Raw genomic sequence first — 57508 nt, 5'->3', positions numbered from 1 at the left:
CTGGTCGCCGCCGGCGGCCCTGGAGAAACGCCATGACCACGGGCCTGGTCTACCTTATCGGCGCCGGCCCCGGCGATCCGGGCCTGATCACGGTGCGCGGCCGCGACTGCCTGCGCCGGTCCGAGGTGGTGGTCTACGATTACCTGGCCAATCCGCGCCTGCTGGACGAAGTGCCCGTCGATGCCCGACGCATCTATGTCGGCAAGACCAGCGGCCGGCACCACCTGCCCCAGGAACAGATCAACGCCCTGCTGGTGGAACTTGCCCGCCAAGGCCGAATAGTGGCGCGTCTCAAGGGGGGCGATCCCTGTGTTTTCGGCCGCGGCGGCGAAGAAGCCTGCCAACTGGCCGCCGCCGGCATCCCCTTCGAGATCGTGCCCGGCGTGACGGCGGCTTTCGGCGCCGCCCTGTATGCCGGCATTCCCCTCACCCATCGGGATTTCACCACCAGTCTGGGCCTGTTCACCGGCCATGAGCATCCGGCCCGACAGATCTCCAGCCTCGATTGGGCCAAGCTGGCGACGGGGGTCGGCACCCTGGTCTTCTACATGGGCATGGCCAACCTGGAACAGATCGCCGCACTGCTCATGGCACACGGGCGTCATCCCGACACCCCCGCCGCCGTCATCCGTTGGGGCACCCTGCCCGAACAACAGACCCTGGTCGCCCCCTTGCGGGAAATTGCCGCCCAGGTTCGACGCAGCGGCCTGCGGCCGCCGGCCATCATCATCGTCGGCGAAGTCGTCGCCCTGCGCGATCAGTTGCGCTGGTTCGACCGGCGCCCCCTGTTCGGGCGTCGCATCCTGGTGACGCGCAGCCAAGAGCAGGCCGGCGCTCTGAGCGCGGCGCTGGAAGCAGCCGGCGCCCGGGTGCTGGCCGTGCCGACCCTGGAAATCGTGCCGCCCCCCGACTGGACGGACCTGGACGGGGCCTTGGATCGCCTCGCCGGTACCGACTTTCTGGTTCTGACCTCGACCAATGCCGTGGAGTCCTTGTTGGCCCGATTGGCCGCGCGCAATCTGGATTCCCGGGCCTTGGCCGGCATCGTTGTTGCCGCCATCGGCAGCAAAACGGCCGCGGCCCTGGCCGGGCACGGCATCCTCGCCGACTTGCAGCCCGCCCGGCAAGATGCCGAAGGCATGCTCGAAATGCTCCTCGAGCAGGGTGTGGCCGGAGGTCGCATCCTGTATCCCCGCAGTCAGCTGGCGCGTCCCCTGCTGGTCCGCGAACTGATCGCCGCCGGAGCCGAAGTCACGGCGCCCGTGGCCTACCACTGCCGCTGTCCGGCGGCGGCCGCCGAACCCTTGCGGCAGGCCCTGGACGACGGTGTCGACGCCGTCGCCTTCGCGTCTTCGTCGGCCCTGCGCCATGCCTGGGAACTGCTCGATGCCGGCCGTCGAAAACTGTTGCAGGGCGCCGTGCTGGCCTCCTTGGGCCCGCAGACCAGCGCCACCGCCAGGGAGCTGGGCCTAGCCGTCAGCGTCGAGGCCGACGAGCCGACCGCAGAGGCCCTGGTGGCGGCTCTCGGCGCCCATTTTTCCGCCCTTTCCTCTGCAGCAAGGAGTTGACATGCATTTTCCTGCCACCCGCCTGCGGCGCCTGCGGCGCTCACCGACCCTGCGCGGCATGGTCCGCGAAACCCGTTTGGCCGTCGAGGATCTCATCTACCCCCTGTTCTGCATTGCAGGCCGGAACCAGCGGCGTCCCATCGCCTCCATGCCCGGCATCTGCCAACTGTCCGTCGACCAGGCGGTGCTGGAAGCCGGCAGCGCCTGGCAACTGGGCATTCCGGCGGTGCTGCTGTTCGGCATTCCGGCCGACAAGGATGCCGTGGGCAGCTCCGGTGCCCGCCCCGATGGCGTGGTGCAGCGGGCCGTGGCGGCCATCAAGGAAGCCTGGCCGGATCTGCTGGTGATCACCGATGTCTGCCTGTGCGAATACACCGACCACGGTCACTGCGGGGTCATCCGTGGCGGCGAGGTGGACAATGACGCGACCCTGGAACTGCTCGCCGCCCAGGCCGTCAGCCATGCCCGGGCCGGCGCCGACATGGTGGCTCCCAGCGACATGATGGACGGCCGGGTGGCGGCCCTGCGCGCCGCCCTCGACGCCGCCGGCTATGCGCAGCTCCCCATCATGAGCTACGCCGTCAAATACGCCAGCGCCTTCTACGGTCCGTTCCGGGAAGCGGCCGAATCGGCACCCCGGTTCGGCGACCGGCGCAGCTACCAGATGGATCCGGCCAACCGTCGGGAAGCCCACCGGGAAGCGGAACTGGATGTGGCGGAGGGGGCCGATTGCCTGATCGTCAAGCCGGCCCTGGCCTACCTGGACATATTGCGGGACCTGCGCCGGCGCCTGGACCTGCCCCTGGTGGCCTACAACGTGTCGGGCGAATTCGCCATGCTCAAGGCTGCCGCCGAACGGGGTTGGCTGGACCATGACCAGGTCATGTTGGAATCCCTGACCGGCATGAAGCGGGCCGGCGCCGATCTCATCATCACCTATCACGCGCCGGAAGCAGCACGTCTGCTGCGCACCCGCTGAAGCAAAGGGATACCGCCATGGCCGACAGTGCTTCGGAAAGCCGCCAACTGAGCCGCAGTGAAGCCATCACCACCCTGATCCATTACTACCGGGCCGAATCGGCTCGCGCCCTGGCCTGGCGCGAGCGCCTGGATCGCACCACCAACTGGGCGGTGGGTACCGCTGCGGCATTTCTCGGTTTTTCCTTCAGCCATCCGGAATTGCCCCATGCCATCTTCCTCTTCGCCTTGGCCATGGTCTATATCCTGCTGGTGGTCGAAGGACGACGGTTCCGGTTTTACGATGCCTACGAATTCCGGGTGCGGCTGCTGCATCAGCACTTCGTCGCCGAGATCCTGCAGGGTCGCCTGGAACACGGTCCGGATGCGCCCTGGCGCCAGGCCCTGGCGGAGGATCTGCTGCATCCGCGTTACAAGATGACCCGTCTGGAAGCCATCGGGCAACGCATCCATTCCAATTACATCTTCCTGTTCGGAGTCCTGCTGGCGGCCTGGATGCTGAAAATCCAGCTCCATCCGGCGCCGGTAGGCACCTTCCGGGAGTTTTTGACCCAGGCCGGCATGGGACGCATTCCGGGTTGGCTGACCCTGACTCTGGCGATGCTGTTTGCCGGCCATCTGGTTGTGCTGCAGCAGCTCGGCAGCCGGGCCCGCGGCGGCCGCGATCTGATTTTCCCCGGACGCGTCGACTGACGCCACACCCCTTTACCCTCTGGAAGAATCCTGCGACATGCGTGAATACCATCTGGACACCCTCGACAACGGTTTGCGCCTGCTCACCGTCGAAATGCCCCACCTGCACAGCATCGAAATGGTCTGCTACGTCGGCATCGGCAGCCGTTATGAAACACCGGAAACGGCCGGCATTTCCCATTTTCTGGAACACATGCTGTTTCGCGGCAGCCGCGACTACCCCACCAGCCAGATCCTGGAAGCGGCCTTCGAAGCCATCGGCGGCATGGCCAACGCCGCCACGGACAGTGAGTCGACCTGTTTTCATTCCCGCATCCATCCGGCGCACCTTCAGGAAGGAGCCGCCCTGTTTGCCTCCCTGCTGCAACAGCCCTTGTTGAACGGTCTGGAGATCGAGCGACGCATCATCCTGGAAGAGGCCCTGGAGGATCTCAACCAGGCCGGGCGACTCATCAATCCCGACAGTCTCACCGCCCGCCTGCTGTGGCCGGAGCACCCTCTGAGCCTGCCCACCGTCGGCAGCCAGGCGTCCATCAGCGGCCTGACCCTGGCCGACCTGCAGCAGCATCACCATCTATACTACGGCCCCTCCAACACGGTCATCGCCCTGGCCGGGCGGGTCACCCGGTCGCAGGCTCTGGGCACCCTCGGCGAGTCCTTCGCCGCCTGGCAGGGTCAGCCGGCGCCACCACCGTGTCCGGCCCCCGACACCGTCGCTGCCGGTCCGACCACCTCCTGGGTCAAGGATTCCAATTCCCAGGTCAATCTGCAACTCAGCTTTCGTCTGCCGGGCTGGCGCGATTCGCGCAACTGCGCCCTGCGGTTGCTGCGCCGCCTGCTGTCCGGCGGCGGCACGGCACGCCTCATGCGCCGCCTGCGGGACGAACTGGGCCTGACCTACCATGTCGAAGCCAATCTCGGCCTGCATCACGATTGCGGGGTACTGAGCGTCGACTTGGCGGTGGTGCCGGAGAGCCTGCCGCAAGCCCTGGCGGAGGTGCTGGATATTTTCAGCGATCTCTGTGCCCGTGCGCCGGCGGAGGAGGAACTGCAACGGACCGTGCGAAGCTTTCTCTACGACCTGGAATTCAGCCAGGATCAGCCCGACGGCCGCGCCGCCCGCTTCGCCTGGGGCGAACTGGTCGGCTATCCCCTGACCCTGGAGGGGGAACGGCAGGCCATCCTGGCCCTGAAGGGGGAGGATTTGCAAACAGTCGCGGTGGAACTGCTGCGGCCCGAGGCCCTGCACCTGGTGGTGGTCGGCCCCTTCCGGGCCCGCGATCGCAAAACCTGTGAGCAACTGTTGGCCGCCTACCGTCAGGCCTGATTGCCACAAAAAACGGCAGGCTGCCTGAAATCTGTCTGGCGGGTTGTTCCTTTTCCCTCCGCAACCCGCCAAACAGGCCTGTTTGCCGTTGGCAGGACTCTTGCTGGTAAGAAGGCAGGAGCTGCCGTTCCGGGCTCCTTCGCACCCCTCCCAAAGGAGTCCCGGCCGTGGCCCAAAAACCGAAGATCCGTGAACTGCTCGACGAAACGGCCTGCGCCCACAGCCAGACCCGAAAAGCCGCCTGCAACGCCCCCGTCCCCGGCGCCACCACCGGCGGGTGCGCCTTCGAGGGCGCCCAGATCTCCCTGTTTCCCTACGCCGACGCCGCCCACCTGGTCCACGGCCCCGCTACCTGCCTGGGCGCCTCCTGGGAAACGCGCCTGACGCGCACCAGCTGGCCGGGGCGCGACCTGACCCAGATGGGTTTCACCACCGCCATCGGCACCAACGACGTGGTGTTCGGCGGCGAAACGAAGTTGCGTCAGGCCATCGACTACCTGGTAAAGCACTACGCCCCCCAGGCGGTGTTTGTCTACAGCACCTGCGTCACCGCCATGATCGGGGACGATCTCGACCTGATCTGCCGGCAGGCCGAAGCCGCCCACGGCCTGCCGGTGGTACCGGTGCATGCACCCGGTTTCGTCGGCAGCAAGAACCTCGGCAGCCGGCTGGCCGGAGAGGCGGTGCTGATGCACCTCATCGGCACCCTGGAGCCGGAAAACACCACCCCCTTCGACATCAACCTCATCGGCGAATACAATGTCACCGGCGACATGTGGCAGTACAGCCCGCTGCTCGAAGAGCTGGGCATCCGCATTCTCTCCACCCTCAGCGGCGACGGCCGGGTGGCCCGCATCCGCACCGCCCATCGCGCCCGCCTCAACGTGTTGGTCTGCGCCAAGTCACTGGTGTCCCTGACCCGCAAACTGGAGGAACGCTACGGCACCCCGTCCATTTCCGTGTCCTTCTATGGCCGGCGGGACACCAGCGCCGGACTGTTGGCCATCGCCGAAGCCCTCGGCGACGCCGGCCTGGTTGACCGCACCCGACAGCTCATCGGCCGCGAGGAGGCCCGACTGGAACAGCGACTGGCGCCCTATCGGCAGTTCTTCCGCGGCCGCAAGGCGGTGCTCAACACCGGTGGCAACAAATCCTGGTCCATCGCTTCGGCCCTGCAGGATCTGGGCATCGAGGTGGTGGCGACCTCGGTGCGCAAGGCCACCGAGGCGGATCGGGAAAAAGCCCGGCAATATTTGGGGGAGAAGGGGGTTCTGATGACCAACCCCGGTCAGGAGCAGGCCCGCATCATCGATGAGACCGGCGCCGATCTGCTGCTGGCAGGCGGCCGCAGCCTGTACACCGCCATCAAGAAACGCATTGCCTTTGCCGATGTCAATCAGGAAAAGAAGCAAAGCTACGGCGGCTACGCAGGATTGTTGAACCTGGCCGAGGATCTGAAGAACGCGCTGGAGAACCCGGTATTCGAAAACGTCGCCAGGAGGGCGCCATGGGAGAAGTGATACGCAAAACCGGCAAGCCGCTGCAGGTCAATCCCATCCGCCTGTCCCAGCCCATGGGGGCGACCCTGGCGTTTCTCGGCGTCCATGGCTGCATGCCGCTGATGCACGGCGGCATGGGCTGCACCTCCTTCACCAAGGTGTTTCTGACCCGCCATTTCAGCGAGCCCATCGCCATCCAGACCACCGCCGTGACGGACGTCAGCGCGGTGCTCGACGGCGGCGATACGAGCATTCCCGAAGCGGTACGCAACATCACCGCCAAGGTCACGCCGAGCCTCATCGGCCTGTGCAGCACCGGTCTGACGGAAACCAAGGGCGACGACCTCGGCGGCATCGCCGGGCAGGTCGATTTTCCCCTGGTGTATGTACATACCACCGATTACGAGGGCGGGCTGGAAAGCGGCTGGGGCAAGGCGGTCCGGGCCATGATCGATCAATTGACCAAACCCTGCGATGCGGTTCAAAAGGGCAAGGCGATACTGCTGCCCCATGTCGGCCTGCAGCCCATCGAGGTGGAACGCATCAAGGAGTTCATCGCCCGGTTCGGCTATCAAGTTCACGCCCTGCCCGATCTGTCCACCGCCCTGGACGGCCACTTGGGCGAAAAGCAGAGCGCCCTGAGCAGCGGCGGCATCGAGGTGGAGCAAATCCGTAGTCTGGCCGAGGCGGCCCTGGTGATCTCCGTCGGTGCTTCCATGCTGCCGAGCGCGGCGGCCCTGCTGAACAAAAACCCGGCCCTGTGCCACCGGCACTTCCCACACCTGCAGGGCCTGGCGGCGACGGATGCATTGGCCGCCGCCCTGCTGGCGGAAAGCGGACGGGAATTACCCCACCCGGCCATCGTCCGCTGGCGCCGGCGCCTGCAGGATGCCATGCTCGATACCCACTTCGCCCTTGGCCAGACCCGCTTCCTGGTGGCCGGGGAACCTGATTTTCTGGCCGGCGCCTGCCAGGCCCTGGCCGAGGCCGGCGGCCGGGTTACCCTCGCTCTGGCCACCGTCGATGCGCCCGGGTTGGATGAGGTCCCAGCCGACCGGGTACTGGTGGGCGATCTGGAGGATGCGGAGGTTCGGCAGGAGGATTACGACCTGGTGATCGGCAATTTCCATTGCGAGGCCCTCGCCCATCGACATGGCAAGGGCCTGGTATTGCGGGGATTTCCCAATTGGGAAGAGGTCGGCAACCAGCTCAAAAACGATCAACTGTACGAGGGCGGCGCCTACTTCCTGTGCGAAACGGCCAATGCCGCCGAACACCACCGTCGCGCGACGACACACGCTTGAGACGCAATCTCTGCCTCAACCGGCGGCCCCCTCCCCCTGAGGCAGGACCACCGTCAGGTTGCGGCCGGCGCTTTTGGCCAGGTAGAGGGCCCGATCGGCCCGCGTCATGAGTTGATCCAGGGTTTCCCCGGCGACCCATTCCGCCACTCCGCAGCTGATGCTCACCAGGTTGGCCGCTTCCGGAGCAGCATGGCCGTCCAGGTCCGGGCGCAGATCCCGCACCCGGCTACGGATGCGCTCGGCCATGCTCTGCGCCTGGTGCAAATCGCCGTAGGTCAGCAGGACGAACTCGTCCCCACCCCAACGCACCAGCAGATCGTTCTTCCGGAAACAATCCCGGGCGATGACCGCCACTTCTTTGAGAATCCGATCACCGGCCAGGTGACCGCGTTGATCGTTGATGCCCTTGAAATTATCGATGTCGAACAGGATGACGGAAAATGCTTCCTGCTTGCGTCGGCTCTGATAGACGGCCAACTCGAAACAACGCTCGAATTCCCGGCGATTGAAGGCCTGAGTCAGCTCATCGGTGGTCGCCAATTGTTCGAGTCGGCTCTGGTATTTGTTGATCGTCCAAATGGTGATGACGAGAACCAGGACGATGATGGCCAAATCGAAAACCAGGTTACCAAGAAAACTGTTGCGGATGCCTGCCAAAGCCCGGCTCTCATCCTGTTCGACCAGGAGAAACCATTTAAATTCCGGGATATACCGGGAGGTCAGCAGCATGGTCCGACCGTCCTTACGGTATTCGAAAAATCGAGGTTCATCCCCTACGGTCAACACCTGTTCGGCTATTTCATTCAATCCTTCCCGCTGCAAAATATTCACCCGGTCAACCCAATCCTGATCCTTGTGAACTTTCACCAAACCGTCCCGGTCAACCAGATAAACATTGCGGTCATAGCGGCGCTGATAGTCCAGCAGCAATTCGCCCACCATCTGCATGTTAAGTCCGACGCCCGTCACCCCCAGCAGATTGCCTTGGTGATCTTCCAATCGGTGATTGATGAAGATGGTCAGGTGGTTGTCGGCGGCTTGGTTGTTGTCCACCGAAAGATCGTAAGGTTGATTGAGTTTTTTGAAATCATAAAACCAGACGTCATGCGCGTCCCTTGGACTGATGCGTTTCAGAATGCCGTTGAAATGGTAATAGTTTCCGGTTTGATCTGAGACGAAGAAGGTCGAGAAAAAACCGTATTTCTGACTGATTTCGTACAGGTATTTGGTAATCTGGGATACATTCTTTTCGCCCTCAATCGCCCAGTCCTTCAGGAATGTATCGTTGGCCATCAACGACGAAACATAGATGGGACGCAGCAGATCGGTCTGGATTTCGGAATAGATGTTGTCGCGGGTGAGCGGCAGGGAGTGTTCGATGATATTGCTGCGCACCGAATGTCTCGATGCCCGATAATTCAGGTAATTGGTCAGGAAAAAGCCGGTGACCAGGAGAAAACTCAGAGAGAGAATCAGCTTGGTTTTGATGGTCAGGTCTGCCAGGTTCCTTAACATCCCTTGTCTCCCTCGGCCCTGTTCACGCATGTGAAAAAGGGTGATTTTCAGAAAAACCGTCTCTAAAGGTAACCGAATTCATGGCACCCCTGCAAGGCCAAACAGGGATGTCCATGCTGCCGCGGAGCAGGGCGCAAAGACCCCGCCGGCCCTTGAGACTTGCCCTTAATTTGCTAAGATAAAACGTAACGTGTAGAATAAAACCGGTTGCCATCCATCGTGGACCGGACCGGTTTCACCAGGTACTTGATAATTTGCCCATGGAAAGGGAGGACCCCCATGACAGAGAGCACCATGCAACAGGAATTGGAAGCCATCCGCAACGATCTCAAACAGTTGCAGGCCGATACCGCCCGTTTGAAGGATGCCGGTCTCGACCTGACTCGTGACATGGTCAGCAATGCCCGCCAGAAACTGGAAACGGAAACCCAGCGCCTGCTCAAGCGCCTGCAGGAAGGTGCCGAAAACATGAAACACCATGGGCAGGAAGCCATTCAAAAAATCGAGAAGCAGGTCGACGAGCATCCCCTCACGGCACTGCTGACCGCCGCAGGAGTCGGCTTTGTGCTCGGCTGGCTCGTCAGCCGGAAATAGACTCATGCTGAAGACGTTAACCGATTTTTCCATTGCCCTGCTGGATCTGCTCGAAGCGGAAGCAAAAACGTTCCAGCGAGGGATCATCCGCGTCGGTGCGGCCTTTGTCATCGGCATTTCCGCCAGCGTCGTCATCATTGGCGCCGTGGGGTTGCTGATGCGGGCCTTTTATCTGGTTCTGGCAGGCCTCCTGGGTCCACCGGGAGCCCTGTTCAGCTGCGCCGTCATCATGCTGATCATCGCCGGAGGGGCCCTATGCTATGCACGCCGCATGCTCCGCTGAGCGTCGCCGATGCCAAGGCGCGGTTGCGGCAGGTGGCAGCCCGGGAGCCGTCGCTGCTGCTGTCCGTGCTGACCACCAGCCGCCTGCATCCCAAGGGCGGTCTGCTGGTGGCCTTTGCCGGCGGCTTGCTGCTCGGGGCCTCACCCCGCCTGCGGCGCACGTTGAAGCAATTGGCGCCGCTGCTGCTGGATCAATGCTTACCGAAAGGGTCGTCCCAGGAACCGCCGCCCTGCCCCTGACATTCTTTCCAAGGAGAAGGAGTACCCGCAATGCTCAGCCAGAAATTGCAGGATGCGCTCAACGAACAGATGAAAAATGAGTTCTTTTCCGCCTACCTGTACAAGGCCATGGCCGCCTGGTTCGAGTCCGAGGACCTGCCCGGCTTCGCCCACTGGATGCGTCTGCAGACCCTGGAAGAGCTCTGCCATGGGGAGAAGTTCTTCAACTTCATCTGCGAAGCCGGCGGCAGGGCCATCCTGCTGCCCATCGACGGTCCGCAGACGGACTATGAGTCACCCCTGGCGGTGTTCGAATATTCTCTCAAGCACGAACAGTTCGTCACCGACCGCATCAATCAACTCATGACTTTGGCCAAACAGGAAAACAATCATGCGGCCGAAATTTTTTTGCAATGGTTCGTCACCGAGCAGGTGGAGGAAGAGGCCAGCTTCGGCCTGGAACTGAAAAAACTCAAACGCCTCGGCAGCGACGGGCGCGGCCTGCTGATGCTGGATCGGGAACTGAGCCAGCGCACCTTCATGCCGCCGACGGGCATGAACATCACCGGCGCCTGAGGCTCAGCTTTTCTTTGACATCAGCCGTGCGGAAGCCCCGGCCTCCGCACGGCTTTTTCATGCTCCCACCAAGGAGGCTGTCGGCTTGCCCATGGCCTGCTGCAACTTGACGAATTCCGAAGTATCGCCCACCAGCATGAAACCGCTCAGGATGCCATTCCGATAGACCAGCTTGCGGTAATGGCCCCGTTCCTCGTCCAGGCTGATGTCGAGGGAATAGCCCGGCGCCTCGCTCAGCCCCTTGTCCCCCTGCACGGCCACCCGGGTTTCCATGGTGTTGATCATATAGGGCGGGATGTTCATGGCAAATTCCGCTTTGCCGCCGGCGGCGTTGCTCCCCGCCACCAGACCCTGCTGTCGCGACACCGGCCAGAGACCGAACCAGTAGCCGTCGGGCTGGGCCACGTCGCCGGCGGCGTAGATCCCCGGCACATTGGTCTGCATGCAGGTATCCGTCAAGATCCGTCGTTCCGTCCTGATGCCGGAGCCCTCCAGAAATCCCATATTGGCCTTGACGCCGATACTGACCAAAATCATGTCCGCCTCCAGGCAGCGACCATCGGCCAGTCGCACTCCGCGGGCGGGACTTTCCGGGGCATCGTCGCGACCGGTTACGGCAAGAATATCGGCTCCCGTCTCCACTCGAATCCCGAGGCTTTGCACTCGTCGGCAGAAGAGCGCGGAACCGGCTTCGTCCAACTGATTGGCCAACAGCAGAGGAGCCTTTTCGATAATGGTGGTTTGCAGCCCGGCGCGCCGTGCATGGTAGGCGGCCTCCAGGCCCAACAGACCGCCGCCGATGACAATGATGCTGCGCGACCGGGCGATCACCTTGGCGAGTTCCAGGGCGTTCTGCATCAGCCAAAGGGTATGCACCCCCGGTCGCTGGATGCCGGGGATGGGCGGCACGAAACTCTGGCTGCCGGTACAGATCACCAGGCTGGAATATTCCTGACATGTACCGTCGGCCAGGCGAACGCGGCTTGCGGCGGGTTCCACTCCCGTGACCGTACCCTGCAGGCGTCGCAGGCGTAGATCGTCATACCACTCCGGTGGATGCAGGGTCAATTGCGGCGCCGTTTCCGGATGGTCCAACACCTCGCAGATACGCAACCGGTAGTAAGGCAGAAACGGTTCCTGGGAAAGGAGCAGGATATCGGCTTCGGCGTCCTGTTTGCGCGCCCCCTCGGCCGCGGACACTCCGGCGATGCTGGAGCCGACGATGACGATGCGTTGTTTTTCAGCCATGGTTCCTCCCTGAAATTCCAGTTTTCCAAACAGGGCCAATCTTATCACGTCGCCTGAATGGATAAACCACGAATTCTTAATTTGTCATACTCACTGCACACCCTCCCCAGCCCCTCCCGGCAAGGGAGGGGCGAAAAACCGAAACATTTGGCGTGGGGACTTTAAGCTTGCCCTGCGGAGCCGCTGCCTTGCTTCGGCGTCATTCCCAGATCGGACATCAGCTTCAAGACCGCCAGTTCCTTGGCCTTGGCTTCCACATCGACCGTCAAGGCCAGGCCACGCCAGCAAACCGGAAAATCCTCGGGGTCGATATAATCGGCATGCAACCTCGGATTGGACCCCTGCCAACCCTGTTTCGGCGAAGAGACGTGCGCCCAGGGCTCGCCGCGCCCCCGCCAGGTGGCCGCAGCCAAAGTGGTGGCCTCCGCCACGGCAAGGCCGTCGGGGAGGCAGCGGTGATGGTGAACATCATAGACCAGGGGCACCCCAAGGGCGTGGCAGAGAGGCAGCAAATCCCGCACTGAATAGGACAGCTCGTCGTTTTCCAGGGTCAGCCTGGTTCGCACCCGTTCGGACAGACGGGGGAAATTGTCCGCCAACCGCCGCAGAGCCTGTTCCTTGCCGCCCTGCCGACCGCCGGCATGAATGTTGATCACCTCCGCACCGATGAGTTCGGCCAGCAGCCCCTGGTATTCCAACTCGGCAATGGATTTGTCCACCACCTCCGGACGCAGGGACGACAGGGAGACAAATTGGTCAGGGTGAAAACTCAGACGGATGTCGAGACTCCCGCGCAGCCGACGGACCTCCGCAAGTTGCCGGCGGATCTCGCCGGCGGCCGGCAGTTCATCCAGATGGTAGCCGACCAGAGGATGGGTGTAGCGCGGAAACAGCGGAGTCGTTACCCGAAAGGCGCCGATGCCCAAACCATGCACGGTCTCGACGGCACGCACCAGGTTGCGGGCATTTTCGAGGCAGATGTCCGACAACCGGGAAAGTTGCCCTGCGCGGGGCAAGGCGGAGAGAATCCGGGCCGTGGTGGCGCGAAAGCGGATGGGTTGTTCGACGAAAATACAGCAAAGCCCCAAACGCATCATCGCTCCATCGCACAAAAACCTTCCGCGCAACCCGTCCGGGCAGACCTTCACCCAAAACCATGTCGACCATGGCTCCATGAAACAATAGCATAGCAATTTTTGCAAAGAATTCAGAAATCGACAACCAAGACAGAACCATTGCAATCAACAACAAAAGATTCCGGGTAAACTTCAGTCAGGTTCTTGTACTGCTCCATAAAGGAGTCCCATCATGGACGCGACGCAACGATATGCCGTCAGTGGCCTGCTGGAAAGCGCGGGCCGCGAGGACTTCGCCATCCATCTTTACTCCCGCCAACTGCATCGGGACCCCTTTGCCACGGTGCCCTTGATGGCGCAGTACTATGTTCTGGACGAGGTGTATCCCGTCCGACCAGTGCCGGTGATTCTCTGGGATTTGCTCGGGATCATGGAAGTGGAAATCGTCCATCGGCAATGGTTCCTGGAAGCCGCCGAGGCCCTCAATCCGGGTCAAGAACCCGTGCCCCGCATCGTGTTCCCCGAGGCTCTATTCCATGGGATCACGCCTCCGGAAACAGAACCGATCCCGGGCCTGGGACGGGTCGTCCAGGCCATGGCGACGGACATCGTCCAGGAACAGCGGGCCGATGCCATCTACCGCTATTTCGCCCGTGAAACTTCCGGGCCCGTCAGTGAACTGTTTCGGGATGTGGCGGAACAGGAACAGGCCCATCGGCGCATTTTCGAGCAGGCCCTGGCCGAGCTTCGACGGGGAACGGTTGTCGACGTGTGGTGCCCCATCTGCGGCAAGACCCTGAAACTGTGGCCCCGTCTCCACGCAGCCGCGGACTGCGGCTTCTGTGGCTCCCGATTTACTCTCGGCATCGAGGCGGAGGATTTCATCCTGCAGCTTCGGGCCGACAGCCGCAACAACCGGCGGCACCGGATTCTTCGCCCCTGACACCAGCCTGGAGTTCCTGAAATTTCCTTCCCGCGCAATGGCTTGCTAGAATGGCCCCATGTCGAGCCCCTGCAAGACAATCTCTTTCGCCGGCGCCACCCTGCTCGGCATCCCCTGGCGGCAGGTGGGGCACATCCGCATGGCCGATGGGGTGTTGGGGCGGACAGAATAGCAGGAAGATTTTTTGCCCAATCCCTGCCCCCAACCAACCTCTTAGGGTGGGCACTACCCGGCAGTTGTCTCAGTCGCCATTCAAGTCATGACTGATGGTTGTCTGAAGATTTTTATAGATACCCAGACATTCAAAATAACTTGGAGTTAATTCGGATTTTGCCACGGACTCCAATGCCTCGATTGCTCTTGACACATGCCTTCTCTCTACCTCTAGCAATCCCTCAACATAGGGAATGGTGCAAATTTCAGAAACAGAAAAATACCTGGGAATCAAGGACATTACTGCTTCTGGGTTTTCAATCAAGGCTCTTGATAAAGAAAAATGCAAAGAAGTTAAATTCGAGGCGTCAATCCAAGGCAAGAATAGATGTGAATTCATAATCAATATTTCATCTCCATTTTCTATCCTATCCAGCAATTTTTCAAATTTATTATTTTCAACAATATACTCAACATAATTTTTCCCGTCAGAGCGCAAATGCTCCACCGTCTTTTCAGAATTTTCCGCAACCGCCCAACATCCAGAAAGAAGCAATAGAGTTAGAAAAACCCATAATCTAATGCTCGCATTCATATAAATTCTCCTAGGGGATCACCACCAGCTTTCGCGCGCCACTATTCCAAATTTTTTCCCTGATTTCGCGGCCGACAATGATGCAACCGCTGGACGCAGAGCCGGGATTCGATATCGAGTCGCCATGGATTTGAAAACTGGATCTACCAAGCGCATTATGTCCGACCGGCACCAAGGGGAGCACGTATGGGCCCGTCCTGGAACTCTGCCTTGGACTCTTGATTTCATACTCTCCTTTCGGGATCGGCCCGAAACCGACCAAGTGTTCCATATCCGGCTGGTTTTTTGCGGCTCCCCGTCCGGCGTAGCCTTTTACGACTTTGGCCCCATCGAATGTCAGGATACCGGTAGACTGACTGTATTCCCAATGCATCGACAACCTCCTTAGAAAGTGAACGGCTAACACCACGTAAAATTATTAAATAATAATTTACATTGTTTTTCAATTAGATTTTTCACCAAATTTTTGGTTCGTTCATCCATTAATGAAACAGACCTTCACCCGGTTCCGCAATTTGCCGGGCGAGGAAATATCGACGGTCAATCATGCCTTGATTCGGCTAAAAATGACTGGCCATGCCGAATGGCCCCTGCTAAAATCGCGCCGCACCCCCTGCTCCACCCTGCACCGGAACCCAGCGGCCCTCACAGCCCGGAAGGCGGCTTCGATGGAAAGCGATAACCTCCTCAAACTGCTTGAACAACTGGACCCCGGTGTGGTGCTGTTCGACGATGCCTTCAACGTCCTCTTCATCAACCAGGCCCTGTTGCTGATCTTCCCGAAAATCTCCCGCGAGGAGGTGTTCCGCACCAACCTCTTGGCACTGCACGAGGAAAAACTTCGCAACCAGATCCGGGACATCTTCCGGGTGATGAAGGATGCCAGCCGGCCGGTTCCCCATACCATCCGGCACCTGGGCCGCGACCGGGATGAGCGATTCCTGTTTCTCAAGCTCATGCCCCTGCTCGACAGCAGCCTGCAGCAGACCATCAACGGCTGCCTGGTATACGACATCACGCCCTTCATCACCACCGCCCAGCGCACCCTGCTGAAAATCCCCGTATCGACAGCCAGCGGCATCCGGCTCATCGATCCCTCCGAAATTCTCTATATCAGGGCGGAAAACGTCTACAGCCGCATCTTTACCGCCCGCGGCGACTTCTTTTGCGATCTGCCCCTCGGCGTCATCGAGGAAGGTCTGCCGACCAAGGAATTCATCCGCATCCACCGCAGCTACCTGATCCACCTCGGCAAGGTGAAGAAGATCGATCGGGATGCCCAATCCCTCGCCGTGGTCATGGAGGGCGACCAGGCGCGCCTGCCGGTGAGCCGCAGCCGGTCGAAGGATTTTCTGCAGCGCATCGGTCTGCGCTGAGCCGCCCACAACCGTTCACCAAACCATCCCGCCGTTGACCAATCGTATATTGCCCTTCGCTCCCGTTCCGCCTAGGATGCCCGACGAATTGTCCATCTGCCGAACTACCTGAAGGAGTAACCATGTGCACCAGACCTGACCACCGCAGCGTCGATCCGGCGGCTGCGGCGATGTTGAAGATTGCCGATCGCGACGGTTTCGAGACCGCCTGGAGCCGCCTGGAAGCCCAGCAACCGCAGTGCGGCTACGGCCAACTCGGCACCTGCTGCCGCAATTGCAGCATGGGACCCTGCCGCATCGATCCTCTGGAACAGGGTCCGCGACGCGGGGTATGCGGCGCCAACGCCGACACCATGGTGGCCCGCAACCTGGCGCGCATGGCGGCGGCCGGCGCCTCGGCCCACTCCGACCACGGCCGCAAGGTGGCCCTGCTGCTGAAGGAAGTCGCGGCGGGTCGCAATACGGATTATCCCCTCATCAATCCCGATAAATTGCTGGTGGTGGCCGGCCGTCTCGGCATCGCCACGGCCGGGCGGGAGATCCTGGATATCGCCGGCGAGGTGGCCGATGTGGCCATCGCCTGTTTCGGCGCCCAGGGAGAGGAGGTCATCCCCTTCGCCACCGCCTACATGCCGAAACAGCGCGTCGAATTGCTAAAAGGCCTGGAGGGTACCCTGACAGAGCTGACGGGCGCCCGCATCGGCCTGCTGCCGCGCGGCATCGACCGGGAGGTGGTGGATATCATGCACCGCACCCACTTCGGCTGCGACGCCGACCCCCTGTCCCTGGTGGCGCAGACCCTGCGCTGCTCCTTCGGCGACGGCTGGGGCGGTTCCCTCATCGCCACCGAATGCCAGGATATCCTGTTCGGATCGCCTCAGGTGCGCACCATCAAGGCCAATCTCGGCGTCCTCGACCAGACGATGGTCAACGTGCTGGTTCACGGCCACGAACCGGTCTTGTCGGAAAAGGTCGTGGAATGGGCCCGCGCTCCCGAAATGGCCGAAGCCGCCCGGGCGGTGGGCGCCAAGGGCATCAATGTCGCGGGTCTGTGCTGTACCGGCAATGAGATCCTCATGCGCCAGGGGGTCAACGTGGCCGGCAACCTGCTGCACAGCGAGTTGGCCATCATGACCGGCGCGGTGGAGGCCATGGTGGTCGATGTGCAGTGCATCTTCCCGTCCCTGGCCGACCTGTCGTCCTGCTTCCACACCCGCTTCATCACCACCAGCGAGCAGACCAACATCCCCGGCGCCCTGCACATTCAGTTCGAGGAACATCAGGCCGACGCCATCGCCCGGCGCATCATTCAGACCGCCATCGACGCTTTCCCCAACCGCAACACCGCCAAGGTCTACATCCCCCAGGAGACGGAGGAAGCCATGGTCGGCTTCACCGTCGAGCAGATCCTGGCTGCCTTGGGCGGCACGCCCGACCCGCTGGTGGAAGTCATCGCCAACGGCACCATCAAGGGCGTGGTCGGCATCGTCGGCTGCAACAACGCCAAGGTGCAGCAGGACTTCTTCCACCTGGCCCTGACCCGCGAGCTCATTCAACGGGACATCCTGGTGCTCGGCACCGGCTGCTGGGCCATCGCCGCCGCCAAGGCCGGGCTGATGAACCTGGACGCCCTGGAACTGGCCGGCCCGGGACTAAAAGCGGTCTGCGGGCAACTCGGCATTCCGCCGGTGCTGCACATGGGCTCCTGTGTCGACTGTTCGCGCATGTTGGTCCTGACCGGAGCCCTGGCCGACCACCTGGGGGTGGACACGGCCGCCCTGCCGGTAGTCGGTTCAGCGCCGGAATGGACCACGGAGAAGGCCGTCGCCATCGGCACCTATTTTATCGGCAGCGGCCTGCCGGTGCATCTCTGGCCGGTACCGCCGGTCCTCGGTTCGCCGGCCGTCACCAAAATTCTCACGGAATCGGCCCGGGACCTGCTCGGCGGATATTTCTTCGTCGAGGAGGATCCCCTGGCGACCGCCGACCGCATGGAGGCCATCATCATGGAAAAGCGCGCCGGACTCGGACTGTAAGGGAGAAGAGCCATGCATGAAATGAAAGGTTTCCGTGTCGTCATCACGGGCAAGGGAGGGGTCGGCAAGACTACCCTGACCAGTTGCCTGGCGCGACTGCTGGGTCGACGCGGCATCCGGGTGCTGGCCGCGGACGAGGATCCGCAGATGAACCTGCCCCATGCCCTTGGCCTGCCGCCGGAACAGGCGCTGGCCATCGTGCCCCTGAGCCGGAATCCCGACTACATCGCGGAAAAAACCGGCGCACGGCCCGGCAAGTCCTTCGGCGCCCTGTTTCGTCTCAACCCTGATGTCAGCGACGTGGTCGGGCGCTTCGGAGTCCGCATCGACGACCGGTTGAGCCTGCTGGTCATGGGCACCGTGGTACAGGCGGCGGCCGGCTGTCTCTGCTCGGAGAACGTGCTGCTCGATTCGGTGCTCAACTATCTGGCGCTGCGCGACGAGGAGGCCATCCTCCTCGACACGCAAGCCGGGGTGGAGCATTTCGGCCGCGCCCTGGCCAAGGGTTTTTCCCAGTGCCTGGTGGTCAGCGACCTGTCCTTCAACGCCCTGGCGGTGGCCTGCCATGCCGCCGACCTGGCCCGGCAGCTCGGCATCGGTCGCATCCATCTGGTGGTCAATCGCTACCGGGAGGACGCCGGCGACAAGTTGCAGCGCTTCCGGGAGGCCACCGGTCAGGACACGCAGCGCCTGTTCGACGTCATTCACACCCTGCCCGGCGAGGCCCGGTTCGAGGACCTGGAGCCGGACGTAACCCGCATCCTCGACCAGGAAAGCGCCTATGTGTCGGGCCTGAACCGACTCGTCGAGGACCTGCTGGCCTTCGAAGGACGACGCCGCGAAAGATCTGCTGCAGCCCTGGAGGAGGAAGGCAAAGAATGAAAAAGATCCTCGTCGATTACCGCAAATGCGTGGCCTGCAAGTCCTGCGAAACGGCCTGCGCCGTGGCCCATCACCCCAGCGGCAACCTTTTCGGGCTGATCGGAGATGCCCGCACCCAGGTCAACGTGCGCGTCCTGGGAGTGGAGCACGAGGCGTTTCCCGTCTCCTGCCGGCATTGCGACCCCGCCGCCTGCCTGAGTGCCTGCCCGGCAGGGGCCATCGCCCGCGATCCGGACAGCGGCGCCGTAGTGCAGCATCCGGAAAGGTGTCAGGCCTGCGCCATGTGCGCCATGGTCTGCCCCTTCGATGCCATCTCCTTCAAACACACCCACCGCGCCCTGCCGGGCCGCGAGGTGGCCTTCAAGTGCGACCTTTGCCATCAGCGCCTGGCCCGGGGCGAGGCACCGGCCTGCGTGGCGGCCTGCCATTCCGGCGCCCTGGTGTTTCGCGAGCTGGAACCGGCCCGGGAACAGCGGGCCAAGGCCGGTCTCAAGGTCTATCTGCTGGGCGAAGCAGGGGAGCCGGCCCTGTTTGCCCTGCACCGGGAACTGCGGCGCAGAACCTTTGCCCGGCGCCGGGGGGAACCGACATGAAAGTGGTCACCGTCGGCACCGGCATGGCCGCGGCCGAATTCGTCCAGCAACTGCGCCTGGGCGGGTTTGACGGCGATATCGTCATGTGCAGCGCGGAAACCCATGCCCCCTATTCGCCCTGTGTCATCCCCTATCTGCTGGCCGGCGAGCCGGCGGACAACGTGTTCTGGAAGGGCCGCGATTTTTACCGGCGCTACCGGGTCACGGCCCGCCTCGGCGACCCGGTGGTGGAAATCGACCGGCAGCAAACCCGGCTGCGCACCGCACAGGGCCGCGTGGAACCCTACGATCGGCTGTTCTTCGCTCCCGGCAGCCGCAGCCGGTTTCCCTGCCGCGACTGGCTGGACACCGCCGGCGTGTTCGGTTTCAAGACCCTCTCCGACATGCAGGCCATCGACGGCCATATCCGCACCCAGGGGGTGCAACGGGCCGTGGTGATCGGGGGCGGATTCATCGGTCTGGACGCCGCCCTGGCCTTGCGTCATCGGGGCCTGCAGGTCAGCCTGGTGCATTGCCATGAGCGGCTGCTGGAGCGCATGACGGATGTCGACGGCGGACGCTTTGCCACGGAGCAACTGGCACAGCGCAGCGGTATCGACCTGTATCTGTCTTCGGAGGTGGCCACGGTGACGGCCCGCAACGGCCAGGCCTGCGGGGTCCGGCTGCGCAACGGCCGGGACATCGACGCCGCCCTGGTGATCGTCGCCACCGGCTTCGTGCCCAACTCGGCCCCCCTGACCGGAGCCGAACAAGGGATCGCCGTCGGCAACGATCTGCTGGCCGAAGCACGGATCCTGGCCGCCGGCGACGTGGCCGTGACCCGGCATGCCCTGGACGGCCCGGCCGGTCTCTATGCCACCGCTCCCAACGCCATCGCCCAGGCCCGGGTGGCGGCGGCCTACGTGCTCGGCGGCCAGACGCGCTACGCCGGCTCCCTGAACGCCAACGTGCTGCGCAAGCACCTGGATTTTCCCATCGTTTCCGCCGGCCGGTTCGAAGGCGAAGCCGTGACCTTCCGCAACCAGCGCCTGTTCCGGCGCGTTTATCTGCAGGAAGGACGCATCAACGGCTACATCCTCATCGGCGATACCCGCCTGGCCGGATACATCTACAACCTGTACCTGACGCGGGAACCGGTCGCGGGTGCCATCGGCAGCGTGCTTGCCGACTCCCGCGGCGAGAGCTATTATCGTTCCATGATGAACCTGGCTCCGGCCGGCGCCTGACGATAATCATTGCGACTGCCGACAGGGCACCGAAACCCCGAATCCGAAGGAGGACCACATGCACATCCCCGATCACATGCTGCAGGGCGCCATTTGCCCGGCCACGGCAGCCCTCGCCCTGGCGGGCGTGGGAGCGGCCCTGGTGGCGGCAGCCCGCAGCCATAACAAACCGGGCGTCGGCCGCTTTGCCGCCATAACGGCCCTAATTTTCGCCGCCCAGATGATGAACTTCCCCATCGCCGGCGGCACCTCGGGGCATTTGCTGGGCGCCGCGCTGGCAACGGCCCTGCTCGGTACGCCCTTCGCGGTGCTGGCCATGACCCTGGTGGTGGCGGTTCAGGCTCTGGTGTTCGGCGACGGCGGCCTTATGGTGCTGGGCGCCAACATCCTCAACATGGCCCTCATCGGTGTGGCCGCCGTCGCCCTCCTGCAGCGGCTGTGGAACAGCGAGGCGTTGCGGTCTTCCTGGCGCACCGGCCTGGCTTTCGGCGCCGCCGGCTGGTTGTCGGTGCTGCTCGCCGCCCTGGCCGTCAGTTTGCAACTGGCCCTTGCCGGCGCCGTGCCGTTTGCCACCGTGGCCGGTGCCATGCTCCGCGTGCATGCTCTCATCGGCCTCGGCGAGGGGCTGATTACGGCAGCCGCGCTGGCCTTGCTGGCCCGGCCCGTACAGCGCGACCTGTCGGGCTTCCGCCAGATGGCCCGGCCCTTCGCCGCGGCCTGCGGCATCGGGCTGCTGCTGAGCCCCCTGGCCAGCAGCCTGCCGGACGGTCTGGAAAGGATCGCGGAAAATCTGAACTTCATGCCGGTGGAAGAGAGCGGTTTCTGGTCGCCCCTGACGGACTACCAGTTGGCCGCCATCGGTCACGAGGCCCTGGCTACCGGCCTGGCGGGGTTGTGTGGGGTGTTGCTGACCTTCACTTTGGCTTGGCTGGTGGCGCGGCCCCTGCAGGCACGCCTCGGCTAAATCAAGCGCTGGCAGGAATTTGCCATGTACGCCACCCTCAATGGCATCCTTGGCAGGCTTGAGCCAGGGATGGGATTTTGGATTGGCCTGGAAACACATCAGGGCCGGGACTCCTGAGAGTCCCGGCCCTGACTATTTCATGCGGATTGCCCGCCGACCATCGGTACCTACTGCCGGCGCTTTTCCAGGTCGATCAACAACTGGCGCAATCTACGGCGATCGTTTTCCAAGGCGTCGATGGTCTGTTGCAGATCCTTCTTTTCGTCCCGCCAGGCGTTGCGCTCGCGCGTCAACTGATTGATGACCTGCTGCTGGCTCTGCATCCGTTCCAGAAGTTGGCCGATAGATCGAACATGGAGGGCATACGGACTGTCCGGATACTCCTTCTGCAAGGCATCTAAAGCCGGCGGCAGACCATTCTTGCGGCCACCGAGTTCATCCAGCCCCTGGTAGAAAAGCACTTGGTCCGGCGGGGGCGCCGGCATGGGGATCGAACCGGACTTGCAGGCACAGAGCAGAATCAACAGGCTGCCGTAAAAAACCTTGCGCATGCTCAGCGCCTCTCGCGACGATCCAGCAGATAGTTGCTGCCGGGAAGTAGTTTGAGATGTTCCTTCATCTTCGCACACTCGCGGCCGATGGCCTCGGCCGAGGGATTCCGCAGGTTCTGGGTACCGACGACGGCGATGGACATGGACAGCAGAGGGAACCGGCGCACCACCCCGTAGCGATCCTGACCTTCGAAACAGCCGGCCTTGCGATCCTGCTCTGAATAGAAGTCGGGCACCATGGCGTCGAACTCCCGAATAACAGCCTCGCAGAGAGCTTCGGCACGATCGGGCGTACTGAGAATCACGTAATCATCGCCGCCCACATGCCCGATCAGATCCGCCGGGTTGCCAAGGCGTTCGGTGACCTGCTGGATCATGGTGCCGACCTTGGAGATCACGTCGCTGCCGGCCTGATACCCGTAGCGGTCATTATAGGCTTTAAAATAGTCCAAATCTATATAGATGTGGGCGAAGGGCTGGTCGCCGGCAATGCGCTGTTCCAGTTCCCGTTCGATGACCAGGTTGCCGGGCAGGCGGGTCAGAGGGTTGGCATCCAGATTCAGACTCTGCAATTCCCGCAGTTTCATTCCCATTTCCGAAAAACTGCGCGCCAGCATGCCGAACTCGTCCTGCCCCTCCAAACCGACAGGATGTTCGAAACGACCTTCGGCCATGGCTCGGGTGGCTTGGGTCAAGCGCGCCATGGCCCGGTGAATCTTGAGAATGATCCCCCCTGCCACCAGGGCCGCCAGTCCGATGCCGGCAAAGGCCAGGGTCAAGGTAAGGCGATAAGCCCTGACGCTGGCGCTGTTGAAGGTCTGCATGGTCTGATCCAAAAAAGCTTCCTGCGCCGACCGGAAGCGCTGTAGAGCAGAGAAAAGTTGGTCGTTCAGAGGGGTCATGACCCGCTGTGAATGTCGATCCGCTTCCTCCCAGTTCAGCTCTTCCAGCAAAGCCCGGTTTTGGATACGAGCCGTCGCCACCGTAGAGAACAGTCTTTCCACCTCTGCCAGCCGTCCATCCGGCAGAAGCTCGGCGAGTTGCCGGTGCAGCAGGTTGTTGTCTTCATCGCGACGGTCGATCAGGGGAAACATGGAGGGGTCCCGCAGGATCAGAACCTGCTTTTCCAGCCGTTCCAAATCAGCCAGACTGCTGGATAGTTCGCGCGTCAGAACCAAAGCCCTGAAATCCCGGCGCACCAATTCCTCGGATCGAACCCGCAGGTTGTCCAAGGCCATGAGGGCGAAAATGATCGCCGCCAAGCAGAATGCCACCACCAGCAGGAAACCGGCGGCTATCTTTCGGGTGACGGTCAAACGAATCAAAGGCATGGCCATCCTTGTGTCAAATGTTTTGCTCCTGTTTTAAAAAATAAAAAAATAATTAAAGATTACTTGGCCAAAATACATGCGGCCCCAGTTTCCGTCAAACAATTAAAATTAACAGCATCCGGGAAGTCGCCGTCTCCCTGTTCCGCAACCAGCCCAGCTCCTCTCCCCGGCCAAACCGGTCCACAAAACCAGCCGTCCAGGATAAGCATTGCATCTACTGTACCTTGCCGCACCCTATTTTTCTGATAGCATCAATTCTATAACAATTCTTTTCGTGCCGTCTTTTTAAACGTACTCCCTTGGTATGGGAACCCCACCGTTACCCATGGCAGACCCCACCCTGAAAGGAGGAAACAAGCATGCCTGAGTTCGCAAATCCCTTTGCCGGCCTGGCCGCCGATCGCAAAGTCACCCATGACGAGTTGATCCGCGCCATCCGCTACATGGTTGCCGCCGAGTACGAGGCCGTCCAATTGTACATGCAACTGGCCGAGTCCACGGACAACCAACTCGCCCAGGCGGTCCTCAGGGACATCGCCGATGAGGAAATCGTCCACGCGGGTGAATTCCTCAAACTGCTCAAGGAACTGGCTCCCGGCGAAGCCGGCCTATACGCCAAGGGCGAAGAGGAAGTTATTGAGCTTATGGAAACCCTGGGTGCTGCCAGGACCGAGGGCAACCCCATTCCCGCAGCGGCGGAAGCCCCCGCCGAGGCGGCACCGGCAACCGAAGACGATGTTCCGGCGGCCGGATTGCCGCCCAGCGCTCTCGGCAACCTTTACGGCAAAGAATAAACCCCTGCCCCATTTCCTCAAGGAGTGATCATGGACATTCTGGACAGAAGCTCTTCCCCGCTGACCGGCGAAGAATGGCATCGTATCGATGAAGCGGTGTTCTCCACGGCCCGCAACATGCTCGTCGGGCGTAAAATGATCGAAGTTCTCGGCCCTCTCGGGCCCGGCGTTTACGCGCTGCCTTATGCTGTTTTCGGCGGCAGCAAGCCGGCGGCCATCGACATGATCGGCGATCGGGTCGATTCCATCGTCGCCGCGGAACGCCGCGAGACCATCAACCTTCCCATGATCTTCAAGGACTTCAAAATTTTCTGGCGGGATGTCGAAGCCGATCGGCATCTCGGTATTCCTCTTGATGTCAGCGTCGCCGCCGTGGCCGCCGCCGATGTCGTGGGCCAGGAAGACGACCTGATTTTCAACGGCAACGCCGACCTCGGCTACAAGGGTCTGCTGACGGCGGAAGGCCGGACCAAGATCAAAAAGGGCGACTGGACCCAGGGCGGCGGCCCCTTGGCCGATACCGTCAAAGCCGTCAATGCCCTCAACTCGGCGGGCCACTGCGGCCCCTATTCCATGGCCCTGAGCCCCTTCCTTTACGGGCAGATGGTGCGAGTGTACGGAAGCACCGGCATGTTGGAACTGGATCAGGTCAAGGCCCTCTTGCGTGGCAATGTCTATCCCTGCAGTGCCATCCAGGGCAACAAGGCGGTGGTCATCGCCAGCGGCATTCAGAACCTGAACCTGGCCATCGGCCAGGACCTGGTTACCGGCTACACCGCCGCCGAAAACATGAACCACATTTTCCGGGTCTTCGAAACCATCTCCCTGCTCATCCGGCGCGTCGACGCCATCTGCACCATCGAGTAATTGCCCGCCTGCGCAGGGGCCGGCACGACGACCGGCCCCGGCCTTTTCTTCTTGCCCACTTCTGTAGTAAAATAATCAAGTAAAAGGGCGATGGCGGGCACCAGCGAGCCATGGCGCCTTTTGCACAACCGAGCCGGAGCCTGGCGGATTTTCCTTAGCCGCTGAAGTTGATGGGCCAGAGAATCCGCCACTCCCTGCAAGGAGGTGGCGACATGAGATACATGGCACATTTCAGCTTCGATGAGGACCAACACAAAAAGCACGGCTACTTCACCATGCTGCTTTCCGCCGGCAATACCGAAGAAGCGGTGCGGATGATGCGCGACAAAATCATGGCGCTCCATGATGGTACTCATGCCTTTGATGATGTGGATGAAATCTATCTCGACGACATCATCGAAATCCGCAATTTCCCTGAAAGACCGGTGCTGATGCGGTATGAATCCATGGACCTGGAAGACCAGAGCACCATGTCCGCAAACCCCATCGACGCAGAGGGGTTGCAGGTGTTCCACTGGTGGCCCAAAGGGCAGGAGGAGGAAGCCAAAAAGGAAAAATACAACATGGAACCCTTTGTGCGCTGGCACTGAGCAGGGCAAAGGGACAGTCGAAAAGCGGGGCCGCAACGCATTGTTGCGGCCCCCTTTTTTTGGGGAGCATCGTTTCGTCAGCCCAGTACCGGACCTCGCCCGGACACACCCGCCGCGGATGAAAAAAGATCTTGTTGACTTTGATTTTTAATTTCTGTATCAAATCAATCAACTTTTTTACTCGCCGCCTCGAAACTGCGTTGCTCGGCGGGCCCGTTTCCGTACCGCCCGCCTCGGAAAAAGGAGAGTCATCCATGCTGTGGGAATTTTTCATCAAAGGGGGACCGCTCATGTATCCCCTGTTAGCCTGCTCCATCCTGACCGTCGTGTTCGGCATCGAACGCGGCTGGCATTACCTGCGCGCCGCTCGCGATGGCGGTGCGCCGGAAAAAATCCATACTCTCATCGAGGAGCGCAAAATCGACCAGGCCCTGTCCTTGGCTACCGCGGCTCCCGGCCCGGTGGCAGCAGTCCTGGCGGAAGGCTTGCGCCACAACGGGAACAGCCGAGATCTTTTGGAAGAGGTCATCTGTCTGCGCGGCGCAGCCGAATTGAAGCGCCTCAACCAGAACCTTCACGTTCTGGACCTTATCGGCCGCATGGCGCCGTTGATGGGCCTGCTCGGTACGGTGCTGGGCATGGTGGCCGCCTTTCGTCAGGTCGCCGGGGCCCGCGGCGCGGTTGATCCTTCCTTGCTGGCAGGCGGCATCTGGGAAGCCCTCATCACCACCGTGGCGGGTCTATGCGTCGCCATCCCCGCCATGATCCTGCACCACTTTTTCGAGGATCGGGTGCGTTCCTTCGCCTATTTCATGAAGCATTACGGCACGGAAGCAGCCAAGCACCTGGGAGCCAAGGCATGATCGATTTCGGCGAACATGTTGCGGAACGCAAATCCCTGGATCTGACCCCCATGCTCGACGTGGTCTTTCTGTTGTTGATTTTCTTTCTGTTGACCTCGATCTTCGCCCGCCCCCTGCTGCCCCTGGACTTGCCGGAAGCGGCCAGCGGCCAGGTTCTGCAGGAGCCCGAAATCAGTCTCAGCATCCAGCGCGACGGCACCCTCGATCTCAACGGCGACAGGGTGATTCGCGAAGAACTTGCGGAAAAGCTGGCCGTCCTGTTGTCGGCCCGAACCCGGGAGCGGGATGTCAGCCTGCGTTCCGACCGGGGGGTACCTTTTGGTCAGGTGGTTGAAATCATGGATCTGGCGAAGCAGGCCGGCGCTGAAAATATTTCCGTGGTCACCGATCAGAAACCATGAAGACCTTGACCATCCATCAAGTTGCCGTGGCGGTGGCGATACTGCTCCATGGGGCGCTGCTGAGCCTCCGGATGTCGACCTCCGACCCGTTGGTCGCGCCGGAGCCTCTGCAGGCCATCAAGGTACGCCTGCAGGACGCGCAGCCCTTGATGCCGGCGGCGTCGACAGAGCCAATGCCATCGCCCCCTCCTCCGCCGCAGGCCAGGCCGCAACCTCGGGAGAAACCGGCACCCACAGCCAAACCGGAGCCGCGGCCGGAGCAAAAACCGGCGCGGAAACCGGAACCCCTGCCGGAACCGAAGACGGAAACCAGGATGGAATCCCCGACCGCACCACAGCTGCCGACGGTTGCCGATGCTGCCATCGTGGACCCTGCGCCGCTTCCGGAATCGAAGGCGGTGTCGAGACCGCAGGAGGCACCTTCCCGGGCCGTCAGTCCCGACTGGCAGGCCAGTTACCTTGCCACCCTTTCGGGGCGCCTCGAACGGCACAAAAACTACCCCATCGCCGCTCGCCGCCTGGGCCTGGAGGGAGAGGCCCTGGTGCAACTGCGACTGGACGACACCGGACGAGCCATCTCGGTACGGATTGTTCGCAGTACCGGTCACCGCATGCTGGACGACGCGATCCTGCGCATGGTGGCCGAGGCCCAACCCTTGCCGGCACCGCGCATCCCGCGCGGGGAAATCTTCGAATGCGTGGTCCCGGTGCGTTTCAGCCTGCAGCGTTGAACCAAAGAGAAGTTTTGTCCGGCGCATTATGCAACTGGAATCGGTTTTCGAGGACGGACCAGAGGGGTGCCGGAATCTCGCCCCGGCCTAGCAATTATTCAGCAGCCCGTCACATAAGCGCCCCTGAAGGGGCATCTGTCATAGGATATTTTTTTGAGGAGAAGTTGAAAATGAATTTCAATCGCAGAACTGCAACCTTGCTGATTTGGCTTCTGGCCACCGCCCAGCCAGGCCTGGCGGCCCCATCGGAAGTCGCCCCGGAAGTGCATGTCGATGCCGCTGCGGTCACCGGCGAAGAGCGCCTCATCGCCAGCCAGCCGCAAACCGCCGTCAACCGCGAGCAGATCGACAACCTGCCGAGTCTGCGCGTCGGCGATGTGCTCAAGCGCATGCCAGGCATCACCACCGGCGGCGCCATCGGTGAGGATAAGGATATTCGCCTGCGGGGCCTCGACAAGGAGTTCACCCGCATCCGTGTCGACGGCTTCATGCTGCCTGACGCCGGGGAAAAGCGGGAGTTCCAGGTCGACCGCCTGCCTTCCTTCATGGTCGAGGAAATCCGCCTGATTCGCAACCCGACGGCAGAATATGAAAGCGACGGTCTTGCCGGGCAGATTGACATCGTCAGCCGTCCCATCCCGCACAAATTCAAGCTCGAGGGTCGTCTTGGCTACGGTGGCAGCGACGCCATCGACGGCGATATGCTTCACGGCGCGCTGTCCTTCGGCATGCGCCCCCTGCAGCATTTCGGTTTCCTGGCCAGCACCGATGCCCTGCACGATGCCGTGTCCCGAGAACGTGAAAAAATGTTCACCAACGGCAAAATGGAAACGGAAACGGAACATCGCGACAAGGATTTTGTCAGCGCAAGGCTCGATCTCGGCCTGTTCTACGACCGCGGAGAGGTCCGCCTCAAACCCTTGATCCATGATGTTGACGAGAAGAAAAGCAAAGTGAAGTTCAATCTCGAACCGGGCAAGAAGGGCAAGCGCGAGGAGGAAACCGAACACAAGGAGCAGCAGACCGCCGGCCTGGAGTTGAGCCACAAGCACAACTTCGCTTCCGGTATCATTCTGGAGAGTCGCGCCGGCTATCACCAGACTCGGGAGGAAAAAGAAAAACGCAAGCCGTCCTTCGAAGAAACGGCCGTCGGCTCGAACCTCTACGTCCTGAAGAAAACCGATCTCGAGGAGGAGGAGAAAAAGGATCGCACCCTGAGTTTCGCCACCAAGGCCGTGATTCCCTTTCATCTCGGCCTGGCGCAGGAAGCCCGTGTGGGCGCCTCGGCCCGCTTGCGGGAACGCTACCGCGACAAAACCAAACTGGAGCAGAATCCGGCCGGCAGCATGTCGGACAAGACCGGCCCCAAGGACAACTACAGCCTCGACGAGGACTACTACGCCCTGTTCGCGCAAAATGAAGTCTGGCTGACCGAGCGGTTCAGCGTTCTGCCCGGCCTGCGCCTGGAGCATGTGCGCCTGGATGCCCGCGACGGCGGCGATTTCAGCCTGGGAAGTTCACGCACCGACCTTAACCCCTCGCTCCACCTGCTCTATACCCTGCGCAAGGATTTGACCCTGCGGGGGGCGGTCTCACGCGCCGTCAACCGCCCCAAGTTCGATGAACTGGCCCCTTACGAGGAGGAAAAGGGCGATCGTCTGGTGCGCGGCAATCCCGACCTCAACCCCGCCATCGCCTGGAAATACGACATCGGCGCCGATTTCGCCCGGCGTGACCTGCTGCTGGGCATCAACTTCTTCTACCTGGATATCCAAGGCGTGCTGGAAGAGGTAGGCACCGGCGTCGAAGTGGGCGGCAAGGAGGTTTATGCGGTACGCAACGTCGGCAACGGCTGGAACGCCGGCATCGAACTCGAACAGCGCATCGGCTTCGGCTGGACCGGCAACCCCCTGCTGGCCGGCCTGGTGCTGTGGAGCAACCAGACCCTGCTCGACTCGGAACTGAAAACGGCGGCCGGCAGCAAACAGCCCTTCAAGGATCAGCCGGACTATATCGTCAACGTGGGGATCGATTATACCTACCAACCATGGGGCACCACCTTGAGTACCGCCTGGAATTACGTAGCCAAAACCACGGAGAACAAAGCCGACGGCACCCGTAAGATAAAGGCCGCCGACTCCTCCGTGGACATCGCCGTATATCAGAAGGTGAGCAAAAACGCCCGCCTGTTCCTTGAAGGGCGCAACATCACCAATCGCAGCAAGGTCGAACAGGAATATTTTATGGACGGCAGTTCCAGCCGGCGCGAAGAGAGCATCGGCCGCACCTGGCTGGCAGGTTTGGAAGTGAAACTCTAAGAGGACGGCAAGCGATGCGCACAGCCAAGGATAATCTGCACCTGCGGCTTTTTTCCCTTTCTCGAACCTGGCACATCTGGCTCGGATTGATCGCAGTACCACTGACGATTGTGCTGAGCCTGACCGGCATCTGGCTCAATCACCGCGATCTGTTCTCCCCGGGGGCGGCCAAACCCCCGTTGCAAGGCCTGCTAACTACGGACACAGCGGTCAAACAACTTCCCGTCACCCTGGAGCAGGCCTTGGGGATGGCCCGGCACGAATGGGGGGTTGTCCCCATCGAAAAAATCGAGGTGCTGGAAAGCCAGGGGAGGCTGGTCTACAAGATTATGCCCGGATCGGGCCGAGAGCTGTTTGTCGACGCCCACAGCGGCAGCTGGAAGAAAGTGGACGGCTATCGAATTCGGGAAGGTGCCGACGACCAAAAACCGAAACCACAGAGCATCAACTGGAACCGGTTGATGAAAGATCTGCATACCGGAAAACTCGCCGGCACCCCCGGCAAACTGGTGTATGACGCTGTGGCCCTGGCGCTTATCGTCCTGGCGGGTACCGGACTGTACCTGTGGGCGCTGCCGCGCTGGAAAAAACGGCGGCGTTCGCCGTAACCGAGGTTCGGTCCACCACATCCTCCAGAATCATGGCCATTCAGAAACGGGAAGGATTGCCTTCAGCATGCAATCCTTCCCGTATTTTTACCTGGGTCGGCTCATATTGTTTTGTGCGCCAGCCACTCCAGGGACAACTCCCGCATGCGCGGCTTGTGCAGTTTGCCGCTGCCGGTCTTGGGAAACTCTGCCACAATCCAGATTTGGGCCGGCACCTTGAAATGGGCCAGACCGCTCCGGCAGTGGGCCTTGAGTTCCTCTGCATCGGCCCGTTCCCCGCTTTTGAGCCGCACCCAGGCCATGATCTGTTCGCCGTAGAACTCGTCCGGCAGGCCGAACACCGCCACCTCGGCCACCTTGGGATGCTGGAGAAGCTGCTGTTCGATTTGCCAGGGGCAGATGTTTTCGCCGCCGCGAATGATGATTTCCTTGCGACGACCGGTGATGCGCAAATAGCCGTCGCCGTCCATGATGCCGAGATCCCCGGAGTGCAGCCAGCCGTCGGCATCGATGCCCAGAGCGGTCGCCTCCGGATCGCCGTAATAGCCCTTGGCCACATGGTAGCCGCGAAAACATACCTCCCCCACCGTTCCGACGGAGACGGTGACCCCGCTGTCCGGATCGATGAGCTTCACCTCCTGATGCGGCAGATTGCGGCCGACGGTTTCCAGGCGAACCTCCAGGGAATCCTCCGCCGCCGTCAGATGGGTCACGGGCGAGGCCTCGGTCATACCGTAGCCGATGAGAATTTCCGGGCAGGGCATCTCTTCCATGACCCGCCGCATCAAGATCGGCGGGCAGGGAGCGCCCGCCATGATGCCGGTGCGCAGGCTGGTCAAATCGAAATCGCCGCGCTGGGGGTGCTCCAGTTGGGCCAGGAACATGGTCGGCACCCCGTACAAGGCGGTACAGCCCTCCGCTTCGATGGCCCCCATGGTCGCCAGGGGGTCGAAATACTCCTCCGGCACCACCAGACAGGCCCCCACCGCCAGGCAGAGCAGGTTGGCCAGCACCATACCGAAGCAGTGATAAAAAGGTACCGGGGCGCACAGCCGGTCGGTTTCGGTGAAGGCCATGCGCCGCGCCGTGAACCAGGCATTGTTGAGGATGTTGTGGTGGGACAGCACCGCCGTCTTCGGGAAGCCCATGGAACCGGAGGTATACAGCAGGGCGATGGTGTCGTCCCGATCCAGAGCGGCGGTCGCGGCATCGAGTGCCGCGGGGGAGACGGCGGAACCGGCGGCCAGCACTTCCTGCCAGAGGGTCAGGCCCGGCAGCAGCCTGGGAGTCGTGGCAGGACTCCGCGGATCGAACAACACCACCTGGCGCAGAAAGGGGAAATCCGCATGCTTCAGGTTACGCTCCGGGTTCTGCAAAGGGGGCAGCACCTCTGCCAGCATGGCTAGGTAGTCGCTGCGGCGAAAGGCCGGCATGACGAACAGGCCGTGCACCTCGGAATGCTGGATGGCGTAGGCGATCTCCTGCCGGCGATAGCCGGGGTTGATGGCCACCAGGGCCACGCCGATGCGCGCCGTGGCCATCTGCAGCAACAGCCATTCGATGCTGTTCGTCGCCCAGACACCGATGCGCTCGCCGCGTTGGTAGCCCATGGCGAGCAGGCCCCGGGCCAGATCGTCCACCTCGGCGGCCAATTGCCGGTAGGTGAGGCGCCGCTGCTGGTGCCGGGACACGATCGCTTCCCGGGCGCCGCAGCGCCGGACAACTTCGGCAAAATGCTCGGGGATGGTCATCCCGGTCAACGGCTCCAGGCCGCCGCAGTGATAATAGCTGCCCACCTTTTCGCTCATAACCCCTCCCGGTGCATCGGCAAGGCCCTGCTCAGAAAATACTCCAACGGCGGGTGGACATGGCCTGACGCAGGGCCGCCAAGGCCATATGCGTCGCCGCGGCGCGCGGCAGCAATCCGTCCTTTTGCACCCGGCGCAGCATCTCTTCGGTGTTGGCGCGGATTTTTTCAGCAATCACCTCAAACACCTGGCCTTTCCAACTGCCGCGATATTCCATGGCCCCGCAGATCACCCCCCCGGCATTGGCAATGAAATCCGGCAGGGACAGAACGCCGCGCTGGTGCAGAATCTGCTCGGCTTCGGGGGTCAGGGCAATGTTCGCGCCCTGGGCGACCATCCGGGTGCGCAACCGGTCGACGTTGGCTTCAGTGATGACATCGGGTCGCGCCGCCGGTATCCAGACTTCGCATTCCAGGTCGATAACCGCATCCAACTCGAGTTTCCGGCCGCCGGAATAATCCAGCACGCTGCCGCCCTGCAGCTTCAATTGCGCCAACCCCTCGATATCCAAACCCTGGGGATCGTACAGGGTGCCACGGGAATCGGCCACACCGACCAGCACCGCTCCCAGCTGACCGAGAAAGCGGGCGGCATGCTGCCCCACGGCACCAAAGCCCTGCACCACCACCCGGGCCCCGGACAGGGCCAAACCGGCCGCCGGCGCAGCGGCTTCCACGGCGTGGCGCAGCCCCCACCCGGTGGCGCCGATCTGGTCGAGGGGGATACCGCCCAGAGCCTCGGGCAGTCCCACGGCCTGGCCGGTTTCGTCCTTGATCCAGGCCATGCAGGTCTCATCGGTACCCATGTCCGGGCCGAAAACGTAGTCATGGCAGTGGCGCAGAGCGCAGGCCATGGCCCGAATCAACCGCTCCTTGTCCGCCGCCGGCATCCTTGGATCGCCGTACAGCACCGACTTGCCGCCGCCGTGGGGCAGCCCCGCCGCAGCGTTTTTCAGGGTCATGGCCCGCGCCAGCCGAAAGCACTCGGCGGTGCTGACATCCGGTGCCATGCGCAAACCGCCGATGGCGGGGCCCATGGCCAGGTTGTCGACCACCAGCACCCCTTTCAGGCCGATGCGGGGTTCGTGGACATGCACGATTCGGGCGGGGCCGAGTTCGTCGGCAAAGGGAAATTCTTCCAGCAACGGGGGTTCCTCCTTCCGAGCAATAACCCAGGCAGAGTCTGGTCCGGCAGCCGCAGCGGGTATGACAAATCGCCGACGGCTATCGATCGCCCGTCTTGCAACAATTTGAACGTTGTTCAAATTGTTGCCGCTGGGCAGGAATTGTCAAACTGCAGAAGAATGACAACCTTCTGGATTGGTTCGCATTGGGCCAACACAACTACCAGGGACGCTCATTCCCCTGGTAATCGAAGAAACGTCCGCTGTCCTCCAGACGCAGGCCGGCCAGTACCCGGCGCAGGCCGGCGGCGCTGTCTGCGGGGGCGACCGGGGCGTTGGCACCCCCCATATCGGTCTTCACCCAGCCGGGATGGAACAGGACTGAAATGATGCCTTGCGCGCGCAGATCCACGGCCAGGCAGCGGCCGACCATGTGCACCGCGGCCTTGGCACTGCGGTAGATATAGTGCCCGCCGGAGGTGTTTTCGGCGAGGCTGCCCATGACGCTGCCCATGGTGGCGATGATGCGCTGCCGACTGCGGCCGACATGCGGAAGAAAAGCTTCGGCCACCTTCAGCGGCGCGATGGTGTTGACCCGGAAGGTCCGCAGCCAGTCTTCGACGTCCACCTTCCCCAAAGCCTGATGCTCGCCGCCGCCGACACCGGCGTTGTTGAACAGAATGTCGATGGCCTGGCCATCGAGTTCCCGCGCCAGCGCCTGGATAGCTTCGTTGTCGGTCACCTCCAGACCATGGATGCTGAGGCGACCCGAGGTCGCTGCATGCAATCGCTGCAAGGGCTCCGCGCGCTCCGGATGCCGGCAGCAGGCCAGTACCCGCCACCCGTCGGCGGCATATTGAGCTGCCAGTTCCAGGCCAATGCCGCGATTGGCCCCGGTAATCAGGATCGTATCCATATCGTTCATATCCCTCTCCTTCGCTCAGTTCGGACGAAAAGACCTTCGGATTCAATTATAGACAAGCCGCTTGCGATGAACCATCGCTCCCGAATGTTTTTCTCCATAACAACGCGGCCCATTGCCTGCTCGTACCACCTTCTTTCATTCCGAGGGTGAGCCATCCTCCGGACCTACGCCTCGAAAAATGCTCTTGAAAAAAAAGTGGCCGGGACGGTTGATCTTCCGAGACGCCGGGGGTATATTTAAAGCGTAGGTGCCGCCCGTCCTGACAAACCGAAGATCAAGTGGTTGCCAGAGACGAAAAAAGCCAAGGCAGGGTAAAATCCTCCGACGCAGCGGTTCCTATGCACCCCCGCTCCCACATCGAAACGCACCGCGTCATCGATGTGCATAACTTGAGGAAGAAATTCTTTCTGAGAGCACCGGGGGAAAGAGCCTGATGATCGCTGAAATCCTCCTTGAGCAAGAGGACCAACTCAGCGCAACATCAGGCTCTTTTGCATTGTGCAAAGCCTGCAGAACCACTTCCGCCCCGACACATCCTGCCGGCCCGATTCAACGCCATTCCCTGTCGAGGTCATACCGGCATCCGGGCAGCACAACACGAGCGACAATTAACCAAATCGGCGAAAAACATTGCCCGGAGCCGCAAAATGTTTTACAAGTCCTGCAATCGGAAGGGGACTGACGTGAAACCATTTCTCAAATGGGCCGGCAACAAATTCCAGATTCTCCAGCGCATTCTGGAGGTCCTGCCATCCGGCGGTCGGCTCATCGAGCCCTTTGTCGGCTCGGGCGCCGTGTTCCTCAACACCGGCTATCCCTGTTACTTCCTCACCGATACCAACCGGGACCTCATCACTCTATTTGGATGCCTGCAAGAGGAAGGCGAATCGTTCATCGCATACTGCCGCACCTTCTTCACCCATGAAAATAATGCCGAAGACGCTTTCTACGCCTTGCGGAACATCTTCAACACCACGGATGATGGCCGACTCAAATCCGCCCTGTTTCTATTCCTGAACCGGCATTGCTACAACGGTCTCTGTCGCTACAACGCCAAAGGGGAGTTCAACGCTCCCTTCGGCCGTTATAAAAAACCCTACTTCCCCGCCCGGGAGATGCACTTCTTCAGCGACAAGGCAACCCGGCAAAGGGCGACTTTCAACGTCTGGGATTTCGAGAAAACCATGCTTTCCGCGGTACCGGGGGACGTGATCTATTGCGATCCGCCTTACGTGCCCCTCTCCCGTACCGCCAATTTCACCAACTACAGTACCGGCGGTTTCGATCTGGAAAGCCAGCAGAGACTGGCCGATGTGGCCGTGGAGGTGGCCGCCAGAGGCATTACGGTGGTCATTTCCAACCACGATACGGACTTCACCCGTCAAGCCTATGCCGATGCCGAACTGATCAGCTTCCCAGTGCAAAGGTTCATCAGCTGCAACGGCGCCAATCGCGGCAAGGCCGCTGAACTGCTGGCCGTTTTTGCCCCCGACCCAAAAGGTCGGATACGCCACGGTTAGTGTGTGGGAAACTCCAGATAGCCCCCTTGTGCGAGTTTCCAGCAGGTCAGGCCATAACCCAGCCCGAGCATCACATACAGGCACACCACCCAGCCAAACCCCAGCCGTGTCGCCAGGATTGCAACCACCAGGCCGGCCAGAGATGAAGTCACGACGGAGAGGGGGACGAACAAAAAGGATCCGGGTGGGATAAGGGGATCAACCGCGGTTTTTCCGGGCGCAGGGGAACGCTCCCGACCCTGGAAGCGGCCGATGAGAACCCGCACCGCACAGGGAATGGCGGCGCCGGCCCAGGCTACCACGCCGAAGACAAAGGCCACGGGCAGAGCAAAGAAACTGATGAATTCCGCGACCCGCGAATCCGGCGCCACCACAGCGGCCAATTGCGAGCCCAAAAAGCCGCCGCCAAAAAACAGGATTAAAAACAGCGGCACCGTGAACCAACGGGAACGAAACATATCCGGCCTCAACACCAATCAACAAGAGAATGAGTCGGAACGGCAGCTCGCGCCCCAAAGCCTGGCTGAGGCGCAACACGGCTATGCCTTCTTGACGAACTCCGATTTCAATTGCATCGACCCAAAGCCCTCGATCCTGCAGTCGATATCATGATCCCCGTCGACAATCCGAATGTTTTTGACCTTGGTGCCGACCTTCACGACGGACGAGGAACCTTTGACCTTCAAATCCTTAATGACCGTTACCGTATCGCCATCCTGAAGTTCATTCCCAAAGGCATCGCGCACCACGCGCCCTGCTTCCTTCCCCGCGTCGCTTGTCCCGACGGTCCATTCATGGGCACACTCAGGGCAGACATACAGGGGCCCGTCCAGATAGGTATACTCGGAACCGCATTTGGGACATTTCGGCAAATTGTGCATGATTTATCCTGAGGCTGATTGAAGACAAGGAACGACACCTTGCCTGTAAAAAATAGTAGGGCCTTTGGGGCCGTATGGCAATCGAAGAACAGGGACGGGAGGGTGTTTCGATCTGGATTCGAAAAAAAGGCCGCCGATCAGATGCGTCCCGCCGACTCTTCCGTGTCTTCGGCGGCGGCCACATGGCCTTGCGGTTGCTCCATCATCGCAACCAGAACCGCCACCCGCTGATGGAATTGCGGCAGCTTTTCCCTGGGAACGGCAGCCGACATGGGAATCTTGGCCCTGAGAGGATCGACCGGACGGCCGTTGACGTGCAGTTCGAAGTGCAGGTGCGGTCCGGTGGAACGACCGGTATTGCCGGAGAGGGCGATGCGGTCGCCGGTCTGGACCCGCTGGCCGCGCCGGACCAGGGTTTTATGCAGATGCAGATAGCGGGTCACATACTGGCCGCCATGCTGAATTTCGACGTATTTCCCGGCAAAGGGGTGGTGATGGACACGCGTCACGACTCCATCCCCGATAGCCTTGACGGGCGTGCCGATGGGCATGGCAAAATCGACGCCGTTATGGGGAGCGATACGCCGGGTAACGGGATGACGCCGGACCGGATTGAAGTGCGAGCTGACACGATGACGGCTTTTGGTGGGATAACGCATGAAGGCGCGAACCAGGCTCTCGCCCCGGTGATCATAATAGTTGCCGTCTTCGAATAAAAAGGCGCTGTACAACCGGTTGGGACGGAGAATGCGAACGCCTTCGATGCGGCTCTGGCCGGTAGATTCTCCTTCGACAAACTGGCGCTTGCGTACCACCTGGAACCTGTCCCCGGCCTTGATTTCCCGCCGGAAATTGAGCTGATCCTTGAACAGGTCGGAGATGGCCGCCGTCTCGCCATCGGTCAAACCGGCCCGAGTGGCCGACACAAAAAAGCTGCCGTTGATTTCGCCCTCCAGCAGTTCCTGTTCCCAGGTTCCCGGCTGGATGATTTCTTCAAAGTCAAAACCGCTGTCATTGACGCGCCGATAGACAACCCGACTGCCGGCATGGATGAATAATTCCATTTCTTCCAGTTGGCGAGTTTGTTTATCCAGGGTCAGGGTAAGTACATTGCCCGGCCGCAACACATCCAGAGCCAGCAGCGCCTCATCCGCGGCCAGAATCTGGTGCAGGGTCCCTTGGTTGATATTGAAGCGGCCAAAAATGGAACTCAAAGTGTCGCCGGTCTGGATGGTTCGAACAAAAACGTGTTCCGGTTCGGGCGGACGGGCGGAAAGGACCGGAGACGTATTGGAGTCGGCCGAATCCGGCCGACCGCCTGATAGGTGCAACGAAAAGCCCAGGGCCACCAACACCAGCATCACCGCCAAGGTGCCAAGCCAGCGTTTCCGCACCGTCCGCCTGCGTTGTGTTTGCAGCATTTTCCAACTCATATGCATAAGGGAACTCATATGGCGCCAGGATTCCTGGGCGCATTTTAGAAAGGATTGGAAGGGAATGGCGTAATTCCCGCTTGGGAAAAATCTGCAAAGAGGTTGTTTTATTCCAGCAGGAAAAAACCTTCCTTTTTATAACGATCCCCCCTTGGACATGTCAAGACTGAATGTCCCAATGTTGCGTATTGCGGTAGCGTCATTTTTCTGGCCAGCATCGTCGGAACGGGTTTGGAATGATGCGGCACAACATGGCGAGGCATGGCTATTGCCTGGCCCCTCTTCCGCTGCTATGCTGCTTCTGACAAGGCATTTCTTCCGGCACATTCAGACCCGAAACTTCCAACCATCCAGGGCCGGCGGCGTGATTGACTGCTAACAAGCTGAGGTAAAACCCGTGAAGCTGTTGATGATCATGCCGGACGCCCACATGCACAAGCTGCACCTCGGCCCCCATGTGCGCTCCATGCGCGAAATGCCTTTGTCCCTCTGCACCTTGGCCGCCCTGACGCCGCCGGAGGTGAAGGTGCGACTGGTGGACGGCAGCGTCGACCCCATTCCCCGCGATGCCGATGCCGACCTGGTGGCCATCAGCCTCATCACCGGCTGCGCCAACAGCGGCTACGAACTGGCCGACCATTTCCGGGCCCGGGGCATCCCCGTGGTGCTGGGCGGCGTGCATGTCACCATCCTCCCGGGGGAGGCCATCCGCCATGCCGACGCCATCGTCATCGGCCGGGGGGAACAGGCCTGGCCGCGGCTGCTGGAGGATTTCCGGCGCGGCCGCCTGCAGCGCGTCTACGAGGAGCACGCCATCGGCGACGGCGTGTTGGCCCAGGTGCCGCCGCCGCGCCGGGATCTGCACCGCCGTTCCGGCTACATGCTGCCCGATACGGTGCAGGCCACCCGCGGCTGCAAGAAGGTCTGCGATTTCTGCACCGTCCCGGCCGTCTGGCCGGACTTTCTGAAACGGCCGGTGGCGGACGTCATCCGCGACATCCGCCTGACCCGGGGCCGCTATCTGGTCTTCAACGACGTCAGCATCGCCGAGGATCCGGACTACGCCAAGGAACTGTTCCGAGCCATGATCCCCTTGAAAAAACAGTGGGGAGGCCTGGCCACCGTGGACATCGCCCATGATCCGGAACTTTTGGAGTTGCTGCGGGCTTCGGGCTGCCGCTACCTGCTGTTCGGCTTTGAATCGGACAGTCGGACGGTACTGCAGGACATTCGCAAGGGGTTCAACAAGCCGGTGGATTACGACATTCTGGTCCGCACCATGCACGATTTGGGCATCAGCGTCCAGGGCTGCTTCGTGTTCGGCTTCGACCATGACACCACGGAAACCTTTCAGCGCACCGTCGAACGGGTCAATGCCCTGCGCATCGACATCCCGCGCTATTCCCTCTACACCCCCTATCCCGGCACCGAACTGTTCCGGCGCCTGCACCGGGAAGGTCGCATCCTGAGCTACAACTGGGATGATTACGACACCATGCACGTAGTCATCCAACCGGCCCGCATGACCCCGGAGGAACTGTACCGGGGCTTCAAGTGGGCCTACCGGGAGACCTTCAAAATCGGCTCCATCGTTCGCCGCATGCGCGGTCTGACCACCAACTCGGCCATCAACGCCCTGGGCAACCTGACCTATCGGCGGTTCGTTCGCCGCCTCTACCGCGAACCGCGCTTCGCCCAACCCTGGTCGGTCGCACGGCCCGGTTCGCCGCCGCAGGAAAACTGGTATCGGGCGGCCTTTGGCCGGGAGGATTTCCGGTGCGGCTGACCCTGATCCAACCCTGCATGGGGCGCCGGCGCGGCGCGCCCTACATCCGCACCTGGCAGATGGAGCCCCTGGCGCCGGCGCTGCTGGCGGCCCTGACGCCGCCGGATGTGACCATCCGCTTCTTCGATGATCGGATGGAGCCCATCCCCTATGACGAGCCCACCGACCTGGTGGCCATCACCGTGGAAACCTACACGGCCCGACGCGCCTACCAGATTGCCGGCGAATACCGGCGCCGGGGGGTGCCCGTGGTCATGGGGGGATTCCACGCCACCCTGATGCCCGACGAAGTGGCCAACTATGCCGAGGCGGTGGTGGTCGGCGAGGCGGAAGGCCTCTGGCCCCGGGTCGTCGACGATTTTCGCCGGGGCCGCCTGGCACGCCGCTACCAGAGCGACAGGCGGCCGTCCCTGGCGGGCAGCACCCCGGATCGCCGCATCTTTGCCGGCAAGAACTATCTGCCCGTGGCCCTGGTGGAGACCGGCCGCGGCTGCCCACATCCGTGCGAATTCTGTGCCATCCAGACCTTCTTCGGCCGCACCCATCGCTGGCGCCCGGTGGACGAGGTGGTCGAGGAACTGCGCGGCATCAAAAAGCCCCTGATCTTTTTCGTCGACGACAACATCGTCGCCGACCCGCCGCGGGCCAAGGAACTGCTGCGCGCCCTCATCCCCCTGCGAATCCGCTGGGTCGGCCAGGCCGGGATCGATGCCGCCTTCGACGAAGAACTCCTCGGCCTGCTGGCGCAGAGCGGCTGCCAGGGGCTGCTCATGGGCCTGGAAAGCCTGGATCTGGACACCCTGGCAAGCATGGGCAAGGGCTTTGCCACCGCCCGGGGCAGCTACGAGACGGCCCTGGCCAACCTGCGGCGCCAGGGCATCCGCCTTTACGTCACCTTCGTCTTCGGCTACGACGGCGACTCCGCCGCCAGCCTCGACCAGGCGCGGGCCTTCGCCGCCCGGCAGCGCTTCTACCTGGCCGCCTTCAACCACCTGACGCCCTTCCCCGGCACCCCCCTCTATCAACGGCTCGAACGGGAGGGCCGACTCCTTTTCGAGCGCTGGTGGCTGGACCCCGCCTACCGCTACGGCATGCTGCCTTTCACCCCGGCCGGCATCACCCCGCAGGCCCTGGAAGAATCCTGCATCGACGCCCGCCGGGGATTTTTCGGTCTGCCTTCCATCCTGCGCCGCAGCTTGGATTTCCGGGTCAACAGCCGCAGCCTGTTCATGTGGGGCCACTTCTTCGTCATCAACCTGCTGATGCGCAGGGAGGTGCTGCAACGGCGCCAGTATCCCCTCGGTGACGAAGGCTGCAGCATTCCGCTGTTGACCGTGGACGGCACCTTGGCCGCCAACCCGGTCCCCGCGGAGGAACAATCATGACGGAATTTGCCTTCGAACTGGCGACCCCGGCCGACGATGCCGCCATTCTCCGCCTGCTGCGGGACAATCCGGTGCCCGGCAGCGTCACCATCAGCTATGAGCGGGCGCCGTCCTACTTTCTCGGCTGCGAGGTGTTGGGCGACGGCTGCCAGACCCTGGTCGCGCGCCATCTGCCGAGCGGCGCGGTAGCCGCCATGGCCTGCCGCGCCCTGCGGCGGCGCTTCATCAACGGCCGACCGGAAACCGTCGGCTATCTCGGGCAACTGCGGGTGGACCATCGCTTCCGGGCCCGCTGGCTGGTCGCGGGCGGCTTCCGCTGTCTATGGGAACTGCACCAGGACCGGCGGGTACAGGGCTATCTGACCACCATCATCGAAGGCAACCGGGAGGCCGAAGGGGTGTTGGTGACCCGGGCGCGCCGCCATTTTCCCCGCTACCGTCCCCTGGAGCGCCTGCATACCCTGGCGCTGCACAGCCGCGACACAGGACAGCCGGCCTCGGCCGGCTGCGAAATCCGCCGGGGCGACGACATCGATCTGGAAGATCTGGTCGCTTTTCTCAACCGGCAGGGATCCCTGCGGCAGTTTTTCCCGGTGCTCACGGTGGCCGATTTTGGTGCTGAAAGCGGACTTCTGCGCGGCTTGGGGCGCCAGGACCTGCTAATCGCCCTGCGCCGGGGTCGCCTGGTCGGCATCCTGGGACTCTGGGAACAGGGCGGGTTCAAACAATCGGTGGTGCGCGGCTACCAAGGTCTGCTGCGCTGGGGGCGCCCCCTGTATAACGGTTATAACCGCCTGCGCGGTTTACTGCCCCTGCCGCCACCGGGAGCCGTCATTCCCATGGGCTATGCCGCACTGCACTGCATCGCCGAGAACGATGCGGCGGTCTTCGACCTGTTGCTGCGCCGTCAATTGCGCACCGCCAGGGAGCGCCAACTGGCTTTTCTCATGGCCGGCTTCAGTGCCGGCGATCCCTTGCTGGGCGTGGCGCGCCGCTACAGCCATATCGATTACGTCAGCCGGCTCTATACCGTCGGCTGGGATAACGGGAGCACCTTCCATGACCGCCTCGATGGACGAAACAGCCAGGTCGAAATCGCCACCCTCTGAACGGCCCGGGACGGCGACCGGGCACCTGTTGCCGCCAACCCTGGCGGCGGAGCGCCTGGCGGGAACGGTGAAGCCCGTCACGGCCTTAACGGAAGCGGAACGGGACGCCATGTTGCAACTCATGACCGCGTCCTACGACAATGTAGGCCGGTGCAGTTTCGAGGGGGACCTGGCCGAAAAGGAGTGGGTGATTCTACTCCACGAACGGGAGCAGGGCACGCTGCAGGGCTTTTCCACCCTCATGCGGATGGAGGAGGTGGTCGACGACCAACCCCTGATTGCCTTCTTCTCCGGCGACACGGTCATCAGCCGGTCCTTCTGGGGGGAGACGGTCCTGCCGCGCCTGTGGGGCCGCCTGGTCTTTGCCCTGGCGGAGGAAATCCGGGATCGCCCGGTGTACTGGTTCCTCATCTGTTCGGGATACAAGACCTACCGCTTTCTGCCGGTATTCTTCCGCACCTTCTATCCCGGCCACGGCCAGGATCACGCGGCGGCCCTGCGCCCCATCCTCGAGGTGTTGGCCCGGCGCAAGTTTCCGGAGGAGTTCGATGCCGACCACGGAGTGGTGCGACTGCACCGGGCCACCCCCCTGAGAACTGGGCTGGCGGAGGTTACGGCGCAAAGATTGCGGGATCCCCACATCGCCTTTTTCCAGCAGGCCAACCCCGGCCATATCCGCGGCGACGAACTGGCCTGCCTGGCCCAAGTCAGCCTTGAAAACCTGACCGCGGCCGGCCGCCGCATGCTGGGTCTGCAAGGCAACGGTGCCCCATGAGCCGCCTGCGCTGCCTGCTGGCCAACAGCCTCTGGTATCTGTCGACCCTGCCGGAGTCGCGCCGGTTCCACCGGGCCCTCGGTAACAGCGCCGCCGCTCAGGAAGCGGTGTTGCGGGACATTTTGCGGCAGAACACCGCCACCGTCTTCGGTCGCCGCCACGGCTTTGATGCCATTCGCTCCATCGAGGATTATCAACGCGCCGTGCCCCTGGCCGATTATGAGGACTTCGAACCCTATATCCGGCTTATTGCCGACGGCGAAGCGATGGTGCTGACGGCGGAACCGGTGCTGCTGCTGGAACCGACCAGCGGTTCCGCGACGGCCTCGAAGCTGATCCCCTACACCCGGGGACTCAAAACCCAGTTCCAGCGCGGCATTGCCCCCTGGATGGCCGACCTGTTCCGCAGCATGCCGGCCCTGCTGGGGGGCCAGAGCTACTGGTCGGTGACGCCGGCCGCCCGGCAGGCGGAGCGTACGGCGGGCGGGATACCCGTCGGCTTCGAGGACGACAGCGACTACCTGGGCGGATTCAAGGGCTGGCTGGTGCGCGCCACCCAGGCGGTACCGGCCGAAGTCAAACAGGTTCGCGACATGGACAGTTTCTGGTATGCGACCCTGCTGTTCCTGCTGCGCAGCCGCAACCTGGCCCTGATCTCCGTCTGGAATCCGACCTTTCTGATCCTGCTGTGCGGCCATCTGCAGCGCTGGTGGCCGCAATTGGCCGGGGACCTGGCCCGCGGCACCCTGAGCACGCCGCAATCCCTGACCGAACCTTTGCAGACCACACTGACCAGACATCTGCGCCCGGATGCCGTCCGCGCCGGAGAAGTTCGCGCTGCTTTCGCCGACCCTCCGAACCCGGCTGCCGTGCACCAGGCCCTCTGGCCCCATCTGCGGTTGATCAGCTGCTGGCGCGACGGCGCCGCTGCCGAGCCGGCCGCCGAATTGGCCGACCTCTTCCCGCAGGCGACCATCCAGGGCAAGGGCTTGCTGGCTACGGAAGGCTTCGTCACCCTGCCGGTCATGGCCGGCGGCTGTCTGCCGGCCCTGCGCAGCCATTTTTTCGAGTTTCTGCCCGGCGACGGCGGCGGGTTCCGCCTGCTGCACCAACTCGAGGATGGACAAACTTACTCTCTGGTGCTGACCACCGCCGGCGGGCTGTATCGTTACCGCCTGCGCGACCTGGTACAGGTGACGGGCTTCTACCGCAGCGTGCCCCGGTTGCGTTTCGTCGGCAGGGAGGACGGCATCGCCGACCATTTCGGCGAGAAGCTCCATGAGCAGCATGTCGACGGCGCCCTGCGCCAGTCTCTGGCCGAGTTCGGCCTGCGGCCGGCTTTCGCAATGCTCGCCCTGGATGGAGGCCCGCCGCCCGCCTATGTCCTGTACCTCGAAGACGCCGCCGCCCATGAGGAGCAACTGCGACGGTGCGGGGAGCGGTTTGAGGAACACCTCGGCGACAATTTCCACTATCGCTATTGCCGGGATCTGGGACAGCTGGCACCAGTGCGGGTGTTCAGAATCACCGCCAACGGCCGCGAAACCTACCTGCACGGCTGCGCCGCCCGCGGACAACGCCTCGGCGATGTAAAACCCCGGGTGCTGCATCCCGCAACGGGCTGGACTAAATTTTTCGACGGCTCCATGTTGTGGTGATCGCCCGGGCAGTCCTCATGGCCATTGGAACCCATCACCCTCAACCGATCAGGAAGATATGCCCATGCGCATGGCTCCATCCTGTCTTTGCTGCCTGCTGTTGCTGCTCATGGCCGCTCCGTTAAAGGGCGCGGATGAAGCACCGCGTTCCACCGCAGCCCTGCTGGCGCTCATGAGCCGGGGAACCGGCGGCGGCCCTCATGGAAAATCCGGGGTCTACGTGCTGGAGAAGGGCGAAGAATCATTGCTGGCCCGGGCTTGGCTGGCCGACCAGGCCCGTTCCAGCATCGACATCCAGTACTTTATCTGGAGCACGGACAACATCGGCATTCTGGCCAGCGAAGCCCTGCTGCGGGCGGCCGACCGCGGCGTCAAGGTGCGGGTGCTGGTCGACGATCTGCTCATCGATGCGCCGCCCGCCGCTCTGCTGGCCCTGGTGCAGCATCCGAACATCGACATCCGCATCTACAACCCGAAGGTCACCGTCGGCACCTCCAGGCTGAAACGCATCCTTAACGCCCTTACCGCCCTGCGCGCCGTCAATCAGCGCATGCATGACAAGACCGCCCTGTTCGACGGCACCGTCGGCATCACCGGCGGCCGCAACATGGCGGATGAGTATTTCGACTACGATCACCGCTATAACTTCCGCGATCGAGACGTGCTGGTGGTCGGGCCGGTGGTGGCGGACATGGAGGAGAGTTTCGACCGCTTCTGGGCAAGTCCCCTGGCGGTACCGGTGGAAAAACTGCTGACCCGGGAACTGCGGGACATGGACCCGGAGCGGACCCGGGCCGTCTACGACCACCTGCGCCGTTATGCCGGCGACCCGGAAAATTTCGCCCCGGAGGTGCGCGAAGCCCTCGGAGATCTGCCGCGCAACCTGGACCGCATGCTGAGTGGAATGGTTTGGGAGGAGGTCCGTTTTCTCAGCGATTTGCCGGGGAAAAACGAGCAGCGCAGAGGGCTTTCCTGCGGCGGCCGGACCACCACCGAACTGGCCGACCTGCTGCGCCGGGCAAAACAAAGGGTGACCATTCAGTCACCCTACCTGATCATGCCCGAGGGCGGCTTCGAGCTGTTTGACAGCCTGGTGCAACGCGGCGTCGAGGTGCGCATCTCCACCAATTCCCTGTCCTCCACGGACAATCTGATGGCCTTCAGCGGCTACCGCAAACAGCGCCGGCGTCTCATCAACAGCGGTATCCGGATCTACGAGTTCAAGCCCGATCCCGCCATCAAGCGCGCCCTCATCGAGCGCTATCCGCAACTGGAGGACAAGGCGCCGGTGTTCGCCGTCCACGCCAAGACCCTGGTCGTCGACGGCGAAACCCTGTTCATCGGCACCTTCAACCTCGACCCCCGCTCCGCCAACCTCAATACGGAGGTGGGCATCCTGGTCGAGAACCGGCAGCTTGCCGCCCAGGTGGAAAACAGCATCGAGCAGGACATGGACCCGGAAAACAGCTGGAACGCCGCCGCCGGCCCGGATCGTTTCGCCTCCCTGGCAAAACGCATCAAGGTCTTCCTGCTGCAACTGCTGCCCCTGGAGCCGCTGCTGTAGGTAGACGCCCCGTCGACGGCCTTCGCCGGGGCCTGTGAAATCAGGACTGCGATCTCAGGGAACGCTGTTCGGTAACCGGCCTGCCTTGCCCCCGAAGGACCTCAGGCGACCGCGACGCCCCGCTCCCGCAGGTATTGCTTGAGTTCGCTGATGCGAACCATGCCGAAATGGAACATGGATGCCGCCAGCAGAATGGTGGCCCCGGCCTGCACGGCATCATAAAAGTGTTCCAGTTTGCCGGCGCCGCCGGACGCCACCACCTCCGCCGCCACGGCGGATTTGATGGCCCGGATTACCGGCAGATCATAGCCGGTCCGGGCGCCGTCACCGGCCTTGCTGGTCGGCAGAATGACCGGCACGCCATAGCCGTCCACCCGCTTGGCCCATTCGACGGCATCGGCCCCGGTAGCGGTCCGGCCGCCGTCGACATAGACCTCGTAACCGGAGGGCAGGGCCGGATTGCGATCCACGTCGATGGCCACCGTCACACACTGCGCGCCCAGCGCCTTGATCAGTTCCGGAATCAGATCCGGCTTGCGGAAGGCGGCGCTGCTGACGGAAACTTTGTCGGCGCCGGCCTTGAGCACCGCTTCCGCGGACGCCACATCGAAAATGCCGCCGCCGACGGTAAAGGGTACCGTGGTCACCTCGGCGACGCGCCCGACCACCTCGAGCATGGTGGCCCGGCCTTCGACCGTGGCGGTAATATCCAGCAACGCCAGTTCGTCGGCGCCGTTTTCGCAATAGGCACGTGCGCAGGCCACCGGGTCCCCGGCGTCCTTGATGTCCACGAAATGTACACCCTTGACCACCCGTCCGTTCTGCATGTCCAGGCAAGGCATGATACGAATTTTCGGATTCATGATTGCGGCCTCCTGTTTTTTGCGGGGTTTGAGTATTACGCCATCAGGTTTCAGTCCATTTTTCCATCAGCGCGCTCAGGGCCCGAGCCATGACCGAGGGCTCCTCAATTGTGGGGTCGAGGTCGATGACCCGGGCGGGATTTCTTTTCGAAATGCCGAACAGGTAGGTCTTGTCGTAGTAATCGAGCAGGGTATGGGTGGCGGCCGCATAGTCGCCCGCAGCGATGGCCTGCAGGGCGGAACGGCTTTTTTCGCCGCCGAGGCGCTTGCTGATGTTTCGCACCGCTTCGGCCAACCGTTCCGGGGGCACGGCGCCGTAATCGCGGCACAAACGTTCCACCCGCACCTCGCGCGACACCTGGACCCGGATCAGGGGCGCGCTGCGCATCTGCAAAAACAGCCCTTCGGGAATGAGGACCCGGCCGATGCGGCGGCTCTCGTCCTCGATCCAGATGGGTTGAGCGGGACTCAAACTCAGCAAGGCCGTGTGCAGTTCGTTTTCGAACTGCTCGTTGGAAGGCTGCGCCGTCTCCTCCAGGCCGCCGAAGGCCGAGCCGCGATGGTGGGCCAAACCCTCCAGGTCCAGCACCTGCTGCCCCCGGCGCCGCAGATGCTGCAGGATATCGGTCTTGCCGCTACCCGTCATGCCGCCCAGTACCCGCAACGGCAGGGGCGTGGCGAAACCGGCCAGCACATGCCGTCGATAGGCCTTGTAGCCGCCCTGCAGCAAGCCGACCCGGTAGCCGACCTTCTCCAGCAGCCAGGCCAGGGCCTGGCTGCGCATCCCGCCGCGCCAGCAATGCACCAGGATCTGCTTCGCGTCGGTGACCGCCTTGACTTGGGCGATGTATTGCGCCAGACGCGGCCCGACGAACTCGAAGGCCAGAATGACCGCCTGCTCCCGCCCCTGGTGCTTGTAGGCCAGGCCGATACGATGCCGCTCCTGGTCGGAAAACAGCGGCAGATTATGGGCACCGGGGATATGCCCCTGCTGGTATTCGCCCGGAGAACGGACATCGAAAATAGGAGAATGCTTCGCCAGTCGCAGAAATTGGTCGGCAGTCAGGGTACGTAGGCTCATGGAGGCTTGCGGTTTCTCTCAAAATGTAACGGATTTTCATCCTGGGTTGCCGGATGAACACTTGCTGGAGACAAATCCGACAAGGCGTGAGAAGCGTTTTCAGGACCGGATCTGCTTTGGCAGAAGGCACCACTCTATCTGATGGTGCATGAGCACCTGTACCCCAATCCGATGCCGATTGCAATGCCTTTCGCTCCGAGAATATTAGAAATCGATCTTCCTTCAGATAGCATCCATGCTCCTGCAATCTTCTCCCGGGAAGCCATCCCGCACGAATGGCGGAGTTTATGCTTGAACAATTAATAATTAATTGATATAAACAATTTCCAACGAGGCACATCCCACAGCACCACAGGAGGGCAATCATGTCAAACAAACCCATCCAGCGCTGCCTGCAGGAAAATTTCGGCTTCGACTCGTTTCGCCCGGGGCAGGCGGCGGTCATCGACTGCCTGCTGGCGGGACGCTCGTCACTGGCCATCTTTCCCACGGGAGGCGGCAAGAGCCTCTGCTACCAACTGCCCGCCCTGCTGCTGGACGGCCTGACCCTGGTTATCTCGCCTCTGATCGCGCTCATGAAGGACCAGGTCGACGCCCTGCGGGAGCGCGGCATCCGGGCCGCGCGCCTCGACTCCAGCATCGGCCCCGGCGAGGCCCAGGCCATCTATGGCCAACTGGCCGACGGCAGCCTCAAGCTGCTTTACATCGCCCCCGAGCGATTGGCCAACGAACGCTTCCTTAATCGTCTTCAGGGACGACCCATCGCCTTGCTGGCCATCGATGAAGCCCATTGCATCTCGGAGTGGGGGCACAATTTCCGCCCCGAATATCTCAAGATCGCCCGCCTGGCCGAGGAGTTGAACGTCGGCCGGGTGCTGGCCCTGACCGCCACCGCCACGCCGGATGTCGCCGCCGACATCCGCCGGGCTTTCAACATCACTGAAAGCGACCAGATCCGCACCAGTTTTCATCGGCCCAACCTGCATCTCACCGTTTCCCCCTGCCCCGCCCCGGCGCGAGGGGAATTGCTGCTGCAACGCCTGCGTGAAGAGGCAGCCGGAGCGACCATCGTCTACGTCACCCTGCAAAAGACCGCTGAGGATATGGCCAGTTTTCTCGCCGCGGCGGGCATCGCCGCCCAAGCCTATCATGCCGGCATGAAAAACGAAGAACGCACCGCCGTGCAGGACGCCTTCATGGCCGGCGATCTGCGGGTGGTGGTCGCCACCATCGCCTTCGGCATGGGCATCGACAAAGCCGACATCCGCGCCATCTATCACTACAACCTGCCCAAGACCCTGGAGAACTACATGCAGGAGATCGGCCGGGCCGGTCGCGATGGACAGGATGCCCGGTGCGAAATTCTCGCCTGCGCCGACGACCTGACGGTACTGGCCAACTTCAGTTACGGGGACACCCCGGTCCCCGAAGCCCTTGCGTCCCTGGTGGAGCACCTGCTCGACGCGGGAGAGGCCTTCAATGTGTCCCACTTCGAACTGGCCGGACGGTTCGACATCCGCCCCCTGGTCGTGGCCACCGTTTTCACCTATCTGGAATTGAACGGCGTGCTGCGCGCCACGGGCCCCTTCTACGACAGCTTCAAGGTTCGCCTCAACCGCTCCCTGGAGGAGATCTGCGCCGGCTTCGATGCCCAGCGTGCCGGCTTCCTGCAGGATCTGTTCGCAACCGCCAAAACCGGGCGCATCTGGAGCCACATCCATCCCGAGGCAAGTGCCGCCGACTTGAAACAGCCACGCGGACGGATCACGGCCGCCATCGGCTATCTGGAAGAAAAGGGGGAAGTGACGGTCCAGGCCACCGGCCTGCGTCACGGTTACCGCCGCCTGCAGCCAACCGTCGAGGCTGGAGAACTCATCGCCGATCTGCAGAAAACCTTCGCCGAGCGGGAACAGCGCAACATCGCCCGACTGCGGAACGTCCTGGACTATGCGGAGCAAAACCGCTGTCTGACCCGGCAACTGCTGGATTATTTCGGCGAAACCGGCACTGACGAATGTCACGACTGCAGCCGCTGCCGCAAGGGGCAGGGGCAACCTCTGCCGCGCACCGCACCCCTCGAACCGGGCGCCGCCGAAACCGCCATCGTCCAACGGGTGCGGGCCGAAAACCATCCGGCCCTGGCCCACCCACGCCAGTTGGCCCGCTTTCTGTGCGGCCTCACCAGCCCCGCCGCCCAGCGTGCCCAGCTTGGCCGGCACCCGGATTTCGGCGCCCTGGGCGCCTTCCCGTTCCAGAAGGTGCTGGGCCTGTTGACCAGCCCGGGGTAATCTCCCAACAATGATGGTCTCGCAAAAAGTCGAACCGAATTTGCGACTGCATCAATGACAAGCTGCTCGAAGCTTTGGTTCAGGCATTCCGCGCAGTTGCCGGGCCCTTCCCAGAGAATCCGGGCGGGGGAGACCGCCGCCAGCCTCGATTTAGGGGCCGGGCAGCATACCGACGGCCTTTTTCAGCGCCGCATTGAATTCTCCCGGACGATTCATCATCAGAAAATGATCGGCCCCTTCGATGACAATGGCTTCGTAGGACAGCATGTGCCGCCGGTTGCCTTCGTAGTTGATGGGCCACACATCGGCATTGATGGTCACCACGGGCAAACGAACCTCCTCGAATATCTTGGCCACCTCACCGGTAAGGTACTGCTGCATGGTTTCCCGCAAGGCACTCAGGGCCACAGCGGGCGGTGCAGCGGACATGTCCGCCAGAATCCAATCCCGGAGCCGGGGATCCGTCTGCGGGGAAATCATCTGGGCGACGAACTCTCTGGCGCCGGCCGGGAAATCCTGTTCCAGCGGCGCGACCATGCCATAAAATGCCTCACGAGTCAGGGGATATTCGATATTTTCCAGGGTATCCACACCGATCAGGCCACGCACCCGCTTCGGCAGCAACCGGGCCGCCTCCACAATCACGGAGCCGCCCATGGAGTGGCCGACAAGGATGGCGTCTTCAATCCCTTCCGCATCCATCACGGCGCGCACGTCCTCCCCGAAGGACGCCATGGTATAGCGCGTCCGCCCGCTCCCCGAGTGGCCGTGTCCGGCAAGATCCAGCACCACCACGCGATGCCGGTCGGCAAAATGCGCCGTCTGCTGCCGCCAGTAGCGGGCATCGCAGCTCCAGCCATGGACGAACACGAGAGCGGGCGTGCCGGTTCCATAGGTTTCATAGGAAATGGCCGTGCCGTCCGCGGAACTGGCCATTTTGGGCCAGTCGTTCCCGGCGAAAGCTTCTCCGGCGGCCGATACCAAAAGTGCGAAGGCAAGCATCAGCCCCACCAGACTCCCCGATACCCGCCAGGGGAACAATCCGCCTGAGATGTTCATTTGTCCGGATTCCTTGCGCATAGGTTCACCTATTCTCCTCTGAAAATTCTGAAACTCCGGCCGATTTTTTCCCGCTGCACAGTGATACCCCCTGTAGCCGAAAACTATCCGGAGGGTTTCCAGGGGGTGGCAAACATGGGTAGCTACGGGCTCCTCGGGGCGGGCGAAACAGCTCTGTTTTCTATACGGGAATTCGACGGGCAAGGCAAGGCTTGGGAGGCGCGGCTGCAAACATTAAAGCTGCTGACATTAAAATGATTGACTAATTTTTCCATTGGCGCAAAATTGGATTTTGGTTGGGAAGGAATGCGGCGCGGTTGTTCCTGGTTGCATAGTTTTTCGCAAGACCGGATGCTTTTTTGCCAGGGATTTGTGGCCATGGCTGTAGCGCCAGTCGAATTTGGCGTGGATGGTTCCTTTGCGGATATGTCGTGGAAGAGACACAGGATTTCTGAGGATTTTCTTTACGATCAAAGGGTGGAAAATGGAGACAACCACTTTCCACTTTTACCCCTTTAATATCGTGATAAGTGGAAAATTTTGCCTGCTATAGCGCTGATATGACGGAAATTTTTCCACCGATCCAATCTGTTATGCCATATAGAAAAACGCAAAAGTAGCAACTATTCCAAAGAGCTGAAAATACATTACACAAGAAAGGTACGTAAATGCCAAGCCCTGCTTATGCATCAAAAGAAGACGAATACTGGTACAACGTTTCTCCGCAAGATGACCTGCCTTTGGCTGGACAGATAGATCTAGAAATTGATTTAAAGTCAATCTCCGTATTTTTTCTTAAACTTGCTGGTGCGGCTAATGTCACTTCGGCTAAGAAAATAATCCGAGAATGTTTGATTGATAACCCGGTAATCTTCAGTCACGCAAGGCAATTTCTTGGATTGAGCGATAAAAGAGCCTATCTCGACCTCTCGTATATTGCTAGTCGTACACCACACCCAACGCAAGCCACAAGCATAAGCGGCTGTCACCCATGGACACTATCTCGGCACCCCATGGCATTTTTTCTACGTTTGCTTAGTGGGTCACAAGGGAAGCCGGTCCAAATCTCAACAGCGGATATGATCGCCGCCTATATGATCGAGCAGGGGCTCTATGAGGCTGCAAGGGGTTTCTCTGGAATGTCGGAAAACCTTATGCAGTTGGTTTACACCCGACTTATCTCTCCGAAAGAGTACCAGCAGAAAGCAGCTAAGCGACGTGGACATGGTTGCGAAGCTGCCCTAGCTGAGGTGTTAGAACAATGCGGCATTGATATGATACCGAAAAACAAAGCCGCAAATCCAATGGGTGCAAACGACCCACATTTAAATCTGGAGACAATGACAGTATCTGAACGGCAGGCGGGGACAACTCATGCTTTTGACATGATTATTCTCTCAGATAAACGCGTCATTGTTGCTATTCAATCCCTTATACATACTTCTGATCCTGGTCAATATGGTGTTGATAAAAGCAATGAGACCGTATCTATCGCTGGCAAGATAAAAAAATGGAATACACAGAACAAAGAAAAAACCAATGTTGAGCTTTGGGGGCTAGTTGATGGCGTTGGATTCAGCGAGAACAAGTCAGATACAATAAATAAGCTTTTAAAGCAATTTAATAACTTTGTTCAGATCAAGACGCTTTATAAAGCGCCACTCCGTTTACATCTACTAGGGCAGATAAAAATAAAGGGCATCTTCTTTAGCGACTATTATGATACCGAAGACATTGATGCTATAAAAAATATATATGTCCCAAAAGACGTGAAAGTTATTACGGCCAAAGATGAAACCTTAAGCAGCTGGAAGTCAATTCGATGCGGTGAGGCGGTCATTTACATTTAGTGAGATTATTTATGTTACAAAAATCTTACTAACTTCTTGGTCTAGTTGTTTTCGGAGTTCCCGTAACACATCTGCATCGTGACTTGAAGTTGCTTTGTGACCGCCCTGACATATAGAAGAGATATTCAAGTGCTGTGTATTATTTTCGTCAAACTGAGGCAATGCAAGAGACTTTATGATATTGGTAGATATTTGGCGCTTGCTCGCAGATGAATTAATATAATTGCGTATCGCAGTTGACGATAATATACCGCAAACAAAGTAGGCTTCCTGCGAAGACTCAAACGGAATAAACATCACTTTGTCATTTGGAAGTATAGGTTTGGAATAGTCATCACCGTCAACTACACATACGGTAAATTCGCTTGCGATATATTTCCAACACACCTTGTATGGTGCAAAAGTATATTCACCGATTCTCTGAAGAGTGTAGAAATATTTTTTAAGTATATCTTTCTCCCAACCAGCAAATCCTTGCCTCTCGGCAAGAACACTTTGCATAGATGTAAGGTACTGATAGGCAAATGGAAAGGTTGACTCCAACTGTGTTTTCTCAAGGGGGTACATTCGAGTATCACGGGTATGTGGACACAGTAAATACACTTCAGGACGAGCATGCCACATTTGTATGTCTCTGCCTCTAAGCACTGAGAAAATGGCATCGCGTTCTAGAATTACTTTTCTTGATGGAACAGGCTTTTTTGCTCTTTCGATGATGTTCCTGTAAAAACCCGTTTCTTTTGTATCGCCTTGATCCAGATATTCCATATAGAAGATTGCATTTGCGCCACCGGTAAAAACTCCCATTCTGGGAACGTATTCATTGGTCCCCTGCAACGGAGAAAAGGTTTCTGTGACGTTAGCATCTGCGATAAGCCAGCGAGACTCAGGGTTGTTTGGGTCGGTTCGTGAAGCGAATTTGTGGTTTTCACGAATGCGGCTGCGAACGGCATCAAGACTCATAGACGTTTCCGGGTTCCAACGTTTGCTATCTTTACTCCACTCAGCTACGTTTACAGGAAAGACAGTGGGCTCACCTTTCCTTATTTCCCATGTTGCTGCATCGGTATTCGCTTCTGAAAAAACACGGATATTAGAGAAAGTGCGGATATGTTCAAGGCATAGTGGCGTGCCATTATCAGCCAGCGACAGACGGCGTACACCACGGGCGGCGAGTTCAGAATGCATTGTTGCAGGACGGAGTACAACTGCACTTTTGCCTTTGTCCTTTAGGTAAAAGTCCCAAGCTACCATTAGAGCAAGGCTTGAGATATCCTCTTTAAGGAAAGCAGCATCTAGCCCGCTAACCTTAAAAAGATCATAAAGCCCCCATGCATCAGTAATTGTGTTTCGGTAGGATCGAGAAATATACTCCCAACCAACCCAAGGAGGGTTAGTTAAAACAACATCCGCAGGTTTTACAGCATAAACAAAAAACTGTTCCAAAATTCTTCGATCACTTGCGGAAAGCGTAACAAACTCGCTATGTATTGGGTGTTGAGCTGAGTAATCGATCCAGTTGTCGAGGTTAAGTCCATAAACAGAGAGTCTATTTGCAATTTTTGAGAAAGCGACGTTGGAAGTTAAATCAGGGAGGCGAACCGTTTCACCGTCAATACTAATTGTCGAAGGAAATAGCCCCAGTGGTGAAGATTTGTATTGCCCTTTTGTTATTGCAGGAGCCAAGGAATCGGCACTAACAATGTTTAGGTGAACACTGGAGTCAAGCTTCTGCCCCAGACGACCAATGCACAGAGCAAGATTTGCTCTAGCAGCAGCGCAAGCAATCGGATTGAGGTCGATTCCAAGAAGGTTTGGTAGCACTTCATTAACTGTCACCCCTTGTGTTATTGCTCGCTGTAGTGCACGAACCAAGAAGACACCTGACCCGCAAAATGGATCAAGCAGTCGTTTCTCTGGCGACCAATCGACGTCAACTAGTAGTAGTTCGGCAAGCCACTCAGGAGTGTAAAATTGTCCGGTTATATGCAAGAGATTTTTCGGAAAAAGTGAGTGATGGATAATTTGAAGCGGGTCGCAACCGGGGATTAACAACTTGTCCCGCTCCCAAACAATAGAAAGATTACCTAATGCATCCCGGACACCGTGTAAGTTATCTCCATTGCAGCCTTCGAGTATCCAGTCAAAATCGAAGGCAAATTTACACCCATAAACTCCCTCATCCTCAAATAATGCACCTGAGATTAGCTTGTCTAAAAAGGAACGAAAATGCTGATCTGGGAGTGAATGTATTTTGCGCAGAAAGTCAGATGGATTTTTTTGAAAAGATGCATATGCAATTAGGTTGCAAACAAGAAAAAAGTAGGCCTCTAGAGCAATTATAGTGTCTACAGCCATGTCGGCAGACATATCTACCTCGATGGTTTTTTGGAGAACCGTTAAATCGACAGCCCTTTGACCCTTCATGTCGCCGTAAACGTGTGATATACGTGACTGCCAAATCGCTCTTGAGGAAACTGGCATGTTTTTAGCCATGTTGACGAGCTTAGACAATGCAACCTTGGAGTCCTTGATCGTAATCGGCATTTGCACCCTCCTAATTTTACTGCCCGGCTGCAATGTACACAATTTGAAGCACACAGTCAACTAAAATATGGCGACTTGAAAATCAGCATAACTAGGGGGGAGCAGTAGGGTCAGGACTTGATAACTTGAATATTCCGGATATCATTTTGCCATGGCACGAAAACCACGCATACACGCGCCGGGCGCAACCTACCACGTCATTCTTCGTGGTAATGCCCGCCAGGATATTTTTTCAGATGACAAGGACCGCTATCGTTTCTACGAGATCCTCCAGAAAGCGCACGAGCGATTTGGTTCCGGGTGCACGCCTTTTGTTTGATGACCAACCATGTTCACTTGCAGTTCCAGGTCGGCGATATCCCCTTGTCCCGGATCATGCAGAACATCGCGTTGCGGTACACACAGTGGTTCAACTGGCGGCATAAGAAGTCGGGGCACGTTTTCCAGGGCAGATACAAGGCTGTCATGGTGGATGCCGACGAATATCTCCTGGAGCTGGCGGCATACATCCACCTTAACCCGGTGCGCGCCGGCATGACGGACCAGCCGGAAAATCACCGCTGGAGCAGTCACCGCGCCTACCTTGGCAAAGAGAACCTTTCCTGGCTGGAAACCGGTTTCATCCTCTCCCAGTTCTCAACGGACGAAAAGAACGCCCGTACCCAGTTTGCGCGTTTTGTAGGGGGGAGAGTGAATGAGGGGCGCCGGGATGAGTTTCATGGCGTGAAGACCCAAGATAGCCGCATCTTCGGTGATGACCGATTTGTCGATATCGTGCTGGCCGAGGCGGAATCTCTTCCCGAACGGAAACCTGACGTGCATGCCGTGGTTGCTGCCGTGAAGACGATTTATGGGCTTTCGGATGAGCTTCTCCGATCGCGGGGACGGGAGCGGAAGAGTTGCGAAGCTCGTGGCCTTGCTGCCTGGGCGACGCTTGAGATCAGCAGCGGGAAGTTGACAGAGCTCGCGAAGCTTCTGGGACGAGATTCATCGACGCTGACCTGTGCGGTGCGGCGCATGGAAAAACGCCGGGAGAAAGACTCTTCGCTTGTTGATAAAATGGAACGACTGCGACGGGAGATTCTGAATCAAGTTATCAAACCCTGACCCTATAGATACGATCGTTTTGTTTTATGACGCATGAATTCCCCT

Annotated in this window: 52 protein-coding genes and 1 pseudogene (1 of these 53 cut by a window edge); 36 read left to right on the top strand and 17 right to left on the bottom strand. The window is 60.7% G+C overall.

Going from position 1 to position 57508, the window contains the following annotated elements; genetic code table 11:
- The 7 genes from hemC to nifN form a co-directional block, all read left to right on the top strand.
- Positions 1-36 carry the end of a hydroxymethylbilane synthase gene (gene hemC, locus JQN68_RS11995; protein ID WP_225072643.1) on the top strand. It extends 906 nt beyond the left edge of the window, so 36 of the gene's 942 nt are visible here — the last part of the coding sequence; its start codon lies beyond the left edge, outside the window; it ends in the stop codon at positions 34-36.
- Entirely contained in the window at positions 33-1568 is a 1536-nt protein-coding gene (gene cobA, locus JQN68_RS11990) for a uroporphyrinogen-III C-methyltransferase (protein ID WP_225072642.1), read from the top strand. The genes hemC and cobA overlap by 4 nt, the downstream gene beginning before the upstream one ends.
- Position 1569: 1 nt before the next feature.
- A complete protein-coding gene (gene hemB, locus JQN68_RS11985) occupies positions 1570-2547 on the top strand; it encodes a porphobilinogen synthase (RefSeq protein ID WP_225072641.1) in 978 nt (325 codons plus the stop codon).
- 17 nt (positions 2548-2564) lie between these two features.
- Positions 2565-3239 (top strand): DUF2270 domain-containing protein, encoded by a 675-nt coding sequence (locus tag JQN68_RS11980; RefSeq protein ID WP_225072640.1) that lies wholly within the window; start codon positions 2565-2567, stop codon positions 3237-3239.
- A gap of 37 nt (positions 3240-3276) precedes the next feature.
- On the top strand, positions 3277-4566 hold the full coding sequence (locus JQN68_RS11975; protein ID WP_225072639.1) for a M16 family metallopeptidase: 1290 nt from the start codon (positions 3277-3279) through the stop codon (positions 4564-4566).
- 167 nt (positions 4567-4733) lie between these two features.
- On the top strand, positions 4734-6086 hold the full coding sequence (nifE, locus tag JQN68_RS11970) for a nitrogenase iron-molybdenum cofactor biosynthesis protein NifE (protein ID WP_249621208.1): 1353 nt from the start codon (positions 4734-4736) through the stop codon (positions 6084-6086).
- Positions 6074-7369, top strand: coding sequence for a nitrogenase iron-molybdenum cofactor biosynthesis protein NifN (gene nifN, locus JQN68_RS11965; RefSeq protein WP_225072637.1), 1296 nt, complete (start codon positions 6074-6076; stop codon positions 7367-7369). The genes nifE and nifN overlap by 13 nt, the downstream gene beginning before the upstream one ends.
- A 15-nt stretch (positions 7370-7384) precedes the next feature.
- Here the strand turns inward: nifN and JQN68_RS11960 are convergent, their stop codons facing one another.
- Positions 7385-8884, bottom strand: coding sequence for a sensor domain-containing diguanylate cyclase (locus JQN68_RS11960; protein ID WP_225072636.1), 1500 nt, complete (start codon positions 8882-8884; stop codon positions 7385-7387).
- A gap of 279 nt (positions 8885-9163) precedes the next feature.
- On the opposite strand from JQN68_RS11960, the gene JQN68_RS11955 reads away from it, so the two are divergent.
- Genes JQN68_RS11955 through JQN68_RS11940 form a run of 4 tightly spaced genes read left to right on the top strand, consistent with a single transcriptional unit; the run spans position 9164 to position 10555 of the window.
- Complete coding sequence (locus tag JQN68_RS11955) at positions 9164-9478, top strand: ElaB/YgaM/YqjD family protein (RefSeq protein WP_225072635.1); 315 nt, start codon at positions 9164-9166, stop codon at positions 9476-9478.
- 4 nt (positions 9479-9482) lie between these two features.
- Positions 9483-9761: a hypothetical protein gene (locus tag JQN68_RS11950; protein ID WP_225072634.1), complete on the top strand. Its 279-nt coding sequence runs from the start codon at positions 9483-9485 to the stop codon at positions 9759-9761.
- Positions 9734-10000, top strand: coding sequence for a hypothetical protein (locus JQN68_RS11945; protein WP_225072633.1), 267 nt, complete (start codon positions 9734-9736; stop codon positions 9998-10000). Before JQN68_RS11950 ends, JQN68_RS11945 begins: the two co-directional genes overlap by 28 nt.
- A gap of 30 nt (positions 10001-10030) precedes the next feature.
- Positions 10031-10555 carry a ferritin gene (locus JQN68_RS11940; RefSeq protein WP_225072632.1) on the top strand — a complete coding sequence of 175 codons (525 nt, stop codon included), beginning with the start codon at positions 10031-10033 and terminating at the stop codon, positions 10553-10555.
- A 57-nt stretch (positions 10556-10612) separates the two neighbouring features.
- Here the strand turns inward: JQN68_RS11940 and JQN68_RS11935 are convergent, their stop codons facing one another.
- Positions 10613-11803 carry an NAD(P)/FAD-dependent oxidoreductase gene (locus JQN68_RS11935; protein WP_225072631.1) on the bottom strand — a complete coding sequence of 397 codons (1191 nt, stop codon included), beginning with the start codon at positions 11801-11803 and terminating at the stop codon, positions 10613-10615.
- 161 nt (positions 11804-11964) lie between these two features.
- On the bottom strand, positions 11965-12900 hold the full coding sequence (gene uvsE, locus JQN68_RS11930) for a UV DNA damage repair endonuclease UvsE (RefSeq protein WP_225072630.1): 936 nt from the start codon (positions 12898-12900) through the stop codon (positions 11965-11967).
- 211 nt (positions 12901-13111) lie between these two features.
- On the opposite strand from uvsE, the gene JQN68_RS11925 reads away from it, so the two are divergent.
- The gene (locus JQN68_RS11925; protein WP_225072629.1) at positions 13112-13822 is read left to right on the top strand and encodes a ferritin family protein; all 711 of its coding nucleotides are present in this window, start codon (positions 13112-13114) and stop codon (positions 13820-13822) included.
- Positions 13823-14063: 241 nt separating this feature from the next.
- Here JQN68_RS11925 and JQN68_RS11920 read toward each other — a convergent pair whose 3' ends face one another.
- Together JQN68_RS11920 and JQN68_RS14795 are read right to left on the bottom strand one after the other, a co-directional pair.
- Positions 14064-14570, bottom strand: coding sequence for a hypothetical protein (locus JQN68_RS11920; RefSeq protein WP_225072628.1), 507 nt, complete (start codon positions 14568-14570; stop codon positions 14064-14066).
- A gap of 10 nt (positions 14571-14580) precedes the next feature.
- Positions 14581-14943 carry a tlde1 domain-containing protein gene (locus JQN68_RS14795; RefSeq protein WP_225072627.1) on the bottom strand — a complete coding sequence of 121 codons (363 nt, stop codon included), beginning with the start codon at positions 14941-14943 and terminating at the stop codon, positions 14581-14583.
- 295 nt (positions 14944-15238) lie between these two features.
- Between JQN68_RS14795 and JQN68_RS11915 the strand changes: the two genes are divergently transcribed.
- The 6 genes from JQN68_RS11915 to JQN68_RS11890 all read left to right on the top strand — a co-directional run bounded on the left by JQN68_RS11915 (position 15239) and on the right by JQN68_RS11890 (position 21647).
- A complete protein-coding gene (locus tag JQN68_RS11915) occupies positions 15239-15946 on the top strand; it encodes a LytTR family transcriptional regulator DNA-binding domain-containing protein (RefSeq protein WP_225072626.1) in 708 nt (235 codons plus the stop codon).
- A 122-nt stretch (positions 15947-16068) separates the two neighbouring features.
- Complete coding sequence (cooS, locus tag JQN68_RS11910) at positions 16069-17982, top strand: anaerobic carbon-monoxide dehydrogenase catalytic subunit (RefSeq protein ID WP_225072625.1); 1914 nt, start codon at positions 16069-16071, stop codon at positions 17980-17982.
- A gap of 12 nt (positions 17983-17994) precedes the next feature.
- Positions 17995-18864 carry an ATP-binding protein gene (locus JQN68_RS11905; protein ID WP_225072624.1) on the top strand — a complete coding sequence of 290 codons (870 nt, stop codon included), beginning with the start codon at positions 17995-17997 and terminating at the stop codon, positions 18862-18864.
- Positions 18861-19457, top strand: coding sequence for a 4Fe-4S dicluster domain-containing protein (locus tag JQN68_RS11900; RefSeq protein ID WP_225072623.1), 597 nt, complete (start codon positions 18861-18863; stop codon positions 19455-19457). Before JQN68_RS11905 ends, JQN68_RS11900 begins: the two co-directional genes overlap by 4 nt.
- Positions 19454-20683: an NAD(P)/FAD-dependent oxidoreductase gene (locus JQN68_RS11895; RefSeq protein ID WP_225072622.1), complete on the top strand. Its 1230-nt coding sequence runs from the start codon at positions 19454-19456 to the stop codon at positions 20681-20683. Before JQN68_RS11900 ends, JQN68_RS11895 begins: the two co-directional genes overlap by 4 nt.
- 58 nt (positions 20684-20741) lie before the next feature.
- Positions 20742-21647, top strand: coding sequence for an energy-coupling factor ABC transporter permease (locus JQN68_RS11890; protein ID WP_225072621.1), 906 nt, complete (start codon positions 20742-20744; stop codon positions 21645-21647).
- Between the two features lie 167 nt (positions 21648-21814).
- Here JQN68_RS11890 and JQN68_RS11885 read toward each other — a convergent pair whose 3' ends face one another.
- Together JQN68_RS11885 and JQN68_RS11880 are read right to left on the bottom strand one after the other, a co-directional pair.
- Positions 21815-22198, bottom strand: a complete 384-nt coding sequence (locus JQN68_RS11885) for a hypothetical protein (protein WP_225072620.1) — start codon at positions 22196-22198, stop codon at positions 21815-21817.
- A gap of 2 nt (positions 22199-22200) precedes the next feature.
- Positions 22201-23529, bottom strand: a complete 1329-nt coding sequence (locus tag JQN68_RS11880) for a GGDEF domain-containing protein (protein ID WP_225072619.1) — start codon at positions 23527-23529, stop codon at positions 22201-22203.
- Between the two features lie 359 nt (positions 23530-23888).
- Between JQN68_RS11880 and encB the strand changes: the two are divergent.
- The 8 genes and pseudogenes from encB to JQN68_RS11840 form a co-directional block, all read left to right on the top strand.
- A pseudogene (encB, locus tag JQN68_RS11875) lies at positions 23889-24188 on the top strand (encapsulin nanocompartment ferritin-likeEncB family encapsulin nanocompartment ferritin-like cargo protein cargo protein); the annotation flags it as partial.
- A gap of 165 nt (positions 24189-24353) precedes the next feature.
- Entirely contained in the window at positions 24354-25190 is an 837-nt protein-coding gene (locus JQN68_RS11870; RefSeq protein ID WP_225072617.1) for a family 1 encapsulin nanocompartment shell protein, read from the top strand.
- 212 nt (positions 25191-25402) lie between these two features.
- The gene (locus JQN68_RS11865; protein WP_225072616.1) at positions 25403-25780 is read left to right on the top strand and encodes a hypothetical protein; all 378 of its coding nucleotides are present in this window, start codon (positions 25403-25405) and stop codon (positions 25778-25780) included.
- A gap of 254 nt (positions 25781-26034) precedes the next feature.
- Complete coding sequence (locus JQN68_RS11860; protein ID WP_225073818.1) at positions 26035-26643, top strand: MotA/TolQ/ExbB proton channel family protein; 609 nt, start codon at positions 26035-26037, stop codon at positions 26641-26643.
- Complete coding sequence (locus tag JQN68_RS11855) at positions 26640-27044, top strand: ExbD/TolR family protein (RefSeq protein ID WP_225073819.1); 405 nt, start codon at positions 26640-26642, stop codon at positions 27042-27044. The genes JQN68_RS11860 and JQN68_RS11855 overlap by 4 nt, the downstream gene beginning before the upstream one ends.
- A complete protein-coding gene (locus tag JQN68_RS11850) occupies positions 27041-27775 on the top strand; it encodes an energy transducer TonB (RefSeq protein ID WP_225073820.1) in 735 nt (244 codons plus the stop codon). Before JQN68_RS11855 ends, JQN68_RS11850 begins: the two co-directional genes overlap by 4 nt.
- A 170-nt stretch (positions 27776-27945) precedes the next feature.
- Entirely contained in the window at positions 27946-30093 is a 2148-nt protein-coding gene (locus JQN68_RS11845) for a TonB-dependent receptor plug domain-containing protein (RefSeq protein WP_225073821.1), read from the top strand.
- 14 nt (positions 30094-30107) lie between these two features.
- Complete coding sequence (locus JQN68_RS11840; protein WP_249621207.1) at positions 30108-30701, top strand: PepSY-associated TM helix domain-containing protein; 594 nt, start codon at positions 30108-30110, stop codon at positions 30699-30701.
- Between the two features lie 101 nt (positions 30702-30802).
- Here JQN68_RS11840 and JQN68_RS11835 read toward each other — a convergent pair whose 3' ends face one another.
- The 3 genes from JQN68_RS11835 to JQN68_RS11825 all read right to left on the bottom strand — a co-directional run bounded on the left by JQN68_RS11835 (position 30803) and on the right by JQN68_RS11825 (position 34557).
- Positions 30803-32509 carry a fatty acid CoA ligase family protein gene (locus JQN68_RS11835; RefSeq protein ID WP_225073831.1) on the bottom strand — a complete coding sequence of 569 codons (1707 nt, stop codon included), beginning with the start codon at positions 32507-32509 and terminating at the stop codon, positions 30803-30805.
- A 31-nt stretch (positions 32510-32540) separates the two neighbouring features.
- Positions 32541-33653, bottom strand: a complete 1113-nt coding sequence (locus JQN68_RS11830) for a Glu/Leu/Phe/Val family dehydrogenase (protein ID WP_225073832.1) — start codon at positions 33651-33653, stop codon at positions 32541-32543.
- Between the two features lie 199 nt (positions 33654-33852).
- Positions 33853-34557, bottom strand: coding sequence for an SDR family oxidoreductase (locus tag JQN68_RS11825; RefSeq protein WP_249621206.1), 705 nt, complete (start codon positions 34555-34557; stop codon positions 33853-33855).
- Positions 34558-35204: 647 nt separating this feature from the next.
- Here JQN68_RS11825 and JQN68_RS11820 point away from each other — a divergent pair.
- Entirely contained in the window at positions 35205-36077 is an 873-nt protein-coding gene (locus JQN68_RS11820; protein WP_283775527.1) for a Dam family site-specific DNA-(adenine-N6)-methyltransferase, read from the top strand.
- On the opposite strand, the gene JQN68_RS11815 is transcribed toward JQN68_RS11820, so the two are convergent.
- The 3 genes from JQN68_RS11815 to JQN68_RS11805 form a co-directional block, all read right to left on the bottom strand.
- Entirely contained in the window at positions 36074-36535 is a 462-nt protein-coding gene (locus JQN68_RS11815) for a hypothetical protein (protein ID WP_225073517.1), read from the bottom strand. The genes JQN68_RS11820 and JQN68_RS11815 overlap by 4 nt on opposite strands.
- Positions 36536-36616: 81 nt before the next feature.
- Positions 36617-36958 (bottom strand): zinc ribbon domain-containing protein YjdM, encoded by a 342-nt coding sequence (locus JQN68_RS11810; RefSeq protein ID WP_225073518.1) that lies wholly within the window; start codon positions 36956-36958, stop codon positions 36617-36619.
- 137 nt (positions 36959-37095) lie between these two features.
- Complete coding sequence (locus JQN68_RS11805; RefSeq protein WP_225073519.1) at positions 37096-38379, bottom strand: peptidoglycan DD-metalloendopeptidase family protein; 1284 nt, start codon at positions 38377-38379, stop codon at positions 37096-37098.
- Positions 38380-38788: 409 nt separating this feature from the next.
- On the opposite strand from JQN68_RS11805, the gene JQN68_RS11800 reads away from it, so the two are divergent.
- The 6 genes from JQN68_RS11800 to JQN68_RS11775 all read left to right on the top strand — a co-directional run bounded on the left by JQN68_RS11800 (position 38789) and on the right by JQN68_RS11775 (position 46668).
- A complete protein-coding gene (locus JQN68_RS11800; RefSeq protein ID WP_225073520.1) occupies positions 38789-40177 on the top strand; it encodes a B12-binding domain-containing radical SAM protein in 1389 nt (462 codons plus the stop codon).
- Positions 40168-41562 (top strand): B12-binding domain-containing radical SAM protein, encoded by a 1395-nt coding sequence (locus tag JQN68_RS11795; protein ID WP_225073521.1) that lies wholly within the window; start codon positions 40168-40170, stop codon positions 41560-41562. Before JQN68_RS11800 ends, JQN68_RS11795 begins: the two co-directional genes overlap by 10 nt.
- The gene (locus JQN68_RS11790; RefSeq protein ID WP_225073522.1) at positions 41559-42671 is read left to right on the top strand and encodes a hypothetical protein; all 1113 of its coding nucleotides are present in this window, start codon (positions 41559-41561) and stop codon (positions 42669-42671) included. The genes JQN68_RS11795 and JQN68_RS11790 overlap by 4 nt, the downstream gene beginning before the upstream one ends.
- Positions 42622-43446, top strand: a complete 825-nt coding sequence (locus JQN68_RS11785; protein WP_225073523.1) for a hypothetical protein — start codon at positions 42622-42624, stop codon at positions 43444-43446. Before JQN68_RS11790 ends, JQN68_RS11785 begins: the two co-directional genes overlap by 50 nt.
- A complete protein-coding gene (locus JQN68_RS11780; protein WP_249621205.1) occupies positions 43443-45104 on the top strand; it encodes a GH3 auxin-responsive promoter family protein in 1662 nt (553 codons plus the stop codon). The genes JQN68_RS11785 and JQN68_RS11780 overlap by 4 nt, the downstream gene beginning before the upstream one ends.
- Positions 45105-45168: 64 nt before the next feature.
- Entirely contained in the window at positions 45169-46668 is a 1500-nt protein-coding gene (locus JQN68_RS11775) for a phospholipase D-like domain-containing protein (protein ID WP_225073525.1), read from the top strand.
- Between the two features lie 101 nt (positions 46669-46769).
- Here JQN68_RS11775 and hisF read toward each other — a convergent pair whose 3' ends face one another.
- Both hisF and mnmH read right to left on the bottom strand, forming a co-directional pair.
- The gene (gene hisF, locus JQN68_RS11770) at positions 46770-47531 is read right to left on the bottom strand and encodes an imidazole glycerol phosphate synthase subunit HisF (RefSeq protein ID WP_225073526.1); all 762 of its coding nucleotides are present in this window, start codon (positions 47529-47531) and stop codon (positions 46770-46772) included.
- 43 nt (positions 47532-47574) lie between these two features.
- Entirely contained in the window at positions 47575-48612 is a 1038-nt protein-coding gene (gene mnmH / locus JQN68_RS11765; RefSeq protein WP_225073527.1) for a tRNA 2-selenouridine(34) synthase MnmH, read from the bottom strand.
- Positions 48613-48977: 365 nt separating this feature from the next.
- On the opposite strand from mnmH, the gene JQN68_RS11760 reads away from it, so the two are divergent.
- Positions 48978-50900, top strand: coding sequence for a RecQ family ATP-dependent DNA helicase (locus JQN68_RS11760; RefSeq protein WP_249621204.1), 1923 nt, complete (start codon positions 48978-48980; stop codon positions 50898-50900).
- 150 nt (positions 50901-51050) lie between these two features.
- On the opposite strand, the gene JQN68_RS11755 is transcribed toward JQN68_RS11760, so the two are convergent.
- Entirely contained in the window at positions 51051-51959 is a 909-nt protein-coding gene (locus JQN68_RS11755) for an alpha/beta fold hydrolase (RefSeq protein ID WP_225073529.1), read from the bottom strand.
- Positions 51960-52627: 668 nt separating this feature from the next.
- Between JQN68_RS11755 and JQN68_RS11750 the strand changes: the two genes are divergently transcribed.
- Positions 52628-53809: a hypothetical protein gene (locus tag JQN68_RS11750; RefSeq protein WP_225073594.1), complete on the top strand. Its 1182-nt coding sequence runs from the start codon at positions 52628-52630 to the stop codon at positions 53807-53809.
- Between the two features lie 9 nt (positions 53810-53818).
- On the opposite strand, the gene JQN68_RS11745 is transcribed toward JQN68_RS11750, so the two are convergent.
- A complete protein-coding gene (locus JQN68_RS11745; protein ID WP_225073593.1) occupies positions 53819-56356 on the bottom strand; it encodes an N-6 DNA methylase in 2538 nt (845 codons plus the stop codon).
- A 318-nt stretch (positions 56357-56674) separates the two neighbouring features.
- On the opposite strand from JQN68_RS11745, the gene JQN68_RS11740 reads away from it, so the two are divergent.
- The gene (locus JQN68_RS11740; protein WP_249621213.1) at positions 56675-57463 is read left to right on the top strand and encodes a transposase; all 789 of its coding nucleotides are present in this window, start codon (positions 56675-56677) and stop codon (positions 57461-57463) included.
- Positions 57464-57508 lie beyond the last annotated feature (45 nt).

The sequence above is a fragment of the Desulfuromonas sp. CSMB_57 genome (genome assembly GCF_020194955.2).
Classification (GTDB): Bacteria; Desulfobacterota; Desulfuromonadia; order Desulfuromonadales; family Syntrophotaleaceae; genus JAFCIY02.
This window is presented reverse-complemented; position numbering and strand designations above follow the sequence as displayed.

Coding starts and splice junctions, on each gene's coding strand:
- cobA (WP_225072642.1), top strand. CDS start 33: ATGACCACGGGCCTGGTCTACCTTATCGGCGCCGGCCCCGGCGATCCG.
- hemB (WP_225072641.1), top strand. CDS start 1,570: ATGCATTTTCCTGCCACCCGCCTGCGGCGCCTGCGGCGCTCACCGACC.
- JQN68_RS11980 (WP_225072640.1), top strand. CDS start 2,565: ATGGCCGACAGTGCTTCGGAAAGCCGCCAACTGAGCCGCAGTGAAGCC.
- JQN68_RS11975 (WP_225072639.1), top strand. CDS start 3,277: ATGCGTGAATACCATCTGGACACCCTCGACAACGGTTTGCGCCTGCTC.
- nifN (WP_225072637.1), top strand. CDS start 6,074: ATGGGAGAAGTGATACGCAAAACCGGCAAGCCGCTGCAGGTCAATCCC.
- JQN68_RS11960 (WP_225072636.1), bottom strand. CDS start 8,884: ATGTTAAGGAACCTGGCAGACCTGACCATCAAAACCAAGCTGATTCTC.
- JQN68_RS11955 (WP_225072635.1), top strand. CDS start 9,164: ATGACAGAGAGCACCATGCAACAGGAATTGGAAGCCATCCGCAACGAT.
- JQN68_RS11950 (WP_225072634.1), top strand. CDS start 9,483: ATGCTGAAGACGTTAACCGATTTTTCCATTGCCCTGCTGGATCTGCTC.
- JQN68_RS11945 (WP_225072633.1), top strand. CDS start 9,734: ATGCTATGCACGCCGCATGCTCCGCTGAGCGTCGCCGATGCCAAGGCG.
- JQN68_RS11940 (WP_225072632.1), top strand. CDS start 10,031: ATGCTCAGCCAGAAATTGCAGGATGCGCTCAACGAACAGATGAAAAAT.
- JQN68_RS11935 (WP_225072631.1), bottom strand. CDS start 11,803: ATGGCTGAAAAACAACGCATCGTCATCGTCGGCTCCAGCATCGCCGGA.
- uvsE (WP_225072630.1), bottom strand. CDS start 12,900: ATGATGCGTTTGGGGCTTTGCTGTATTTTCGTCGAACAACCCATCCGC.
- JQN68_RS11925 (WP_225072629.1), top strand. CDS start 13,112: ATGGACGCGACGCAACGATATGCCGTCAGTGGCCTGCTGGAAAGCGCG.
- JQN68_RS11920 (WP_225072628.1), bottom strand. CDS start 14,570: ATGAATGCGAGCATTAGATTATGGGTTTTTCTAACTCTATTGCTTCTT.
- JQN68_RS14795 (WP_225072627.1), bottom strand. CDS start 14,943: ATGCATTGGGAATACAGTCAGTCTACCGGTATCCTGACATTCGATGGG.
- JQN68_RS11915 (WP_225072626.1), top strand. CDS start 15,239: ATGGAAAGCGATAACCTCCTCAAACTGCTTGAACAACTGGACCCCGGT.
- cooS (WP_225072625.1), top strand. CDS start 16,069: ATGTGCACCAGACCTGACCACCGCAGCGTCGATCCGGCGGCTGCGGCG.
- JQN68_RS11905 (WP_225072624.1), top strand. CDS start 17,995: ATGCATGAAATGAAAGGTTTCCGTGTCGTCATCACGGGCAAGGGAGGG.
- JQN68_RS11900 (WP_225072623.1), top strand. CDS start 18,861: ATGAAAAAGATCCTCGTCGATTACCGCAAATGCGTGGCCTGCAAGTCC.
- JQN68_RS11895 (WP_225072622.1), top strand. CDS start 19,454: ATGAAAGTGGTCACCGTCGGCACCGGCATGGCCGCGGCCGAATTCGTC.
- JQN68_RS11890 (WP_225072621.1), top strand. CDS start 20,742: ATGCACATCCCCGATCACATGCTGCAGGGCGCCATTTGCCCGGCCACG.
- JQN68_RS11885 (WP_225072620.1), bottom strand. CDS start 22,198: ATGCGCAAGGTTTTTTACGGCAGCCTGTTGATTCTGCTCTGTGCCTGC.
- JQN68_RS11880 (WP_225072619.1), bottom strand. CDS start 23,529: ATGCCTTTGATTCGTTTGACCGTCACCCGAAAGATAGCCGCCGGTTTC.
- JQN68_RS11870 (WP_225072617.1), top strand. CDS start 24,354: ATGGACATTCTGGACAGAAGCTCTTCCCCGCTGACCGGCGAAGAATGG.
- JQN68_RS11865 (WP_225072616.1), top strand. CDS start 25,403: ATGAGATACATGGCACATTTCAGCTTCGATGAGGACCAACACAAAAAG.
- JQN68_RS11860 (WP_225073818.1), top strand. CDS start 26,035: ATGCTGTGGGAATTTTTCATCAAAGGGGGACCGCTCATGTATCCCCTG.
- JQN68_RS11855 (WP_225073819.1), top strand. CDS start 26,640: ATGATCGATTTCGGCGAACATGTTGCGGAACGCAAATCCCTGGATCTG.
- JQN68_RS11850 (WP_225073820.1), top strand. CDS start 27,041: ATGAAGACCTTGACCATCCATCAAGTTGCCGTGGCGGTGGCGATACTG.
- JQN68_RS11845 (WP_225073821.1), top strand. CDS start 27,946: ATGAATTTCAATCGCAGAACTGCAACCTTGCTGATTTGGCTTCTGGCC.
- JQN68_RS11840 (WP_249621207.1), top strand. CDS start 30,108: ATGCGCACAGCCAAGGATAATCTGCACCTGCGGCTTTTTTCCCTTTCT.
- JQN68_RS11835 (WP_225073831.1), bottom strand. CDS start 32,509: ATGAGCGAAAAGGTGGGCAGCTATTATCACTGCGGCGGCCTGGAGCCG.
- JQN68_RS11825 (WP_249621206.1), bottom strand. CDS start 34,557: ATGAACGATATGGATACGATCCTGATTACCGGGGCCAATCGCGGCATT.
- JQN68_RS11820 (WP_283775527.1), top strand. CDS start 35,205: ATGTTTTACAAGTCCTGCAATCGGAAGGGGACTGACGTGAAACCATTT.
- JQN68_RS11815 (WP_225073517.1), bottom strand. CDS start 36,535: ATGTTTCGTTCCCGTTGGTTCACGGTGCCGCTGTTTTTAATCCTGTTT.
- JQN68_RS11810 (WP_225073518.1), bottom strand. CDS start 36,958: ATGCACAATTTGCCGAAATGTCCCAAATGCGGTTCCGAGTATACCTAT.
- JQN68_RS11805 (WP_225073519.1), bottom strand. CDS start 38,379: ATGCTGCAAACACAACGCAGGCGGACGGTGCGGAAACGCTGGCTTGGC.
- JQN68_RS11790 (WP_225073522.1), top strand. CDS start 41,559: ATGACGGAATTTGCCTTCGAACTGGCGACCCCGGCCGACGATGCCGCC.
- JQN68_RS11785 (WP_225073523.1), top strand. CDS start 42,622: ATGACCGCCTCGATGGACGAAACAGCCAGGTCGAAATCGCCACCCTCT.
- JQN68_RS11780 (WP_249621205.1), top strand. CDS start 43,443: ATGAGCCGCCTGCGCTGCCTGCTGGCCAACAGCCTCTGGTATCTGTCG.
- JQN68_RS11775 (WP_225073525.1), top strand. CDS start 45,169: ATGCGCATGGCTCCATCCTGTCTTTGCTGCCTGCTGTTGCTGCTCATG.
- hisF (WP_225073526.1), bottom strand. CDS start 47,531: ATGAATCCGAAAATTCGTATCATGCCTTGCCTGGACATGCAGAACGGA.
- mnmH (WP_225073527.1), bottom strand. CDS start 48,612: ATGAGCCTACGTACCCTGACTGCCGACCAATTTCTGCGACTGGCGAAG.
- JQN68_RS11760 (WP_249621204.1), top strand. CDS start 48,978: ATGTCAAACAAACCCATCCAGCGCTGCCTGCAGGAAAATTTCGGCTTC.
- JQN68_RS11755 (WP_225073529.1), bottom strand. CDS start 51,959: ATGAACATCTCAGGCGGATTGTTCCCCTGGCGGGTATCGGGGAGTCTG.
- JQN68_RS11750 (WP_225073594.1), top strand. CDS start 52,628: ATGCCAAGCCCTGCTTATGCATCAAAAGAAGACGAATACTGGTACAAC.
- JQN68_RS11745 (WP_225073593.1), bottom strand. CDS start 56,356: ATGCCGATTACGATCAAGGACTCCAAGGTTGCATTGTCTAAGCTCGTC.
- JQN68_RS11740 (WP_249621213.1), top strand. CDS start 56,675: ATGACCAACCATGTTCACTTGCAGTTCCAGGTCGGCGATATCCCCTTG.